The sequence below is a fragment of the Sphingopyxis solisilvae genome, from assembly GCF_015475875.1.
GTDB lineage: Bacteria > Pseudomonadota > Alphaproteobacteria > Sphingomonadales > Sphingomonadaceae > Sphingopyxis > Sphingopyxis solisilvae.
In genome coordinates, this window is sequence record NZ_JADKYM010000022.1 from 1 (window position 1) to 53,072 (window position 53,072).

The following is a 53,072-nucleotide window of genomic DNA, read 5'->3' on the forward strand; positions in this document are numbered from 1 at the left end:
GAAGGCCGGGATCTCATCGTCGCGATCTGACGCACCGGCGAGATCCCGGCCTTCGCCGGGATGACGATTCCAAAAGCTATGATGCTCTATTTCCGAAGCAGGCGCGGGTTGTGTTTGCCGAACCAATATTTCCCGTCCTTCGGCGCCGACCACGGATTGATTGCGTCCCAGCGCTTGCCCGAAAAATTTAGCTCGTCCGGGTTCGTCTCAAGCGCCTGCTTGACCCTGTGCCGCAACACGCGTGCAGCCTTCGCTTTCCACTCGGCGTCGGAATGTGCGGTGGTATGCCCGGTTATGGGTGTTTTTCGGCGAGAGCGAGACACGGCGGCATCGCTTATCGCGCCGCGTAGATCGCGGGGCGGTAACGGGGTTCGGGGATGGGGAAACCCTTTTCCCGTGCGACCTCAAGCCAGCCCTCGATCGCGTCCCGAATATTGGAGACGGCCTGCTCGCGCGTGTCGCCGTGCGCCGAACAGGGGCGCAGGTCGGGGACGTCGGCGATCCAGCAATTGTCCTCGCCGGACCAGAACAGGTTGATGTGATAGTGGGGCTCGTTCACTCGTCGATATATAGGCCATAGGTCTCGACGAGTTCAAGCAGTTCGCGGACCTGGTAGCGCTTCGCGTCTTTGGCTTCGGGCTGGACCGGGAAGGAGCGCGGGACTTTTGGATGGACATATTGCCGGTGGCTGCCTGTCGTGCGCGCCCACTCGAAGCCGAATGCCCGCAACAAACGTTCAAAATCGCGAAACGCCACGGTGCGGTTCGACGATTGAAGCAGCAGGGCGTAGAGCTTTGCTGGTTTGACCATTTTCCGATCCTAAGAAGAAAATCGGTCGTCCAGATAGCGCATTTTTCTTCGGGCCGTAACAAGGTCGGATGTAAAAATACTGAAACAAAAATCTTGACTCAGCACTTCCCCAAAAATTCGCATGTCCAGAGAATATCTGTGCGATTTGGGGTATCACCGCCCCCACTTCGTCTTGCTCTGTTTCCCGAAGCGGCCCTTGCGCGTGCCCGGCTTGCCCTCGTTGCTCCGCCCCACGCGCGGCGCGACCTGTTGGTCGGGTGGCAGGCCCAGCTCGTCGGCCTCCAGCTTGCGGATTTCGTCGCGAAGGCGGCCGGCTTCCTCGAATTCCAGATCGGCCGCGGCGTCGCGCATCTTCTTTTCCAGTTCCTGGATATAGGCGCGCAAATTGTGGCCGACCATGTGCGCTGGCTTGTCTTCGCCGATGTCGATGACGACGCCGTCCTTTGACGCCACATGCGCGATGATGTCGCCGATGTTGCGCTTGATCGTCGTCGGGGTGATGCCGTGCGCTTCGTTATACGCCTTTTGCTTTTCGCGGCGGCGGTCGGTTTCGCGCATCGCGCGTTCCATGCTGCCGGTGATGCGGTCGGCGTAGAGGATGACGCGGCCGTCGACGTTGCGCGCGGCGCGGCCGATCGTCTGAACGAGGCTGGTTTCGCTGCGCAGGAAGCCTTCCTTGTCGGCGTCGAGGATCGCGACGAGCCCGCATTCGGGTATGTCGAGCCCTTCGCGCAGCAGGTTGATGCCGACGAGCACGTCGAACACGCCGAGGCGCAGGTCGCGGATGATCTCGATGCGTTCGAGCGTCTCGACGTCCGAGTGCATGTAGCGGACCTTGAGCCCCGCTTCGTGGAGGAATTCGGTCAGATCCTCGGCCATGCGCTTGGTCAGCGTCGTCACCAGCGTGCGGTACCCCGCGGCGGCGGTCTTTTTCGCCTCGGCGATCAGATCGTCGACCTGTTCCTCGACCGGCTTGATCTCGACCGGCGGGTCGATGAGGCCGGTGGGGCGGATCACCTGTTCGGCGAACACACCCTGTGTGCGCTCCATTTCCCAGGTGCCGGGGGTCGCTGACACGCTGACCGTTTGCGGGCGCATCATGTCCCATTCGGCGAAGCGCAGCGGCCGGTTGTCGATGCAGCTCGGCAGGCGGAAGCCATATTCGGCGAGGGTGATCTTGCGCCGATGGTCGCCCTTTGACATCGCGCCGATCTGCGGGATCGTCTGGTGGCTTTCGTCGACGAACAGCAGCGCGTTGTCGGGCAGATATTCGAACAGGGTCGGCGGCGGCTCGCCGGGTAGGCGGCCGGTCAGAAAGCGGCTGTAGTTCTCGATCCCCGCGCAGCTGCCCGTGGCGGCGATCATTTCGAGGTCGAAATTGGTGCGCTGTTCGAGCCGCTGCGCTTCGAGAAGGCGGCCTTCGGCCTCGAGCTCCTTCAATCGCTCGGCAAGTTCGTGGCGGATTGCTTCGCTCGCTTGTTTCAGCGTCGGGCCGGGCGTCACATAGTGGCTGTTGGCAAAGACCCGGACGTAATTCAGGCTCGCGATCTTCTTGCCGGTCAGCGGATCGAATTCGGTGATCTCCTCGATCTCGTCGCCGAAGAAGCTGACGCGCCACGCCATATCCTCATAGTGCGAGGGGAAGATTTCGAGGCTGTCGCCGCGCACACGGAAATTGCCGCGCGCGAACGCTTGGTCGTTGCGCTTGTATTGGAGCGCGACGAGCTTCCTTATGATCTCGCGATTGTCGGCGACCTGGCCCTTCTTGAGGTCGAAGATCATCGCCGAGTAAGTCTCGACCGAGCCGATGCCGTAGAGGCACGACACCGAGGCGACGATGATCACATCGTCGCGTTCGAGCAGCGCGCGCGTCGCCGAGTGGCGCATCCGGTCGATCGCCTCGTTTACCGAGCTTTCCTTCTCGATATAGGTGTCCGACCGCGGCACATAGGCCTCGGGCTGGTAATAGTCGTAATAGCTGACGAAATATTCGACCGCATTGTTCGGAAAGAAGCTTTTGAACTCGCCATAGAGCTGCGCGGCGAGGATCTTGTTGGGCGCGAGGATCAGCGCCGGGCGCTGAAGCTCGTCGATGACCTTGGCCATGGTGAAGGTCTTGCCCGATCCGGTGACGCCCAGCAGCACCTGATCGCGCTCGCCCGCGCGCGCGGTTTCGACCAGCTCCTTGATCGCGGTGGGCTGATCGCCCGCGGGCTGATATTCGCTAACCAGTTCAAAACGCTTGCCGCCTTCGACCTTTTCGGGGCGGGCGGGACGGTGGGGGACATAGCCTTCGGCGGTGTCGATTTCGTCGAGCGAGGTGCGAATCTGGATTGCCATCGCTGCCAATATGGTATCGATGGGGCGGGTCCACAATCGCAATGAGTCAGCCGGAGAGCAGGCAGCGGCAAGTCACAGGAGACAGGTATGAAAAAGATTTTGACGATTGCAGCCGTCGGCACGCTCCTGGCGGTGTCGGGTTGCGGCAAAAGCGAAAATGCCGGCGGCCCGGTGAAGCGCGAGGCGGGCAACTGGAAAACCGACGTCAAGCTGGTGAAGTTCGAAGTGCCCGGCATGCCGGCCGAGGTAAAGGACCAGATGACGAAGATGATGGAAGGCACCAGCGGCATGGATCAGTGCTTCACGAAGGAGCAGGTCGACAAGGAAGACATCGCGGCCGAACTCGCCAAGGGGCCAGGCAATGGCGGCGAATGCACCTGGGCGAAAAAGAATATCGCGGGCGGCACGATCGACATCTCCGGAACCTGCACCGCCAACGGCCAGACGGTCGACATGGCGATGACGGGCACCATGGCGGCGAAAAAGAGCGACGTGACGATCACCACGAAGGGCAAAGTGCCCACCGGCGGCGACATGGAAATGGTCATGCAGATGACCAGCACCCACACCGGCCCGTGCAAGGCACCGGCAACGACCTGAAACCCCGGGTAATTGCCGGACGATGGGGGCGTCAGCCATGCTGGCGCCCTTATCAGTTGGATGAGAAAGGAGTGTGTAATGCTGGGCTATGTGACGATGGGCACCGACGATCTTGACCGGGCGCGCGAATTTTACGCGGCGCTGCTCGGGACGATCGGTGCCAGCGAATTGATGCGCATGTCGGACGATGACAACGGGTTTACGCTTTACGCGACCGGTTGGGGACAGCCGGGGATCGCGGTCACGCGGCCCTATGACGGGCAGCCCGCGCATCGTGGCAACGGACATATGGCGGCGATTGTCGTCGATAGCCGTGCCAAGGTCGACGCGCTTCACGCCAAGGCGCTCGAACTGGGCGGGAACTGCGAAGGCACGCCGGGCGTGCGCGGCGACGAGGGCGAGCAGGCGTTTTACGGCGCCTATTTCCGTGACCTTGACGGCAACAAGCTCTGCGCCTTCCGGATCGGGCCGGCCAGATATTGACCGCTGGCTGGCGCGCCCGGCCTGCTGACGCTCCGCCTGTGGCCACGCCCGCGGCATCGACTTGCCGGACAGGTGACAGGTGGGGCTGTCATCCGTCCGGCGAAGTCTTGAACTGAGGCCGGAGGGCAATGAAACATGCCAGGGACCAGCTCGCACGCTTCGCCTGTCGGCCTCAATATCGCGCCGATGTAGGAGGGGCGCGACGGGATGAAGCATGACAGGATTCGCGTTGGGCGGCAGTTACAAGGGGTCACACGCCGCCATGTCGCCGTTTGATAACCCTTTCTTAACCCGGTTTCGCGTTTCATCGTTCCAGATTGGCGGCTCGTCGCTCTTCTGCTATAGCGAAGGGCATGCCTGTTACCGTTACGTTGAAGTAACAATGGCTGGTCGCGCTTGATGATTGTCGTATCACCCGCCGCGCCCGTTTGGGGCTATTGAGGGTAGCATGGACCACGCGAAAGCGAACGACACGCAGGGTTCCGGAGAAACCGACCGGATCATCGCGGCAGAGCTGGAGCGGCTGCTCGAATCGCCGTTGTTCGTCCGCTCGCCGGTCTTGTCGCGCCTGTTGCAGTTCCTTGTCGAGCACCGGTTGCGCGGCGGGCGGAGCGCGCCGAAGGCCTATGCGATCGCGACCGAGGCGCTCGGCCGTAGCGCCGATTTCGACCCCGCGGTCGACAGCTATCCGCGCGTGATGGTCGGCCGGCTGCGCACCCTGCTCGATCGTTATTACGCCGACACGCCGTGGATTCACCGGCTGCGGGTTCCGCAGGGCAGTTACGAAGTGGTCGTGCAGCACCGGGTTGCGCCGCCGTCGCGCTCGATCGACGGTGCCAGCGGCGGGGATGACGTCAAGGCAGCGGCGAGCGGCGACCAGGCGGGTGTGCCGAGGGCGCCGGGCGCGGCGTCGGGAGCCGCGCCGCGCTATGGCCGCTGGTTCGTCGCGATTTTGCTTCTCGCCCTTGCACTGTTCGCGCTGTCGGCGCTGCGCAGCGGCCCCGATCGGCTGTTTGTCGGCGCTCCGATGACGGTGCCGCTGCTCGAAGTCAGCGCGCCGGTATCGGGGAATACGCCGCCGTCGCGGGCCTTGGCACGCGCGCTCGACAGCAAGCTGCGCGACGGGCTGCGCCGGTTCGACATGGTCGATCTGTTGAGCGTGCAAGCGCCCGGCGCCGCCGCAGCGCGCCCCGCCGATTATCGCCTCGACGTGTCGATGGTGCTGAACCAGCAGGGGGTCGGGCAGGTCACGCTGGTGCTCAATCGCGTCGCCGACCAGCGCGCGATCTGGTCGCAGCAGGAACGGATCAGCGACGACGGCATGCCGCAGCTTGCGTCGATCGAGCCCCTCATTGCCCAGATCGCCTCCGATTACGGTGTGATCGTTCGCGACCAGATCCAGCGCCAGCCTGACAATTTCGCCGCGGGCTATCCCTGTCTCGCGCAGTTCAACCGCATGCGCCAGATGCGCAACATGCCCTATGCGCGGCAAGTCGAAGCCTGCCTTCGTGCAACGCTGAAACAGAACACGCGCGACCCCGTTGCCCTGGCGGCGCTGTCGCTGCTGCGCTTTGGCGACTGGCAACCGCAACGCATGGCGCCGGCGGGCCGCGAAGCCTTTGCCGAGGGGCGTGCACTCGCGGAGCAAGCCTATGAGAGCAGTCCCAATTCGTCGGCAGGGCTGTTCGCGATGGCGCGCGCGAATTTTTACGCGGGCAATTGTCTGCGCGGCAACACAATGGGCGACGCCGCGCTGCGGCAGAATCCCTACGATCCCGATCTCAACGGGTTTCTGGGCCTGTTCAAGATCACCTGCGGTCAGGCTGAGGCGGGCGAAGCGCTGCTCCGGCGGTCGCTGGCGCTCGATCCCTCCTATCCCGGCGTTCCGGCAGTGACGCTGGCGTTCATCCTGTCGCAGCGCGGCGAGCAGGAGGAAGCGCGCGCGGTGCTCGATGCGATGCCGTCGCCCAGCACCATGGAACCGCAGTTCCTGATGGTCCGTGCGATCGTGTTGGCGCGACAGGGCGACGTCGCTGGCGGGCAGGCCGAATGGCGTCGTTTGCTGGCACATACGCGTCAGCCGGCGACGGCGTCGCCGGAAACCGTCCTCGGCCGGTTCCTGATTACGCCAACGGTGATTCAACGCGCGTCGGCGGCACTGCGCGAGTCGGGGGTCGTTGCGGCCAAACCTGCCGCTTGACGCGACTGGCCGCGCTCCGCAGAAGCGGGCGATGCTTTATGCTCTTACCCTTCTGGCGTCGTCGGGCGTGGCCGATCCGGCCGCCATCGCCGTCCATTTCGATCGTGCGGGGATGGTCGAGACGCTGGTCGTCGCGGGGCAGGCCGACCGCGCCAATGGCCGCGTCCTGACCGCCGACGATCCGGTTCGCATCGCGTCGGTCTCGAAACTGATTGTCGCGCTCGGCGTCCTGCGACTGGCCGAACAAGGCCGGCTCGATCTGGACCGCGACGTTTCGGACTATCTTGGCTGGCGCCTGCGCCATCCGGCCTATCCCGACCGGCCGATCACGCTGGCGCAGCTGCTCGGTCACCGGGCGGGTCTGACCGACCGGATCAATTACGCACTGCCGCTGGGCACAGACCTCGAAACCGCGCTCAAGGATGCGGACGCGTGGGACGATGCGCGCCCGCCGGGCGGCGACTTTGTCTATGCCAACCTCAACTATCCGGTGGTCGCCGCGGCGGTGGAAGGCGCCACCGGCGAGCGGTTTGACCGGGCCATGACAGAACTGGTGTTTCGTCCGCTGGGGATCGACGCCTGTTTCAACTGGCCGACTTGCAGCGATGCCGCGGTGGCGCGCGCGGTGGTGCTGTACGACAGCGAGGGCGCGGTCGTCCGCGACGATCTGCGCGGCGACCGTCCCGCCTGTCCGGTGGTGCCGGCAGCGGACGGCAGCTGCGACCTCGCATCCTATCGGCTGGCGCGCCACGGTGCGGGGTTCAGCCCGCAGGGCGGGCTGCGCATATCGGCGAACGGCCTGGCGCGGATCGGCGTCATGCTGCTGCGCCGCGGCGAGGGCTTTTTGAAACCGGACAGCATGGCACGGCTCGAAACGATGGCACCGGTACGGCCGGTGACGGGCGAGGGGACCGGCGGCTTTTTCTGTGAATATGGCCTCGCGCTGCACAGCAACGGGACGCAGTCGGCGACCGGCCCCGGATGCCGCGACGACCTGTTCGGTGACGGACGACGACGGCTGGGGCATTCGGGCGACGCCTATGGGCTGCGCTCGGGGCTCTGGTACGATCTTGCAGCGGGCAATGGCACCGCCTATTTTGTGACCCAGGTGCCGGACGGACAGAAAGGGAGGCGTTCGGCCTATAGCGCGGCCGAGGAGGAACTGGTCGATGCGGCGCGGGTCCGCGGCCGCGATACCAGCCCTCTTGCCAGCCCCGCCGACGGACACTAGGGCAATTTCCAACATTCACGGCTTAGTCAGAAAAGGAATAGCGCATGAGCGATTCGGCCGAAAAGGTTAAGAAGATCGTCGTCGAACATCTGGGCGTCGAAGCCGACAAGGTCACCGAAGAAGCGAGCTTCATCGACGATCTGGGCGCCGACAGCCTCGACATCGTCGAACTGGTGATGGCATTCGAAGAAGAATTCGGTGTCGAAATCCCCGACGATGCGGCGGAAAAGATCGCCACCGTCAAGGATGCGATCGACTATATCGAAGCGAACAAGGGCTGATCGAGCCCGTCCGGCGTTGCCGGACGCGGCGGCGACGCCGTCAATGCGTTTCCGGCTTCCCGGTCCATGGCCCCGCGCCCTGTGACCGGGGAGCTTTTTTTATGCGCGATGTTTCTCTAGAAGCGCGCCGAGCGAATTGATGCGGACACCTGCTGGAACAGGGCCGACGAAAGGATTGACTATGCGCCGGGTTGTGGTGACGGGTTTGGGTTTGGTGACGCCGCTGGGCGGCGATGTCGAAACCAGCTGGAAAAATCTGATCGCGGGCAAATCGGGCGCGGGTCCGATCACTCATTTCGATGCGTCGGACCAGAAATGCACGATCGCGTGCGAGGTCAAGGGGCCGGATCATGAATATGGCTTCGATCCCGGCAAGCGCGTCGACCACAAGGTGCAGCGCCAGGTCGATCCCTTCATCATCTTCGGCATCGACGCCGCGGGCCAGGCGCTCGAAGACGCCGGCCTGACCGAACTCACCGACGAACAGAAAGTGCGCGCCGGCTGCTCGATCGGGTCGGGCATCGGCGGCTTGCCGGGCATCGAGAGCGAAAGCCTGCTGCTCGCCGAAAAGGGGCCGGGCCGCGTTTCACCGCACTTCGTCCACGGCCGCCTGATCAACCTGATCTCGGGGCAGGTCAGCATCAAATATGGCCTGAAAGGCCCCAACCACGCGGTCGTCACCGCCTGTTCGACCGGCGCGCATTCGATCGGCGATGCGGCGCGGATGATCCGCGACGACGACGCCGACATCATGCTCGCCGGCGGCGCCGAGGCGACGATCTGTCCGATCGGCATCGCCGGCTTTGCGCAGGCACGCGCGCTCAACATGACGTATAATGACCGCCCCGAACAGGCGAGCCGCCCCTATGACAAGGACCGCGACGGTTTTGTGATGGGCGAGGGCGCGGGCGTCGTCGTGCTCGAGGAATATGAGCATGCCAAGGCGCGCGGCGCGAAGATTTATGCCGAAGTCGTCGGTTACGGCCTGTCGGGCGACGCCTATCACGTCACCGCGCCCGACCCTGAAATGGACGGTGCCTTCCGATCGATGAGTGCGGCGCTCAAGAAGGCGGGCATGACCCCCGCCGACATCGACTATATCAACGCCCACGGCACCTCGACGATGGCCGACACGATCGAACTCGGCGCGGTGAAGCGGCTGTTCGGCGACGCGATGGCGAATGTATCGATGAGCTCGACCAAGTCGGCGATCGGCCATCTGCTCGGCGGCGCGGGCGCGGTCGAGACGATCTTCTGCATCCTCGCGATCCGCGACCAGATCGTGCCCCCGACGCTCAACCTCGACAATCCCGACGAGGGCACCGAGGGCGCCGACCTGGTCCCCAAGGTCGCGAAGAAGCGCAAGGTGCGCGCGGCGCTCAACAACAGCTTCGGGTTCGGCGGCACCAATGCCAGCCTTATCGTCAAGGCCGTCGATTAAATCCCTTCGTCATTGCGAGCGGAGCGAAGCAATCCAGAGTAGCGTAAACCGCTCTGGATTGCTTCGCTTCGCTCGCAATGACGACGCGGGTTTGACTGTCAAGGCGTTCAGAACCTCCCTGTGGCGAAGCCATGGGCAGGGGACCGCCGCGAAGCGGTGGTGGAGGGGCCGCGACGCTGGCGCCATAGCCCCTGCGTCAGCCCTGCGTCAGCCCTGCGGGCTGCCACCTCCCCATGGCTTCGCCACAGGGAGGATCAAATCCCTCTTTCCTACATTGGCTTGCCATGCTCTAGCAGCGGGGACTTCGCCGGGGCTTTAAGCAGGGCCAAGTGATTGACGGGAGAATCTGGTGCATCGGTTCCGCTGGCTGACGATTGCGATTCTGACGCTGGTCCTCGCCGCCTGCTCGCCCGGCGCGCCGAAGGATGCCGAGGTCGTCATTCCGCCGGGCGCGAGCATTGCGAAGGCCGGGCAGATACTGGAAGATGCCGGTATCGTCTCCGCATCCAGCTTTCGCAACGAGGCGCGCTTCTTTGGCTCGAAAGATCCGATCAAGCCCGGCGAATATAAAGTCGAAAAGGGGATGGACGCGGGCGATATTCTGGCGCTGTTCCAGTCGGGCAAGACGATCCAGCGGCTGGTGATGATCCCCCAGGGTATGCCGTCGATCATGGTATGGGAGCGGCTGATGGCCGAGGAACGCCTGACCGGCGAAATTCCGGTGCCGCCCGAGGGCAGCATCCTGCCCGACAGCTATGCTTTCACCACCGGCGAAAGCCGCGCCGCCGTCGTCAAACGGATGCAGGCGGCGATGGACCGGGCGTTCGACGAGCTGTGGGCCAAACGCACCCCGCGCACCGCCGTGAAAGACCGCAATCAGGCGATGACCCTCGCATCGATCGTCGAGAAGGAAACCAGCGTCCCGGCCGAGCGGCGCACCGTTGCGGGGGTCTACACCAACCGGCTGGCCATCGGCATGAAGTTGCAGGCCGATCCGACGATCATCTATCCGATTACCAAGGGCAAACCGCTCGGCCGTCGTATCTTGCGCAGCGAGATCCAGGCGGTGAACGATTACAACACCTACAGCATGGCCGGCCTGCCCAAGGGGCCGATCGCCAACCCCGGCAAGGCATCGATCGCCGCCGTGCTCGATCCCGAGGCGAACGATTATCTGTTCTTCGTTGCAAAGGGCGACGGCAGCCACATCTTTGCGCGTACGCTGGCCGAACATAATGCCAATGTGCAGAAATGGTATGCGCTGCGCCGCGAACGCGGGGAAATGTAAGGGGCAAGGCAAACGGGGGCATAGGGAGGAAAAGACTTGCGTATCCTGACGGTTACACTGGCGCTGGTCACCGGCCTTGCCGCCTGCGCAGCGAATGGCGAGGGCGCGTCTAACCCGCTCACCGCCGATGTTCGTTTCGAACAGGGGCCCCGCATGGGAGCGCCGCGCGCGACGCACCAACTGATCGCGACGGCCGATGGCCAGCTTCTGGCCATTGGCGGATGCGTGCGCCCGGGCTGTGACCCCGGACCGGCCAGCGCTACCGTCGATATCATCGACCCGGCGACGATGACGGTGACGGGCAGCGGCCGCTTGCTTGCGCGCCATGTTCAACCGTCTGCGGTGGCGCTGCGTGACGGTCGGGTGCTGATCGTCGGCGGATGGATCGACGGGCGCCCGTCGACGTCGATCGAGATTTTCGATCCCGCCACCGGCCGGTCGGTCGCCGGACCTGCGCTCGGCGGACCCAGAGCAAATCCAGCCGTCGTCGCCCTCGCCGACGGGCGGGTGTTGATCGCCGGCGGCTATGACGGGCAAGAACCGCTGGCCGATGCGCTGTTGTTCGACCCTGCGAGCGGAAAGTTGTCGACCACGGGACGTCTGCGCGACGCGCGCAGCGGGGCAACGGGAACGCTGCTTGCCGATGGCCGGGTGCTGTTGACCGGCGGCGGGCGGGCCGAGCGCCGCCCGCGCGTCGCGCTGGCCAGCGCCGAAATCTTCGACCCCGCGACCGGGCAGTTCACCGCGACGGGGTCGCTGGCCGACGCGCGTTACAAACATGGGGCGGTGCGCCTCGATAATGGTGACGTGCTGGTGGTCGGGGGATCGGACACGCGCGACGGTGCCGGCAAGCTGCGGTCGGTCGAGCGCTTCGATGTGGCGTCGGGGCGTTTTGTTGCGGCGGGGCGTCTGACCGTCGGGCGGTACAAGCTGGCCGACACCTTGCTTGTGCTGCCGGGCAACCGGGTGCTGGTCGCCGTCGACGACCGCACGCCCGAGATTTTCGATGTTGCCAGCGGCGCCAGCAGCCGGATCGACTATGAACTGGGTGACCGGTGGAATTTCATGGCATTGACCCGCATCGACGCGCGCACGGCGTTGCTCAGCGGCGGGTACAGCGAAAAGGGCATTGTGCCGACCGACCAAAGCTGGATCGTGCGCCTGCCGAAAGGATAGGGCGATGACCGCTGCCAAGCTGTTCCTCCACGGCGTCCCCGACAGCCCGGCGATCTGGGGTCCGGTGCTCACCGCGCTCAGTCTTGGCGACGCGCCCGTCGCGGTCCCCGCGCTGCCGGGTTTCACCGGGCCGCTGCCCGCGGGCTTTCCCGCGACGAAGGAGGCTTATGCCGACTGGGCTGTCGGGCAGGCCGCAGATCTGTTCGCGGCGCACGGCCCGATCGACATCATTGGCCACGACTGGGGCGCGTTGATCGCGCAGCGCGTCGCAATGCTGCACCCCGACCTTGTCCGCAGCTGGGCGATTTCGAACGCGGTGATCGATCCCGACTATCGCGGCCACCGCGTCGCGCGGATCTGGAACACCCCCGTGCTCGGCGAACTCTTCATGGCACTGAGCAAACCCGCCAAGCTGGCCGAAGGACTGGCGGCGCAGGGCATGCCAACCGCCATCGCCGCCGAAGAGGCCGAGCAGTGGCGGAACAAGGACAAACGCCGCGCGATCCTGAAACTCTATCGCTCGGCGAAGGGGCTCAGTTTCGAACATGATTGGGCGCGTGATATCGACAAATTGCCGACGCAGGGGGCGTTGATCTGGGGCGCCGACGACCCATATGTCCAACTGTCGGTCGCGCAGCGTTTCGCCGCCAACACCGGCATCCCGCTCACCGTCATCGACGGAGCAGGCCATTGGGCGATCGCCGAGCGACCCGCAGAGGTCGCGGCGGCACTGCATCGCTTTTGGTCCGCGCTCTGATCGCCTGACGCAATCAATATAAGCGGCCAACTCGATTTGACCTGCGTCCGCCGGTCTGCTTTTGGTGCGCCGCACAAAAATCCACACAGAAAGGATTCTCTCCCATGATCAATCAACCCGTTCCCGCCGTGACGCTCAAGACGCGCGTCCGCGACGAGGCCGTCGATGGCCCGAACCCGTTCCGCTGGCAGGACGTCGATACCGGCGAAGCGTTCGGCACCGGCCGCCACATCCTGTTCGGCCTGCCCGGCGCCTACACCCCGACCTGTTCGAACGAACAGTGCCCGGGCTTTGAGCGCCTTTATGGCGACTTCATCGCCGAAGGTGTCACGGCCATCCATTGCATCAGCGTCAACGACGCGTTCGTGATGTACAACTGGGGCAAGAGCCTGGGCGTCCAGAACGTCAAAATGGTCCCCGACGGTTCGGGCGCCTTCACGCGCCGCATGGGCATGTTGATCAACAAGGACCATGTCGGTTTCGGGATGCGCAGTTGGCGCTACACCGCGATCGTCGACGACGGCATCGTCGTTCAGATGTTCGTCGAACCCGGCATCAACGATGTCGGCACCGACAGCGATCCCTATGTCGAATCGACCCCCGAAAAGGCGCTCGAATGGGTGAAGGCGAACCCCTATCGGGGCAAGTTGTCGCAGGCGGCCTAAACCGGCGCTGACATGACCTTAGGCGGCCCGGCCATCCCCCCTCCCATCCGGGCCGCTGGCGCCGCACCCATCATCGTCACCGCGACGATGGGTGCGGCCGACCAGCGTTTTTTCGACACTCTGCGCGCGGCGCATTTCCCGCCCGAGCGCAACTATCTGTCGGCGCATATCACGCTGTTCCACCAGCTGCCGCCGTCGGCGCTGGGCGAACTTGACGGGCTGATCCGCCGCATCGCCGCCGACACCCCGCCCCCCGCCGCGCGGTTGCGCGAGCTGTACTCTCTCGGCAAAGGCGTCGCCTATCGCATCGATAGCCCCGACCTGCTGGCGATCCGCGAACGGATCGCCGACCATTTCACCGGTATGCTGACCGCGCAGGACCAGGGCACACCGCGGCTGCACATTACCGTGCAGAACAAGGTGACGCCCGGCGAAGCCCGCACGTTGCTCGCCGAACTCACCGCCGACTTCCAGCCGCGCCCGCTGACCATCACCGGCCTCGCCGCCCACCACTATCGCGGCGGCCCGTGGGAAGCCGCCTTCGCACGGAATTTTCGCGGCCCGCGCACATGATATTGACCAGCGCCAACACCCTGCCTATAGGCGCTGCTCGCCCGTCGCGGCGGCCCTGTGGGGCGGAGTAGCTCAGCTGGTTAGAGCAGCGGAATCATAATCCGCGTGTCGGGGGTTCGAGTCCCTCCTCCGCTACCAGTCGCAAACCCCTTCAAACCTCGCATTTCCGGCAGTTTTCTGCCATTCGTCGAGGTCGTTCCAATGATGACATTTGCCTGTCCAGAAGTGAGTTGTTCGGACAACTCACGTCAGATTTGGACCCGTTTGGACACAACTTTCGCGAGAATTTTCGCGAGTGTTTCATGGCCTCGATCACCTCGAGGTTGTCATGAGCAAGAGTGTAATTCTGACCCCCGCGCATATCGATCGGCTGAAGAGTGGTTCCCTGTCCGACCGGGAGGTTCCCGGTCTTGCTATTGTCGTCCCTGGCCTCGCTAGGAAGCAGTGGCGCTTCAAGCGCGTTGTTGCTGGCACCAAGAAAACCGTCGAGCAGATTCTGGGGTGCTACCCTGCCTTCTCGATTGATGAGGCGCGCGCGTGGGCAGTGCCGCTCAGCAGGGCGGTCGCGCGCGGCGAGGACCCCCGGGAGATCAAGCGAGCGGACGAAGCGAGGGCGATGCCCGTTGCTTCGGCGCATGCCATCTATATGGACGCCATGCGCCGAGGCGACCGCACGAAGCTGAAACCGCGCACGATCTTCGACAAGGACGTGATCTATACGCGTGACATCGCGCCGCGGCTCGGGACCAGGGTTCTGGCCGATCTTACCGAAGACGACTGCTGGGATGCGGTCTACGACAAGGCGAAGGCATCGAAGCATCGCACCAACAAGATGGCAGGCGAGCTCAGCTGCCTCCTGAAACGGTGCGCGGGCCGCGGTGGCCATTGCGAGAGCTTCAACGGGTCACTGTGTAATGAACTGCCCAATGGCGAAATCTTCTACTCGTTCGCCGAAACCCGAATCCTGATCGTGGCCTGGCGGCGACATTACAACATCCTCCGGTCGCACAGTTCGCTGCGATATCGGCCGCCGGCGCCGGAGGCCGTTCCATCGCCAGTGTCGCCTCCGGTTCCGCTTCGTTCCATCTATGGCCAACACTGGCGATGGGGGCGTCAATGCGCCAAAAAATCCGCCCGTCCCACGCGGTGGGGGACGGTCACACAGCGGCGGTCAGTCCGCGGGACATCTTCACTTCGCCTGAGGCGCCAGAACGCCTTTGAGGCGGGCGGCCGGGTCGATGGCGGGGCGCCATTCGCTGACCGTGCCGACAAACTGGCCCTTCTGGACCGCGGGATCGGCATCCATCAACGCGCGCGCCGCTTCCAGATCGTCGGCGCGGAGGATCACCAGCCCGCCCTCCGACGTCATCAAGGGTCCGGCAAGGATCAGGACGCCGTCCGCGGCCAGTCGGCGCATATATTGGCCATGTTCGCCAAGATTTTGCTGGGCAAGCGGCATGCCGCGTTTCCACACGGGGCCGGGTTCGTACACGATCGCGAACAGCTTCGCGGTCGCCGGCGCCTTGGTCGCAGGCTCGGGCGCGACGTTCGGATCGGCATGCGCTGCCGACGGCACGAGTGCCGCCGCCGCAAGAATGCCGACGATCAAGGGCCATGATATTTGCATCAACCAATCTCCCGCATCAGGATGATCCAATACATACCATATGTTATGGTTTGTCAATCGCCGAAATCTATGCGATGATGCCGTGATGAGCGATCGTTCGACTTCGTCACGCCGCGGGCGCTTTGCCAAAGCGGACTGGATCATGATCGGGCTTGCCGGATTGCGGCAGGAGGGGCCGGACGCCCTGACGATCGAACGACTGACCGCGACCGCGCGGCGGACCCGCGGATCGTTCTACCATCATTTTGCGAGCCACGAGGATTTCGTCCGCGCCATGGCCGACAGCTGGCTGCAGCAAAGCACCGTCGGCCCGATCGCCGAAATGCAGCAAGCGGCGGACATGCGACGCGTCAGGGCGTCGCTGGCCGAATTTGCCGCGACGCTCGACCATCGGCTGGAACGGCAGATGCGCCGGCTGGGCGAAATCAACACCCATGCACACGCCGTCGTGCAGCAGTCGGACGCGCTTCGCATTGCAATGCTGGTGCAGATGTTTCAGGGCGAGTTTGCCTTGTTGCCGGACGAAGCGCTGAAACGTGCGCAATTGCAGCATGCGGCATTCGTGGGAATGCAAGTCGTTTTTCCCGAGGCATCGCCGGAGTTTCGCCGTGAACTCGACCTGTATCTGGCCGGCAAATTGTGGGTGGGGTAATCGGTATCGGTATCGGTGTCGTGATGACCAGCCAAGGCTTGCGGCGGTGGCGGTCTCCTCAAGTCTATTGGTGACCCGCAACTCAATGTGGATCCGACCGATCGCCGCTGACATCGTCCATCGGCGTCGGACATTTGGCTGGCATCCAGGGTACGCTTTGATCCTCTGCCGATGACGTGTAACTTTGGCGATCTGCAAAGCTCGAGTGCGAGACCGTTGCAAAACTGAGCAAAGGATATTCGTTTGCGGTGAGGGGCCAATCCAACCTGCCGAACGTCGGTGAAAATGTTCGCTTATCAGAGTAGGGCGGTGGCATGCAGGCCAACTTGAACTCGCGTCCAGACGATAACGCGGAGTCGATGGCAGCACTGCGCGCGGATGGTGCATTCCAGCGCATGCTGCTTCTCGCCACCGCCATTTTGTGGGCAGCGAATTTTGCCATCATGACACTCATGTCGATTGCAGGGGGCGAAGCCGGGTGGGCCGAATTGCTCCTACCGCGACTTGCCCTCAACCTCGTCGGCGTCGGAATATGTTACTCCGTTCATCGCCTGCTGTGGTGGGCGGGTCGCGCCGGATTCAGGCGACAGCTCATTGTCGCGGCGATAGCGACGCCCGCTGCCGCCGATGCCTATGCTTGGTGCAGCACTTACGCCGTGTGGTTGATTCACGGCGATGCGCCGGCCATGCCGGCGGCGCAGATGATCCTCCAACTCGCGCTTCACTTCTGGTTCTTTGCGACGTGGACCGGATTCTATCTGGCCATCTCCTACGGCGCCCGTCTGCGCGTTCAGCAACAGCGCGAGGCGACGGCCCGCATCCTGGCGCAGGCCGCGCAGCTTCAGGCTCTACATTACCAGATCAGCCCGCATTTTCTCTTCAACACACTGAACTCAATTTCGTCGTTGGTCGCAGATGGCAAGAACCGGCTCGCCGAGACGATGGTTCAGCACCTGTCCGAGTTTCTGCGCCTGACCTTGGCGATGAACCCCGCGCTCGATGTGACGCTCGAGCAGGAACTCGCGTTACAAAATGCCTATCTCGAGATCGAACGCGTCCGCTTTCCCGATATGGAGCTCGATGTCCGGGTTGCCGAGGATGTTCGCGCCGCGCCGGTTCCGGGTCTCATCTTGCAGCCGCTGATCGAAAATGCCGTAAAGCACGGCATCGCCACGCACCTTGGTACATCGGTCATCAAGATTTCCGCTAACCGCGCAGGTGATCTCCTGGCGGTCGAAATTTCCAACCAGGCGAAAGCCGGCATTCCCGGCCGGGCCCCGGGCATTGGTTTGCGCAATGTTCGCGAACGACTGGCCGCCCGCTTCGGGGACATGGCCTCGCTTACGGCAGGTTTTGTGCTTCCCGGACGGTATGAGGCCAAGCTTCTGATCCCGCTTTGGGCATGAGAGCCGCGGTGCGCATCCTGCTCGTCGATGACGAACCGCTTGCACTTCGAAGGCTCGAGCAGTTGCTCGGCGGCATGCGCGACGTTGCGATATGCGGCTCCGCCACCGGTTGCGACGAGGCGATCAAGGCGACTCTTCGCGAGCGCCCCGATGTTGTGCTGCTCGATATCCGGATGCGCGATGGCAGCGGCTTCGATTATCTCGCGCAGTTGCCGGACGATATCGCGCCGGCGATTATTTTTGTGACCGCTTTCGACAGTCATGCAGTCGAGGCCTTTACCCATAATGCCCTCGATTATGTGCTCAAACCGATCGAGGTTGGCCGGCTCGGTGTCGCGCTCGACCGGGCGCGCCGCGCCCTTCAGGACCGCGATGCGGCCAAAACGACCGACGAACTGCACGAAATTATCGCCAATCTGCGCGAGAAGATTCGCGAGGACGCGGCTTCTCCTTTCGAAAGCGAATTCTGGATCCGCAAGAATGTGACCGGCTTCGTCAGAGTGCCGGTAGCCGATATACGCTGGGTCGCGGCCGACGACGATTATGTGCGAATATGGACGGGCGAAAAATCCTATCTATTGCGCAGCACCCTTAGCGACTTGCAGGCGAAGCTCGATCCCGACGTCTTCATTCGTATCCACCGGTCGACTATCGTGCGCCGGTCGATTGTCACGGAATTCAAGCGCGATGGCGACGGCATGTTTGCGTGCCTCGCGGGCGGCGAGAAACTCCGGGTAGGGCGCGTCTATGCCAAGAGCCTCCGGGCCGAGTTGACGCGGTTTGAGCGATGAATCGTATCCGGTGCAACGACCATAGCGGCCTGCACGGGCGATAGAGCCTGGCTGTTATACCGGCCTCGAGCCTGCTGATAGCCCCCTAAAGCCCCGCATTCCGCGAGTAAGTGCAGGTCGATATCGAGCCAGGAATCGTGATCGACCACCTTGATGAGGGAGCAACGACCAGCAAGTGGCGCTGCGTTGCGGGTAGCCGATCGGCGCCGGGCCGTACCAATTGTCGATTCGCCGCCCTGCGGTTCCTTCGGCCACTCGCTTGGAGCGACCACCTCAACCGGCTTTCCAATTCCGCGCTTCAAGTTGCATTCCACCTTCAGGGGAGGGTCAAGGATGACGGATGAGGCAACGCGGGCGGAAGAAACGAATACCACCCTTGATTGGCGTTGGCGATCCGCACTCGTTGCGGGACTCCTCGCCGGCGCGCTCGACATCGTTTACATTCTGACAATCTGGACGCTCATGGGCGTCCCCCAATTGACCGTGCTCCAGGTGATTGCGAGCGGCATTTTCGGTCGCAGTGCGTTCGAGGGCGGCATGCCTTTCGCCGCAATCGGGCTCGGACTGCATTTTTTTATCAGTATATTGATGGCATTCGCCTATTTTGCGCTCGTGCCTGCGTGGCTTCGCGCCAAGCCGCTGCTTGCGGGACCTGCGTATGGTGTGGCGCTCTGGCTCGTCATGAACGCCATTGTGGTGCCGCTGTCCGCTGCGCCGATATCGGCGCCACCGGCGATCATCCTGCTGGCCGATATCGCCGGCCATATCCTCTTGGTGGGTCTTCCGATCGCAGTTCTTGCTCGTACGCGCGCTTGCCGGGGGTGCTGCTCGTGCCGGACCTAGTGACCCGAATGTCCTACGCTTCTGCGCACAGCGAAGCACGCGGGCACGACACGATGACGGACGATGCTCTCGCGGGTGTCGTCACCCGTCCAAGGTCATGTGCAAGCGGATCGTTCAACAACGCGCTTGCTATCCTATTCTCGCGAGCGTCGCGTTGGTGAACGGTCCAGCGTCGCTCGCCGCATCCAAGCGCCGTTAACCGCGTTCGATTGACGAAAGACCTGCTTATAATGACGCTTGCCGCATGAAGGCTGACGCGCAACCGATGGCTGGGCGATAAGCGGCGGCGAAGGTTCGAACCGGGTTTGCGCAGGAACGCCGCGTGGCGCTCCAGCGTTAACACTAACGGATAATCCGTAGCTGGCTTGTTCCTCGCAGTGCTTTTCCGGCACAAATCACTGCCTGTTAAAGTTAGTCCCTTGCGCAGGATGGTGGGGGGGCGGGAGGACTTCCTCCCGCCCCTTTTTTCTCGCCACGTCACATGGCCTTGCTCCCGACCGGAGAGTTAACTCGACGACCGATCAGCCCGCGACGGTGCGTCGTTCGACCGTGCGGCGACGACGTTGGCCGCGCTTCGCGAACGCTGACCTGTGTCAATCGGCCTATTCCCTCAGTCCGGTTGAACGGCGTTGTGCGGCATCATCTAGCGGACGGCAGTGCGCGCCACTGGGCGCGACGCAAGCTGAAACAGGGGAGATACGCGTTGAACAACAGGAATCACGGGCCGTCGGTCGCGAGCCGCGTCGGGCTGCTGGCGCTTGCCGCGGCACTGGCTGCGCCTGCTCAAGCCCAAGACAGTGCTAAGGGTGAAGCCATTGCTGCAGAAAGCGTGCCGTCGACCGAAATAGTCGTCACCGGATCGCGAATCGCACGATCCAATCTCGATAACAGCACCGCGACGCTGGTTATCGGCGGCGAGATGCTCAATCGCCAGAACTATGAAAATATAGCCGACATCGTGACCTCGATGCCGCAATTCGCGCCATCGTTCGGAAACGGTCGCACGACATCTTCCTTCTCGGGTGCGGCGGCGTCGGGCCTCAATTTTACAAATCTTCGTAACCTAGGCGCAGTCCGCAGCGTCGTTCTCATCAACGGTCGTCGCGCGCCCGGCGGTACGCCGCTGCAGCCATCAGTCGACTTTAACACCTTGCCCACCGCCAATATCGACCGCATCGAAGTCATCACCGGCGGGGCCTCGGCGGTGTACGGCGCCGACGCGGTCGCCGGCGTTGTCAATATCATCACCAAGAGCCGGTTCCGCGGTCTTGAGGTGGGTGGCAGCTTCGGCATCGCCGAACGCGGCTACAACAAGAACAGCAATGCTTACCTGATGTTCGGCGGTGAGCTTGGCGATGGCGGCCATGTTTTGCTGACTGCCCAATATACTTATGAGGGCCTTGTCAGCTGCGCCGATACCTACGTCTGCGGCACCGATATTCGCTATAACAATCCAGCGGAAGGGCCGGTCTTTGCGCCGGGTACAGGGCTTACCGGCGTGCCGCCGCTGTCGGCGGTCGCGCTTGGCGGCAACTTTTTCCTCGGCTCGGGCGCCAGCGCCCTCCAGCTGACCCGCAACCTCCAGACCGGGCAGCTCCAGACCTTCAACCTCGCTCGTGACGGCTTTAATCGGAATCCCGAGCGAACACTCGCCATCCCGACCAAGCGACTGATGTTCGCGGCTGAGGCCGAATACCCGGTGAGTGACGCGATCACCGCTTTCGCCGAATTCAATTACGGCCGCTCGTCGACCGATGGTCCGATCGAGGCGGCGCCGTTCCAGAGCACCACCAACCTGTTCGGGGGCCGTCCCGGTTCACCCGGCGTGCCGGTCACCATACCGGTCGACAATCCCTTCTTTCTTGCCGCGACCACGGCCGCGCAGCGCGCGGTGCTGACCCCCGCTCAGATTGCGGGCGGGATCGACTGGTGGCAGCGCTTTTCGGAGTTCGGGAAGCGCGGAGCGACCAACGAGCGAAACACTGTCCGCCTTGTGGCGGGTCTGAAGGGCGATCTTGATTTCGGCGCGGGCGATTGGAGATGGGAGACCTCCTACGTCTATGGCCGCACCGAACTCAACAGCCGCACCGATGGCCTTGTGGCAACCGACCGGCTCTACTACGGCCTGCGCGTCGAGGCCGACCCTGCGAACCCGGGCAAGTTCCGCTGCGTCGATCCGGGCGCGCGTGCGCAAGGCTGCGTGCCGATCAACCCGTTTGCGCCTTATACGCAGGACCAGATCGATTATCTCACCGTATCGGCCGGACAAAGCGGCATCAGCACGCTCCACGACTTCAACGCCTTTGTCTCGGGTTCGCCATTCACCTTGCCGGGCGGACCGGTCAGCGTGGCACTCGGCGTCAATTATCGATCCTTCTCCGGCTTTCAGGATGCCGATGAGGCGATCAACCTTGGCCTGACGACCGGCAACCAGATCGGTGACAATGAATTCGTCAAGACGAAGACGAAAGAGGCTTATGCCGAGATTGTCGTGCCGTTGCTCCGCGACAAGCAGTTCTTCCGGACGCTCGAGCTCGAAGGCGCCTATCGTCTCTCCGATCCGAGCCGCGGGTCCAGCTATCAGACGTGGAAGGCGGGCGGCACATGGGAGCCTTTCGAAGGCCTTCGGTTCCGCGGCATCCGGGCACGCGCCGTGCGTACGCCGACCCCGGGCGAGCTCACGGGGCTGGGTCAGACGTTCGGAACGGTAAGCGATCCGTGCCGTGCGGTGAGCCGGAATGCCAATGCCACCCGCGCTGCGAACTGCGCCGCGGACGGGGTTCCCGCGAATTACGATCCCCCGCTGTCAGTGCAACAGAGCGTGGCCGGGACGATCGGCGGTAATCCTGATCTTCGCCCGGAGAAGGCCGACACCTGGACCTACGGCCTGGTGCTGACGCCGCGCTTCCTGCCTGGCTTCGCGCTCACCGTCGATCGTTTCGACATCAAGATCGACGGTTTTATCAATACGGTTGGCCGACAGGCGAAGGTGAACCTTTGCTATGACACGGTCGATCGGCAGTTTTGCGGCGACATTACGCGTAGCTTCCGCCCCGAGGTCGGTGGGAATTTCGCCTTGACGGCGATCGATGACCAGCTGCTCAACGTGAACACGTTCCGCGTCAAAGGATTCGACGTGGAAGCGCGCTACAGCTTCGATCCTGGCCTTTCGATCGGGAATGACCCAAGCCAGCTGATGCTGCAGCTGCTGTCGACGATTTACGACAAGGCAGAGCAGACCCAGCCCACCGGCCAGGTCACCAAGCTTGACGGATATGCGGGCGGCGATACCGCGACCCAAGGTTTCCTGCGCTGGCAGGCGACTGGCAATATCGTCTATTCGTCGGGGCCGTTCGGCCTGACCTACAGCATGCGCTACATCCCCAAGACCAAGGCCAGTCCATTCCTGACCGGCTTCCCGAAGATCCCGGCGGCAAGCTATCACAATCTGCGGCTCAGCTTCGACGTCAAGGAGAAGGCGAACTTTTACATCGGCGTGAACAACCTGTTCGATCGCAAGCCGCCGATCGTTCCGGACAACTCGTCGGGCTCGCAGGCGCAGAACACGATCTCGGGCTTCTATGATGTCTTTGGACGGTCCTTCTTTGTCGGAACGAAGCTCAACTTCTAGGTCGGCGTATCCCAGCGGCCGGGCAGCGATCCGCTGCTCGGCCTGTCTGTCAAGCAAGGCGGGGGCGCAGAATATATTCGTGCCGACCCGAGCCGTTGTTGGAAATCATTTGCGCGACCGCGTCCACGAACGTGACTGACGCCAGGGAGGGAAGGGGCACGAATGCCCCGATCGCGCCTGGTGTTTGGCAACTCTGCCCGCTCGAACTATTGTCCTGAAAGGCGCGCCTTGGGCGCTGTCCGGCGGCGATCAGAGGCATAGGGTTGACCCACACTCTGAGGAGCGGGCCATCCTGGTAAGCCGGACATCCTGCTGCAGTGATGGCCTCGCCGGGGTGCCCGTCCCAACGGTTAGGGCGGCGTCCGCTTCGCGTGCCTATTTTCGCCAGCCCCAGATCGCGTTCGGCGATATACGCAACACGCGTTATTCATTGAGCTCAGGCGATATGGCGTCGTGAGACGGGCGGATGCCGTAGATCATGGGCCGCACAACTTCCATGAATGATGCGGGGGCCGCCAAACTGGTGAAACCAAAGGGTTCGTAAAGTTTGTGGGCATCGCTGGTGGCAAGCATGATGCGGCGCAAGCCCGGAACGAAATCCTGGCCGAGCAGCAAGGCGACCAGTGCTTTACCGATTCCGCGTCCGCGCCTTGCCGGATCGACGATGACATCGCAAAGATAAGCGAAAGTGGCCTCGTCAGTGACGAGCCGCGCAAAACCGACCAACCTGCCCTGGGCGTCATAGGCGCCAGCACAACAGGATTGGGCAACCGCCTTTGCAACTGTACCGAACGGGATGCCATGCGACCAATAGGCAGACGACAATAAGGCGTGTACCGCGTGAATGTCGATCCGCGCAGGGTCCAGCGAATAGTCGATTTGGCAGCTCACCACCGCGCTCCCATCGCATCGCACCAAACAAGTGTTTCCGGTCCAGCGCCTGGCTGGCTCGTGGTATTGCAGTTATCCAAATCGCCGGCCCGAAAATCTACGCAACCGCCCAACCGGACCCCAAAGGCCGCTTGGCGTTCGCCTTTCGCAAGACTGGAAACCCTATGACTGGCACCCTGTTCAACGATCAAGCGCCGTTCATCCAGTCGCACGTGCAAACGCCGCACGATTGGATGTGCCGCAACATGCGGCAGAGCAACCGCATTGAAAAGCCAAGTTGTTTGCCCGCTACGGTTTGACAACCCGCGATCGGGCGACGCACGAACCATATGGTGCGTAGGGCAGTCGCGCTGTCTGGCTGCCGAGTATGGCAAGCCTGCCAAACTAGCGATCCGTCGGCTCCAGCCTCGTTATCAGTTGCCCGAACTCAGGTGCCGCCTCGCCGGCCTCGATTTCGGCATGTTCGGCCTCCGCCGACATGGAAAGCAGATACTCGGCGTCGAAATCATAATATTTCGCCACATGAGGCGACGGCCCGGCGAACGAGCGGACGGCCGTCATGTCTTTCCAGAAGGTCAACATGGTCACGTCGACGGCGTCGCCGCGCCGAGCGGCCAAGCAGAATGCCCCGAGGTTCCCAGCGATCCGGCGATAGTCCGGAATCGCGATCTCATTCATCAGCCGGATATAGGCGTCCGCGCGATCGGCGCGCACCGTTCCTGTCCAACGTCTCGCAATCATCAGCGTTTCTCCCGCCAGGTAAGGGCATATGAATGTTGCTGCGGATTTAGAGGACCGTCGGGGCCGACGATTGCAAGGAAGATATTGCCAGAATGCAGGGCGCGACCCGATGGCGGGGCACACGCGGGCGGTACCGTCGGCAAAACATGTGGAGAGAAGCGGTCACGATGCGCGGCGCCTCGGTTGTTGGCTTCCTTCGATTGGAGAGCGCCCCGGCCTACGATGCGACAAGTGGCCAGGCCCTTCTTTCCTTCATACTATCGTGCAGGCGACTGGCAAATATTTGCGGAGGGTTGGCAATTGCTATCATGGCGTGCGCGGGCATAACGCTGGACAAGGCGCGGGAAGCTTAGCCGAAAGAGGACCACTATGCCCCGCAACGCCGTGACCCGGATTCCCGCTGCTCCTGCAGATGTTGCACAGCATCACTTCGAGAGCGAGTTTACCTTCGAAACCGACTGCGCAGATGTGCATGAGGCAATGGCCTCCGCCGATCCGGGTTTCGTCCTTCTCGACGTTCGGGCGCCCAGCCACTTTGCCGCCGGTCATGTTCCCGGTGCGGTGAATCTCCCGCATGGCAAGATCATTCGCTCGAAGCTGTCTGATTATCCTGATGACACGCTCTTCGTCGTTTATTGCGACGGCCCGCATTGCAACGGGGCGTCGCGCGGTGCGGCGCGGCTTGCAGCGCTCGGGCGTCCGGTCAAGAAAATGGCCGGCGGCATCCATGGATGGGAGCTCGACGGTTTTTGTCTTGCGAAGGGCTGGTAAATTGCGGTCGCGTATCCGATTCTGTTCGATCCCCGAGCCGAAAGCTGTTCGCCATGAAGCGTGATGTTGCGATACTTGTCTTCGAGGATGCCGAAGTGCTGGACTTCGCCGGGCCGTTCGAGGTGTTTTCGGTAGCTTCGGAGCTGCACGATCACGCCCTGTTCGACGTCCGGATCGTCGCCGCCACCGGTGCGCCGGTGCGCGCCGTGAACGGCTTCATGGTCGTCCCCAACGCCACCTTTGCGGGGATGCGCCAGCCCGATATCCTGGTCATCGCCGGCGGGGCCGGAACCCGGCGCGTCATGAGCGATCCAGAATTGATCGCATGGGCGGGGAACGCTGCAGCTTCGGCCGAGATTATCTTGTCCGTGTGCAGCGGCGCGCGCATCCTCGCCGCGCTTGGCTTGCTCGACGATCTCGAGGTAACCACCCATCATCAGATGTTCGACCATATTGCAGAGCTCGCTCCCCGTGCCCACCTGCGGCCGGGCGCGCGATTTGTCGATACCGGAAAGATCATCACGACAGGCGGGATCAGCGCCGGGATCGATGGCGCATTTCACGTCGTATCGCGCCTTCACGGCACGGGTTTGGCGGCAGCGACGGCGCGATATATGGAATATGAGCACCGCGCGGAGACGGGCTGACGGAACGGGTGACCCGGATCTGCTCTCAATCGTCGAACGGCGCGCCGGCGATCAGGTCGCGCGCATTCGGCACATCATACTCGCCCAATTCATGGTACCGGATCATCGTGACGGGATGGCAGGGCGGAGGCGGCGATGTGGCCGCTTCGCTCGCGAGGAGCCGATAAAAACCGGACTTGAAGTTCAGCCGCGGATAGCAGGCGACGATGCGTGCGACAACCGCAGGATCGATGAGGTCGATACCCGCTCCTACAACGTCGGCGAGTATACCCATTTGCACGGCCCACGCCTCATCTTCCTTGTGCAAGTTGAAATCATAAGGGTGCAGCGCAATGATGTCCCACAGCAGCCATGCGCGATCGCCCGCCATGCCCCGCTCGACGGCAAAATCTCGTGCAAGATTTGCGCTGCGGATTTCGAAGCGCTCGATGCCAGGGCATCGATGTTCGGCCAAGCCTAGATCGTGAAGCACCGCGGAAACAATGATGAGTTCGCGATCTTCGCTATTGGGGCGCTGATCGGTAAATGCGTGCGCAAAAAGTGCGCTGCGCATGACATGGTTAAACAGCATCGGCGAGCCATTGGCATACGCCTTCTCAATTGCCTCGGCCACCAACTTGGTGTCGGGGAGGCAGATGCCGGTGCGCTCGGCAATTTCGTCGCTAATTCTTCTGCTGTCCATCACGATCATATCTCCGCAACGGCCAAAATGACACTTTGGCGCTTGTGGGCCATGCAGAAAATGGCCAATTCGACCAACTATTATGCCATGCTCGGCACGGCTTGGCCGCAGTCGCTTGGATCGCCACGTAACATGGCGCGGGCCGCATTAATCGGCCGGACAGGTGAAGGCGTCCTATTCGGCGGCGACAGCCATGGCGGTTTCCCCGCAAAACTGCCGCCTGTAATCGGCGGGTGTGCAACCGACGACGCGCTTGAAATGGATCCGCATCGTCTCGGCGCTGCTGAATCCGGCATGGAATGCCGTTTGATCGATGGAAAGGCGACCGGTCTCCAGCAACTCTCGTGCGACGGCGATGCGCTCCATCAACAGCCAGTCATAGGGGGATTGTCCCGTCGTCTCCTTGAATCGCCTGAAAAAGGTTCGCGCGCTCATTGCGGCCCTTTTAGCCAGCTCTTCGACCGTCATTTCCTCGGCCGAATGTTCCCGCATCCATTTGATGACGCCCGTCAGGCGCGAATCCTTGAGCTCCACCACCGGACGGATCGCAAATTGCGACTGGCCCCCCTCGCGGTGGGGAGGGATGTTGAGCCGCCTCGCTACTGCATTGCAGACCTTGCTTCCGTGATCGCGTCGCACAATGTGAAGCAGCATGTCGAGGCCGGCGGCCGATCCGGCGGCGGTGACGATGTCGCCTTCATCGACGTACAGAACGTCGGGATCGACCCGCACCGCGGGGTAGGCTGCCTGGAGCTTGTCGGCATACATCCAGTGGGTCGCCGCGCGGCGACCGTCGAGAAGGCCGAGCGACGCGAGAAGAAACGCGCCCGAGCAGATCGAAAGGATGCGCGCGCCGCGCGCGGACGCCGCGAGCAGCGCGTCGGCAAGCGCGCCGGGCGGAGATAATTCGCTGTCCCAGGCGGGGATGATGATCGTATCGGCGCGCATCAAGACGTCGAGGCCGTGCGGCACATTCAGTTCGATGCCGCCCAGCGAGGCAATTGCCCCCGGTGCGACCGCAGCGATCGCAAAATCATACCATGCCAACCCCAGTTCTGCTCGTGACCTACCAAAGATTTCGACGGCACAGCTTAGCTCGAAAAGCGAAACCCGGGCATGCGCGAATACGACGACGAAATGGTCACGCATGGCGGTATCCTCGTGATAGACATCTATATGCCATCGTAAGGGCAATGTTGGCGGAGCGAAAGGACGCGAACCAACACAGGCAGAATCAACGCACGAATTGGCAGATTCATCATGTCACTGCTTCCGCCGAATACCGCCATGATTGCGTCAAATCCTGCCGGATGGCCGTGGCGCATTGACAAAAAGAACGATCGGTCTATTTTTTGGGGATGGGAAAAGGCGAGGAAACACGCGATCGTATCGTTGCCTTCGGGTTGAATAGAGCCGCTGTCGAGGGGCTGGATGCGATCACCTTGGGTGCAACTGCGGCGCGGCTTCAAATGTCGAAATCGGGGCTGTTTGCGCATTTTGGCAGCAAGGATGCACTGCAGGTGGCGATCATCGAACGGGCGATCGAAAGGTTTCGGGCCAAGGTAGTCGAGCCGGCGCTAGGCCTCGCGGGTGCGCGCGCTCAGTTGGACTCGCTGCTGTCCAGTTTCATGCAGTGGATGGACGGAGATGAGGAAATACCTGGCTGTCCATTTGTCCTTGCTCTCCAGGATTTTCGTGATCGGCCGGGCGAGGTTCGCGACGCGCTGACGCGATCCGAATTGGCGTGGCGTGCATTACTAGTCGAAAAAGTCTCGGCGGCTCAACGCGAGGGCGGGATTGTACGAAAGGCCGCGGCAACTCAGATCGTGTTTGAACTCTTGGGCGTCATATTTTCCTACCAAGTGGCAAAGGCCATTCTGGATGACGGACAAGCGCCGAGGCGTGCAGACGAAGCCTTTCAAGCGATATTGGATAGGGCCTGACAATGCTTCCGAATGACCTTGACAATCCAAATAAAAGCACGATCGATCGTTCTATTATACGACCTTTTCTCTTCACTGCGCGCCTCAGTATGTTTTCGGCCAAGGTCGAGATCGCCTTGCACGAGAAGGCCATCCGTTATGACCGGGAATTCGTGCCGTTTGAACTGGGCACCGGATACCACCCCAAGCATCCCGATGTGGTGGCAGCCAATCCCAAGGCGCAAGTTCCCGTCCTGATCGATGGTCCGCTGACGATCTATGATTCGACGCAGATATTCGAGTATCTCGAGGATGCTTATCCAGCCGCGCCGTTGTGGCCGCAATCGGTTCCCGTGCGGGCGGCTGCGCGCCAATGGGAGCATTGGTCGGACGAGATTCTGTTCCCGCCGGCTTTGGCATTGATCGATCGGTCGCTTGGCCAAGGCGATCGGCGTGCTGCCGCGAAGCGGGTCAACCGTCATCTTGATCGCCTCAATTCGCATTTGGGCGACACCCGCTTCGTCGCGGGCGATTTCAGCTACGCCGACGTCGCGCTGTTCATGGCAGAATTTTTCATCGTCCTGTTCGGGCTCGCGCGGCAGCCGAGACCGGGCATTTTGACGTGGCGCCGCAGACTGCTTGGCCGATCGAGCTTTCGGTCGGTGATCGAACCGATGGCGGCCTATGCCGAGGAACTCGGCATAGCTCCGGCCGCCCGGCTGATCGGAGAAAGGGAGTGAGGAAATGACCAATCAGGAATCGGACCTGAACATCGTGGTGATCGACACCGATACGGGTCAGTCTGGCTCGATCGAAGCGTGGGTGGAGCGATTTGCGCAGCTCTGGTCGCAGGGTGCTGAATGCCGCGACGAATTTGTTACCCTGCTCAGCCGCCGGGTACGGCTGGTAGCGCCGGGCCTGGCGCCAACAGCGGGCCGCGATGCAGGTTTGAATGCTTTCCGGCGGACGTTTGATGCTCTGCCTGACTTGACGGCCGCGGTGATCTCATGGGCGGCACGCGGAAATGTCGTGTTTCTCGAGTTGCGCTTCCGGGCAACGATCGGCGGCCGCACCATCGAATGGCCCGCCGTCGATAGTTTCCTGTTCGAAGGCGGCGAGGCGGTCGAGCGCGTTATCCACTTCGACCGCACGCCGCTGCGGCAGGCCTATTTCGGAAGTGTGCGTGGGCTTCTCCAGCTTTGGAAGCTGCGCCGGATCAGGGAGAAAAAATAATGAACGTCCCAATCGTTTTGGTGCATGGCGCCTGGCATGACGGCAGCTGCTGGGACCGCATTCGTCCGTTTCTCGAAAGCGCAGGGCATCCTGTTTATACCCCGACGCTTCCCGGCTTGCAGGAAGGGTACAGCGGCCAGGCGCCGACGCTCGCCGGCCAGATCGGTTTCCTAGCCGACTATATCAACGAGCACGGCATCGCCGAGCTTCTGCTCGTTGGCCATAGCTGGGGCGGCATGGTTATCTCGGGTGCGGCGCAGCGGCTTGCGGGGCAATTGCGCGGACTTGCTTATCTCGACGCAGCAATCCCATCGGATGGGGACGATTTTGCCTCCCAGGTCCCGGGGCAGGACAGCGACGCCCTCGCCCGGCGACGGGCGACCTACCGTGCCATGGCGGCCGACGGCGTGTGGATTGCGCCGCCGCCTGCTGCGATGGTCGGCGTCGTCAAGTCGGAAGATGTCGAGTGGCTGGAACCGCGCTTGCGACCGCACCCGCTTGCGACCTGGCTCGAGCCGGTTAAAATTGACGCTGCTGTCTTGCAGTCTTTGCCCAAGACGTACGTCCTGGCGACTGATCCCGCGTCGCCCATGATGGGCTATCCCGCTCATGCGGCGCGTTTGTCGGGAAGTGCGGGTTGGACCTGCGTCGAGATCGCGTCGGGCCACGATATGATGGTGACCGCTGCACGGGAAACCGCGGACATCCTTGTTGCGTCCGCGGCCGGCTGATGTGGTGCTACCGATATGAGGAGGCGATCGGCCTTGACCATCTTCGTCTGATCGAGGTCGTGGAACCGACACCCGAAGCGGACGAAATCGTCATCCGGATGCTCGCGGCGTCGCTCAACTATCGTGACCTTGCGATCGCACGCGGACATTATCACGCCGGCGTGTCGCCGCCGCTCGTTCCGCTTTCCGATGGCGCTGGGCGTGTCGTCGCATGCGGCGCCAACGTAACGCGCTTTGCGGTCGGCGACCTCGTCTGTCCGCTCTACCTTCCCGACTGGCTCGATGGTCCCATCACGCCGGCGAAGGCGGCGCGCCGTCTGGGAGGGCCGTCGGATGGAACTTACAGCGAGCTTCTGTGTGTGAGGGAACATGGCGCGGTGCTCGCGCCCCGGCATCTTGATGCAGTGGAAGCTGCGACGTTACCGGTTGCGGCGCTGACCGCCTGGCACAGCCTCTTTGCGCAGGGCGGGCTGCAGAGTGGGATGACGGTGCTTGTGCATGGAGTGGGTGGGGTTGCGTCGTTCGCGATCCAGTTCGCGAAGCTTGCCGGCGCGAAAGTAGCGGTCATTGTCGCCGGTACGGAACGTGTGAAATTCGCGCGTGACTTGGGCGCCGACCATATTGTGGATCCCGCCGATTACCGCTGCTGGCCGTCCGATGTGCGGCGGTTCGCTCCCGGCGGCGTCGATCGTGTCATCGATGTCGCCGGCTCGACGTTGTCGAGCAGTATCGCATGCTGTGGACCCGAAGGGGTCGTGCATATGGTCGGCTACTCTGCTGGCACCCAAGCCCCGTTGGACCTTTTCACGGCCATTCGCCACGCCATCACCCTCAAGGCGGCAAGCGCCGGCCATCGCGCGAGCTTCGAGCGGATGGTGGGAGCCATGGAAAGCGGCGGCATACGGCCACTGATCGGCGATACATTTCGGCGGGCCGAATTTCCCCAAGCGCTTGCTGCACTGGATCGGCGTGGCCGGGCGGGAAAGATCGTCCTCGACTTCTTTTGATAACAATAGCTTGCGAAGGATCGCTAATGTCTATGAAGCTTTATTTCTCGCCATTCTCCTGCGCCCTCGCTGCGCGGATTGCCGCACTCGAAAGCGGTCAGCAGCTGGAGTTCGAACAAATCGATCTTGCGACCAAAAAAGTGGCGGATGGCGGCGACTATCACGCGATCAATGGCAAAGGATTGGTTCCGGCGTTGGTGCTTGCGGACGACACGCTCATCACGGAAAGCGCCGCGGTCCTGCAGTTCATCGCCGATCGGGCGCCGGGCAGCGGGCTGGCACCCCCGTGCGGCACGATGGAGCGGGTAAAACTCCAGACCTGGCTCCACTATATTGGCGCGGAATGTCACAAGATCGTCTTTACGCCAATATTTCGGCCAGATTATCCCGACGCGTTCAAAAACTTTGCGCGGTCACTTGCCGACGAACGCTTTGCCTTTCTGTCTGGCGAGCTGGCCGACCGGACCTGGCTCTTGGGCGATCAGTTTACGGTTGCCGACGCGTATCTGGCGGTCATGCTTTTCTGGGTCGAGCCGGCGGGCCTGTCGCTTGAAAAGTGGCCGGTGCTCGAAGAGTATCGGACCAGATTGCGCGCGCGGCCGTCGGTCGGCGGGGCGCTCGCCGAGGAATTGGCTCGTCGCCACAACTGAGCCGCTGACGCCTTCCCCTAAAATGTGACCGATTTTGAGTAGAGTTCGACACGAAGTGACCTGCACCCCGATGCTGGACCACTTGCCTGGCGGCCTTCCAGCGTGCGTGCATCGGGGCGGGCCATGTGTGGGGCGTTCCTTCAGAGATGGCGTATTTCGTCCGGTCGGTTCCACCAATTGTCGTGCAAGCCGTCGCAATAGGTGACCGGCGCCGACACCAGTTCCTCGACGGTCAGGTCGTCGATCGCCGCGACCCGGACCGCGACAAAGGCGCCGCCTAGCTCCTCGAGATAACCATTGCCGTGCGTCTGTGTGCCGCAAGTGGAACAAAATCGGTGGGAAACCTCGAAGCTGTCATTCTTGCGCGCATAGGTGGAAAGCGTTGTTTCGCCCGTCAGCAGTTCGAAATCGTCGGGTTTCAGCCCGCCGATGTTCCAATTGCGCTGTTTCCAGCAAAAGCGGCAATTGCATTTGCTGGTCCCTGAATCGAGATCCATCCGGACGCGGAACGTGACTGCGCCGCAGAGACAACTGCCGTTATACCAACGCTTCATTGCTGTTTCCTGTTCTGACGGGAGTGCGGATTGCCGGGTTCGGCCGGGCCGATTGTAGCAGCATGGGCCGCGCCGAACCAGGTTGCAGCCGGGATCAGCCGCTGCGGTGCCGCTTTGCCGATACATTTTTCGAGCAGCGCGTGATTTTTGTAGCTGCCGACAATCATCACGCGCTTGCCGGGGTGCGCCTGTACCGTCGCCACCGCTTGCTTCGCCATATATTGGTCCCAGTCTTGTTGCGCGGCGACAAACTCCGGCCCGGCAAGCGCGAACTGTGCCGCCTGAACGCCGCCGACGATCCGCGCCGTCAACCCGTCATGTACCTCTACCGCGCTCTGCCAGTGAGTCAGCAGGATCGCGTCGGCTTCGCTTTCGAGCCGGGTGAGCGCCGCGGCGGCTGCCGGATCGCGTTCGCGAAGGACAGCAAAAGCCGCGCCCGCGGCGCCGGCGATCGCATCGAAGGTCGCGCCGCCGGGTTCCATCGCCACGGTCTGGACGTCGCTGCGGCCAAGCAGCGGCCAGATGACTGCCGGATATTCGGGCCGCCCGGGCGTCGCCTTGCGAGCGGCGAGTTCGTCGGGACGAACCTCCAGCACCATGACATTGGGGGCGAATGCCTCGATCGCGGCCCGCAGGCCGTGATAGTCGAATCCCGGCTCGCGTTCGTGCAGGGCGTGGAGGGCGCCGATAACGAGGATTCGATCGTCAGCAGTCGTGGCGCTGGCATGTTGCCCCGTCGCTGCCGCCAACAGGATATTGATCGCCAAAAGCTGTCTTATCCGCACGATATCAGACCTTTCACCATGAATGTGGCGGGTCCGTTTCGGCGGGGCAGGGGACGAGCGCGAGTCTTGATCGGCAAGCGGGATCGCCCGCTCGGCAAGCGGGCCTATCGCGGCAAATGGGCGGTGATATTCTTGCGATAACGTCGGCTCAGCCGGAGCTGCCGACCGTCGGTCAACACCAGCATGGCATCGCCGCGCCCCAGCCGCCGCATTTCGCGGATACGGTCGATGCGGACGATGGCGCCGCGGTGGATGCGGGCGAACTCCGCGGCAGGCAAGCGGCGGGACAGCGCAGCAAGCGTATCATCGGTCAGCATCGCGCGACCACGGCTATGCAGTTCGGCATAGTCGCCCGCGGCGGCGATCCAGTCGATATCACCGAGCGGCACCCGCAGCGCTCCGCGGGATCCGCGCACCCACAGCGCTTCGTCACCCGCGTGCGGGCGTTCGACGCCGGGTACCGCCGCGGTCGCCGATCGCCGGTGCCGCCGCCATACCACCGCGGCGGTCAGCGCGAGATAAGCGAATAAGGACGTGTCGATGTTGGCGAGAAATACCGGCTTTGCCATGGCGAGCGGCGTCGCCGCATCCTGCCCATAAATCGGCCAGAACAATATGACGAAAAGCGCGATGTGCGTCGCGGTGGCGAGCGCATAGCCGAGCAACCACAAGGCGAAAACGGTCGCGCGGCCCGGTTTAGCGGAACCGATGCGGTCAGCGGCCCTCAGGGGAAGCGGAGACAGCAAGGCCCATATCGAGAAGATCGCAGCGGTGTAGGCGAGGGTCGGCCACCAGGGCTGTGCCCGACCCTGATGAAACGCGAAGACATAGGCCTGGGCGGCGCTTGCCAGGCTGGCAAAAAGCCAAAGGGCGGCCCCGATCGCCAGCGGCCGGCGCGTGGTTCCCGGTGGCGATCGCAAGGGTCTGGCCAAGGCTGCGAAAAAACGGATCATTTCATCGGTTCATGGTCTTGTCGCTGGTTCGTCGGTCGCCCCGTCGCGTCTTCAATAATGCAGTTCGGCCTGCATTGTCCGGCGACCACCGGGATCCCGCGACCAGAGGCGAACGCTGCCATCCTGCCGTGCCATACACAGGTCAAAGGGTGCCGTATCGATCAGTGGTGCCTCGGCGCGAAAGCGAAAATGGCGTGGTGTTTGGTTCGGTATCGTGCGCAGTGCATGATCGACAAGCAGCGTCGCAATCAGCGGTCCGTGGACCACCAACCCGGCATAGCCTTCGACATCGCGGGCATAGTCGCGGTCAAAATGAATGCGGTGGGCGTTAAAGGTGAGCGCCGAATAGCGGAACAGCAGGACCGGATCTGGCACGATACGACGGACGGCATCCGCCGGTTCCGGTTCGATTTCGGCGGGGACGACTGGCGGGGGAGGCGCGGTCGCGGTCGCGGCGGCGCGATAAACCACATCCTGTGCCTCGCGCACTGCGGCAACGCCGTCGGCGGTTATATCGTGCCGCAATGTCACGAACAGCAGGTCGCCGCTGGCGCCGTGCTTGGCGACAATCGCGTCGATCGTCGTCGTCCGGACCAGTTGAGCGCCGACCGCGATCGGAGCAAGGAAGTCGACGCGTCCCCCGGCCCACATGCGGCGCGGCAGCGGGACCGGGGGCAGAAAGGAGTTATCGTCGCGCCGCGGATGACCATCGTCGCCGATTGTCGACTGGCGCGCGTCGGGCAGGAAATACAGCCAATGACCGAGCGGGGGCACGGTCGCCGGAGCCACCGGATCATGATCGAGCAGCGCCGCCAACCCGACGAGCGGCGCTGCCGTCGCCACGTCATGCCGGGTTTCGCTGCGCCCTATCCAGCCGGAAAAATCCTCCACGGCTCAAAAACTCTTCGGCAGGCCCAGCGCGTGGGTGGCAACGTGGCTCAGGATCAAATTGGTGCTGATCGGCGCGACCTGGTAAAGGCGCGTTTCGCGAAACTTGCGTTCGATGTCATATTCCTCCGCAAAGCCGAAGCCGCCATGCGTCTGGATGCACATGTCGGCGGCATACCAGCTGGCTTCCGACGCCAGCATCTTCGCCATATTGGCTTCAGTGCCGCCATCCTGGCCCGCGTCGAACAGCCGCGCCGCCTTGTCGACCATCTCTGCCGCAGCAGCAATTTGGACATAGGCGCGCGCGATGGGGAACTGGACCCCCTGATTTTCGCCGATCGCGCGGCCGAACACGTGGCGGTCGCGTGCGTAGGCTGTCGCCCGATCGATGAAGAAGCGGCCATCGCCGATACATTCGGCGGCAATCAGGATGCGTTCGGCGTTCATCCCCGACAGGATATAGCGAAAACCCTTGCCTTCCTCGCCGATAAGGTTGGCCGCGGGCACCTTGAGGTCGTCGAAGAACAGCTCGGTCGTCGCATGGTTCAACATCGTGCGGACGGGGCGAATGGTCAGCCCGTTGCCCACGGCCTCGCGCAGGTCGACCAGGAGCACGCTCATCCCGTCGGACGCCTTTGCGCAATCGTCGCGCGGCGTCGTCCGGCACAGCAGGATCATCAGGTCCGAATGTTCGGCACGGCTGATCCAGATTTTTTGCCCGTTGACGATATAATGATCGCCTTCGCGCCGCGCCAAAGTCCGGATGCGGGTGGTATCGGTTCCCGCCGTGGGTTCGGTCACGCCAAACGCCTGCAAGCGTAGCTCGCCGCGCGCGATGGCGGGCAGGTAGGTTTGTTTTTGCTCGACCGATCCATGTTTGAGCAGCGTGCCCATCGTATACATCTGGGCGTGACAGGCGCCGCCGTTGCAGCCCGATCGATGGATTTCCTCGAGCACCGCGGTTGCCGCCGCGAGCCCGAGGCCCGACCCGCCAAATTCTTCGGGGATCAGGACCGAGAGGAATCCCGCTTCGGTCAGGGTGCGGACAAAATCGGTCGGATAAATGCGGTCGCGGTCCAGCCTTTGCCAATAGTCGCCCGGAAAATCGGCGCATAACCGACGCACCGCCTCGCGGATTTCGGGGTAATTTTGCGCGGCGGCTTCGGACATCGAAACGGATTCTCCCGGGTGATTCCGTCATCCTTAGGATGCCGGGGGGCAGCACGCCACGATGAATCGGCGGCGTGCTGCCCCCTTCCATCTTGACGCATCATCGGGCTATGAGGCGCGCAGTCGAGGAGGTTGCATGGCCGAAGCTTCACATTTGATGCGTGATCGGCGCGGCGATTTCGGTTGCTGCTTGCTGGCGTATCGGAAACGCGACGGGCGCTCGCAACTGAGCCTGGCGCTCGACGCGGGCGTGTCGTGCCGCCACCTCGGTTTTCTGGAAACCGGCCGGGCACGGCCGAGCGCCAATATGGTCGCTCGCCTGGCCGACGCGCTCGGTCTCGAAAGTGCCGAACGGGACCGGCTCCTGCTCGCGGCGGGACTGGCGCCGCGCTCCGCTAGCGGTCTTCACCACGGCGACGCGGTTCGCGAGGCGGGTGCGCTTGGCACCCGCGCGCTCGAGGCCGCGGTGGCGCTGGCGGGGTCGACTTCGCCGCTCCGGTCGACCGAGATTGCCGCGGGATTTTTCGGGCAGATCGGCATCGGTCACTTCATGACTGGCACCCTGCGGGGGTCGCCGGGGCGCTGGGACATCCAGCGCGACGCGGGCGGTGTCCCGGCGGTCGCGTGGCTGGAGCATAATTATGCCAACCGCTATCGCAACACCGACTATCTGGTTCGCGCGACCGCGGTGCGCAACCGCGGCTTTTTCTGGAGCGACATTCCGCCCGATGCGATGACCGGCGAACAGCGCCGCATTCTGGCCGAAGGGCGCGACTTCAGCATCAACAACGGGTTCGTGCTGCCGGTCCCGATGGGCGACGGTTCGGTCCGCGCCTTTTCGTCCTGGTCTGAATATCTGGACCCAGACCCGGCAACGCGCGTCGCGGCCTCGCTCGTGGCGCGGGCGCTGGTGGAAAACCTCCACGACCTGGCACACTTACCTGCCAGGTAATCGCGCGGCGGCCAAACGGGTGCCATCCTGATCCGACAAATCGACAGGGGGCATCATGAACCGACGCGACGTTTTCGCTGCCACATTGGCAGGAGGCGCGGCGGCGTTGACCGGCATGGCGGCGCCGTCGGCAATCGCGGCAACGCCCGGGCCTGTGGCTACGCCCAATTGGGTGACCGCGCGCGACGGAACGCGGCTTTATGTCCGCAGCTGGGGCAGCGGCGCGCCGATCCTGTTCCTGTCGGGATGGGCGCTGTCGTCCGAAATGTGGGCCTATCAGATGGCGGCGCTGTCGGAGCGGGGCTTTCGCTGCATCGCCTTTGACCGCCGCGGCCACGGGCGGTCGGACGATCCCGGTCAGGGTTATGACTATGCGACGCTGGGCGACGATGTTGACGCGGTGTTGACCGCGCTCGGTATCGACGGTGCAACGGTTATCGCCCATTCGATGAGCGGCGGCGAGATTCTGAGCTATCTCGAAAAACGGGCGACTGCCCAGCGGGTGGCTCGCATCCTGTTTCTGGCCACGACCTTGCCCTGTCTCACGGCCAAGCCTGACAATCCTGCCGGGGTTCCGGCGGCGGCATTCGACCAGATGCGGCAGCAATTCTATGCCGATTTCCCGCGGTGGATCGACATGAACAGCGATTCTTTCGTGGTCCCGGAAACAAGCCCGCTGATGCGCAGCTGGATCAAGGACATTATGCTGCGGACATCGCTGCGCGCGATCGTCGACCTCAACCGTGCGATGACGTCGGCCGATTTTCGCGGCGAGCTGGGCGCGGTGACGGTGCCGACGCTGTTCATTCACGGCGACAAAGACGCGTCGGCGCCGCTGGCGCTGACGGCGCAGCCCGCGTCCAAGCTGCCGAAACAGGCAAAATTGGTCGTCTACGAAGGCGCGCCGCACGGGTTGCTCGTGACGCACATCGCGCGGCTCAATGCGGATATCGAGGCGTTTGCGAAGGGCTAGGTTGCGCTGATGCGATCAGGCGCATGACTGCCCGCGGTCATGTGGCCGCCAACAGCGCCAGTATCACGCCGGCGGCCACCAGCAGCAGTCCCGTGACTTCGTGCCAGCGAACCTGATCGCGCAGATAAAATCGCGCGAACCCGATGGTGAAGATGACCTCCACCTGACCGACGATGCGGACCAGTGCTGCGGGCGCGGCGGCGAAACCGATGTACCAACAGCCCGACCCGAGCGCCGAGAGCAGGCCGACCTGCACCGACGTCCGCCACGACCGGATGATGGCGCGCAACGTCGCGCGGTCGCGAACAATCACCCAGGCCAAATGCAGGACGCTCTGCATCGCCATCACAACGACGAGCGTGACAAGCGCCGATCCGACAAGATCGACGTCGGCCAGTTCGGCTGTCGCGAACTTGATGGCGATGGCGGCCGCGGCAAACATCGATCCCGCGGCCAGTCCGCAAAGCGCGGCGGGGTGGCGCAGCGACTGGCCGACCTGACGCAGCGTAATCCCTTGCCCGACCAGTGCCAGGACCAGAACGCCTGCGACACCGATCAAGATACCGAGCCAGGCGAGCAGGGGCAGGCGTTCGCCGAACAGCAGTGCGGTGACCAGCGCCACCTGGATCGCTTCGGTTTTTGAAAAAGCCGTGCCGACCACGAAGCCACGATGGCCGAACGACATGATCAGCAGGATAGTCCCCGCCATCTGGGTCACCGCGCCGATCGCCGCGAACAGCCAGAAATCGGCCGTTGGTTCGGGCATAGGAGCGTCGATGATCGCGAGCCATATCGCGGCAAACACGGCTGCGAAGGGAAGCCCGTAGAGATAGCGGACAAGACCCGCGCCGCTGACGCTCAGTTCGGCGCGCAATCGCTGTTGCAGCGCGGTACGCCATGCCTGGAAAAGGCCGCCAAGCAGCGAGGCGGGCAGCCAGATCGCGTTCATACCGATTGATCGCAGATCGATCGGGTCGCGATGGCGGCATGGTGGATGCATTTGCCACCACGTCGGTCGGCGAGCGGTTCCGTACGCTTATGCAGGCTGGTCACATGTTTCTCGCGATGCATCGATTCCGCCTGCTCTGTGCCGCGTAACAAAAGGACTGCGCGCGATGCCCTTGCCCGGAACATCCAGTCCGCTATATAAGTTAGCTTACTAAGTAATTTGCTGCACTAGGCAAGATGAAACGATGAACCAGCCCTCTCCGCGCACACTCTACGACAAAATCTGGGACGCCCACGCGGTCGTGGAAGATGATGGCGAGACGATCCTCTACGTCGATCTGCACCTGCTGCACGAGGTGACCTCGCCTCAGGCCTTTGCCGGATTGGCGGCGGCCGGGCGGAGGGTCCGTCGTCCCGAGCGTGGGCTTGCGCTTTTCGACCATAATGTGCCGACCGAGGGGCAGGCGAGCGGACCGGCGGGGGTTATCGACATCGCGGCCCGTCGGCAGCTCGAGGCGCTTGAAACCAATGCCGCGCATTTCGGGGTCGAACAGTTTGCGATGGGCGATCCGCGCGGCGGCATCGTTCATGTCGTCGGTCCCGAACAAGGACGTTCCCAGCCGGGCATGACGATCGTCTGCGGTGACAGCCACACCTCGACCCACGGCGCATTCGGCGCGCTCGCCTTTGGTATCGGTACGTCGGAGGTCGAGCATGTGCTGGCGACCCAGACGATCCGCCAGCGGCGCGCGCGCAACATGCGGATCTGGATCGACGGCCGTCTGCCGGACGGGGTGCATGCCAAGGATCTGGCGTTGCACCTGCTGCGCCAGATCGGTGTCGACGGGGCGAACGGCCATGTGGTCGAATATGCTGGACCGGCGGTCGCGGCGCTGTCGATGGAGGCGCGTATGACCCTCTGCAACCTCAGCATCGAAATGGGCGCGCGGGCGGGTTTGGTCGCCCCCGACGAACGCTGCTTTGCCTATCTGGCCGACCGGCCCGCCGCACCGCACGGCGCCGCGTGGGACGATGCGATGCAGCGCTGGGCAGCGCTCGCCAGCGACGCGGATGCGCAATTCGACCAGGAAGTGCGGATCGATGCGCGCGACGTCGCGCCGATGGTCAGTTGGGGCACGAACCCGTCGCAGGTCGTTGCTGTCAACGAACCCATCCCCGACCCCGCCGCACTCGCGACCGCGGACGCGCGGCACGCTGCCGAGCGGGCATTAGAGTATATGGCGCTGCGGCCCGGGGCGCCGATAGCAGGGACGCCGATCGACCGGGTGTTTATCGGCAGCTGCACCAACAGCCGGATCGAGGACCTCCGGGTGGTCGCTGACATCGTCCGCGGCCGTCAGGTGCCGGCGACCGTCCGCGCGATGGTCGTGCCCGGATCAGGCCTGGTCAAGCGTCAGGCCGAGGCCGAAGGCATTGACACCTTGCTACGCGCGGCGGGATTTGACTGGCGCGAGCCCGGCTGTTCGATGTGCGTCGGAATGAACGCCGACCGCTTGTTGCCCGGAGAGCGCTGCGCCGCGACATCGAACCGCAACTTCGAAAACCGGCAGGGGCGGGGCGGGCGAACCCATCTGATGAGCCCGGCGCTCGCGGCGGCCAGCGCAATCGCGGGCCGGATCGCCTCGCCCGACATGCTGGACTAGCGCGCCTCTTCAAAGCGCGCGATGGCGTTCGCGTGGCGGAGTGTGCGGCCGATATCGTCCAGCCCCTCCATCAGGATCCGCCGGTCGGCGGGGTCGATGTCAAAGTCGATTGTCCGGCCCGATGCGAAGTCGATCCGGCGGACCTCCAGATCGACCGTGATCGGCGCGGAGGGCGCGCTTTCGACATGCTGCCGCAGCACCGCACATAAGTCGCCCGTCAGCCGGACCAGCAGCAGCCCGTTCTTGCGCGCGTTGCTCGCGAAAATGTCGCCGAAACTTGGCGCGATGATACAGCGGAAACCGAAATCGGTCAGCGCCCATACGGCATGTTCGCGTGACGAGCCGCAGGCGAAGTTGCGGTCGGCGATCAATATCCGGGCGTTCCGACACGGACTGCGGTTGAGGACAAAATCGCCGCGTTCGGTGCCGTCGGCGTGATATCGCAGCTCGCGAAACAGATGTTCGCCGAGCCCCGTGCGGGTCAGCGCCTTCATGTAACGCGCCGGGATGATCATGTCGGTATCGACATTGGCCAATGCTAGCGGTGCGGCCAGCGCGCTCAGCCGGGTGAATTGTTCCATGGATCGTCCTGACATATAACTTAGTTATCTAAGTATATTGTCGACTTATGCTTGTCCATATTCATGGTACATCGAACCATATTGCCGCATGAATCATAGGGCTCTAAGGTTCGCGCGAAGGGGAAAAATCTTGGCAAAACGGCACGGCGGTTTCCGGCATCCGGCGGAATATTATACCAACCCGGAAAACAGCATCGGCTATCTCGCGCGTATTGTTTTCCGTTCCTTTTCGCGGCTGCTCGAGCGCGGTACGCTGACCCACGACGTCTCGGCTGGCCAGTGGCGCTTTCTGCGTCAATTGTGGCGCGAGGACGGGATCACGCAGCGCGAGCTTAGCGAACGGGTCGGGATGCGTGAACCGACGACCGTTGTGGCGTTGAAAGGGCTGGAGAAAGCCGGCTTCATCACGCGGAAAAAAACCGACGACGACCGCCGAAAAACCTTCATCTACCTGACCCCGCATGCCAAAAAGCTGGAACTGGTGCTCGCGCCCATGAACGCAGAGGTGCATGAGGTGGCGACGCGCGGGATGACCGACGAGGAGGTCGAGACATTGCAGACGCTGCTGCGTCGGGTGATCGACAATCTTGCCGAGGAAACCGCGAAGCTGGCGACGCTTTCCGACATCAAGGCGTAATGCCCTGCAGCCGTCTCTTGCGATCCCGGCCGGAAATCGATTAGTATGCTAATCATTTTGCGGGGAGGGACGTTTGACCCAGATTGCAGTTATCGTAGGTAGCACCCGCGAGGGATCCTTTAACCGCGCCCTCGCTAAACTCGCGATCGCGGCCTTGGAACAGCAGGGAGCGACCGTCACCGACGTCGATCTCGCCACATTTGACCTGCCGATCTATTCCGCCGCGCTCGAAACCCATGCCTTTCCGGCCGATGCGCTTCGGCTGAAATCGCTGTTTGCGGCGCAGGACGGCCTGCTGTTCGTTTCGCCCGAATATAATGGCTCGATCCCGCCGCTGCTCAAGAGCGCGATCGACTGGGCCTCACGGCCGACGGGGGACGAATCGCTCGTCGCGCTGACGGCGTATCGCGGCAAGGCTAGCGCAGTCATGTCGGCATCGATCAGCCCGTTCGGCGGGCTGCGCGGGCTGATGCAGCTCCGCCAGATCCTGTCGACGATCCAGACGCTGGTTATCCCCGAACAGGTGGTGATCCCCAACGCGCACACCGCCTTCGCGGACGACGGACGTCTGAAAGACGCGCTGCCCGCATCGCTGGTCGACATGACGGCTGCGCGACTGGTGGCCGTCGCAAGAGCATTATCGGCTTAGGTCTTTTTTTGCGATATTCTCGCCCCAGTCGGCTTCCAAAGTCGCCAACAGCGCGTGGAAGCGATCTCGGCCCAGCCGTTCGGCAAGCTGGTCGGAAAGATCGTCCATTGCCCGCTGCGCATCGCGGCGCATGCGCGCGCCGGTTTCCGTCAGCGACACGATCATATGGCGGCGGTCATCGGGATCGGGGGCCAGTTCGACGATCCCGAGCTTGACCATCTGGTTGATCGTGCTGTGGATCGCCTGGCGCGAAATGCCGAGGTTGCGGGCAATGTCCGACGGGCGGACGATCCCGCTGACGATATTGGTCATCACCATCGATTGCGGGCGGCTGACGTCGGGCCAGCCGCGGTCGTGCAGCCGCGATTGCAGGCCTTCGTCGAGCCAGCAGAAGCGCTGGAACAGGGCAATGATGAGCTGGTTGGTGCGCATAGAATGTCGACTTTACCCTCTGGCGCCGACGGTGCCAGCACGGCTTAGCTAGAAGAGCCGCGCATGGGGCGCAAGGTCAAGCGGCGTTGCAAAGGCAAAATACTTAGTATACTATCTTTTGAAAGGATGGGAGAGACACCGCATGGACGGGTTGATGCAGAATGTGCCGTTGACGGTCGACCGGATCATCGACCATGCGGCCGCGTGGCACGGCGCGCGCGAAATCGTGTCGCGCGATGCCGAGGGGCGCGTCACGCGATCATCCTATGCCACCGTCCATGCCGATGCGAAGCGCGTGTCGAACGCGCTCGCCGCCGAGGGGATTGCGCCCGGCGATCGCGTCGCGACGATGGCGTGGAACGGCGCGCGACACCTTGCGGCCTGGTATGGCGCGGCAGGCATGGGGGCGGTGCTGCACACGCTCAACCCGCGGCTGTTCCTCGAACAGATCGCCTACATCGCCAATCATGCGGGCGACCGGCTGCTGATCGCCGATCCCGCGACCGCCGACCTCGTCGAACAACTGCTGCCGCAGGTGCCGGCGATCGAGAAGGTGATCTTCTTTTGCGATGCCGCCTCGATGCCGCAAACCAGCTTTGCCGCGACCTCTTTCGACGACTGGATCGCGGGGCAGCCGGCCGAATATCTCTGGGGCGGCTTCGACGAAAATGCCGCGTGCGGGCTTTGCTATACCAGCGGGACGACGGGCAACCCGAAGGGCGTGCTCTATTCGCATCGCTCCAACTATATCCACGCGCTGATGACGTTGCAGCGTGACGCGCTCGCCTTGTCGGCGCGCGACACCGTGCTGCTGGTCGTGCCGATGTATCATGCGAATGCGTGGGGCGTCGTCTATTCGGCGCCCGCGGTCGGCGCCAAACTGGTGCTGCCCGGCCAGCGCATGGACGGCGAATCCATCTATCAGCTGATCGAGGAAGAGGGCGTCACTTATTCCGCCGCGGTGCCGACAGTATGGCAGATGTTGCTGCAATATATGCAGGAAAACGGCAAACGCTTCACGACATTGGAGCGCGTGACGATCGGCGGTTCGGCGTGCCCCGAATCGATCATCCGCACTTTCCGCGACGATTATGGCGTTGACGTCATTCAGGGGTGGGGCATGACCGAAACCTCGCCGCTCGGCACGGTGTCGGTGCCCAATGCGTCGGTCGCCGCGAAATCCGAATCCGAGCAGATGGCGTATAAACTGAAGCAGGGGCGGCTGCTGTGCGGGCTGGAAATGAAGCTGGTCGACGATGCCGGCAAGCGTCTGCCGCATGACGGCAGGACGCCGGGACGGTTGATGGCGAAGGGGCCGACCATCGCGGCCGCCTATTACGGCGGCGAGGGCGGCGAGGTACTCGACGCCGAGGGCTTTTTCGACACCGGCGACGTCAGCACGATCGACGGCGAAGGCTATATGCAAATCACCGACCGAGCGAAGGATGTCGTGAAATCGGGCGGCGAGTGGATCAGTTCGATCGAGATCGAAAATATCGCGATGGGGCATGACGCGGTCGCCAACGCCGCGGTCGTCGGCGTCGCGCATCCGAAATGGGACGAGCGGCCGATCCTGTTGTGCCAGCTCAAACCCGGCGCTGCCGCGTCGGCCGACGAACTTCGCGCCTATCTGGACGGCCGGATTGCACGCTGGTGGATGCCCGACGACGTGCTGTTCGTCGATGACATTCCATTGGGGCCGACGGGCAAGATCGACAAGAAGGCGATCCGCGCGGGGCTGGAGGGGTATACGCTGCCCTTTGAAGTCACCCGCTGACCAAGATCATAAACAGGAGAGAGACGAATGGACCCGAACGGGATCGAGGGGCTGGACGCGCATTTCATCGGGCGGGTGTCGCCGACCGCGCCGCGCATCCAGGCGGGCGGACATCCGTGCCAAGGCATCTATTGGACCGAGGCGGGCAAGCGGCCGAAGGTCGCGATCATCGCCACCCACTATAATGTCGATTTTTCCGAACATTATATCGCGCCCTGGTTCGCGCGGCAGGGCTTCGGCTTCCTCGGCTGGAACACGCGTTATCGGGGGTTCGAAGATCAGTTTCTGCTCGAACATGCGGTGCTCGACATCGGCGTCGGGATGAAATGGCTGAAGGAGGAAGCGGGGGTCGAGGCGATCGTCATCCTCGGCAATTCGGGCGGCGGCTCGCTGATGGGCGCCTATCAGGCCGAAGCCATCGCACCGACGCTGACCGACCGGCTGCCATCGGTGGGGCAGGACGCGCTCGCTGAGCTTATCAAGGGCGACCTCTATATCAGCTTCAACGCGCATCAGGGGCGCCCCGAAGTGCTCACCGACTGGATGGACGCATCGGTGATCGACGAGAATGATCCGACCCTGACCGATCCCGAACTCGACCCCTTTAATCCCGACAATGGCCCGCCCTATTCGGATGCCTTCATCGCCAAATATTGCGCCGCGCAGCGCGCGCGCAACCAGCGGATCACCGACTGGGCGAAGGCCGAACTGGAGCGGCTCAATGTCGCCGGCATTCCCGACCGCATCTTTCCGATGTTTCGCTGCTGGGGCGATCTCCGCTGCGTCGATCCCGCGATCGACCCGTCGGACCGCAAGCCCAACTGGTGCTACCGCGGCGACCCGGCGCTCGCGAACCGCACGCCCAGCATCGGCCGCGCCAATACGCTGAAGACCTGGCTCAACATGTGGAGCCTTGAAACCTCGCCATGCCAGGGACAGCCGCACCTTGCCAAGCATGACACGCCCGCGCTGGTGGTACAGGGCACCGCCGACACCGGCGTATTCCCCAGCGACGCGCGCAAGATCTTCGACTTCCTGGGCAGCAGCGACAAGCGGCTCGAATTGATTCCCGGCGCGCATTATTTTGAGGATTCGATTGCCGAGCGGCAAAATGCGGCCGACCTTGTCGTTGCGTGGATCAGGGAGAAGCTGTGACGTGACGGCGGACGCCGATATCATCGACGACCTGCGCGCCGCCGGGCTGGTGGGGGAGGGCGATGTCGTGCTCGAACCGCTCACCGGCGGCGTGTCGTGCGACGTGTGGAAGGTCGAGGTGCCGACCGGCCCGATCGTCGTCAAACGTCCGCTCGCACAATTGCGCGTCGCCGCCGAATGGCACGCGCCGATCGAGCGCGGACAGAGCGAGGTGCGCTGGCTCAAGCGCGCGCGCAGCGTCGATCCGGCGATTGCGCCCGAGGTGCTGGCTGAGCTGCCCGGCTATGGTTTTGCGATGCGTTTCCTGCCAGACGCGCCGGTGTGGAAGGACGAGCTGATCGCGGGGCGCGTCGATGCTGGCTTTGCCGCCGCGGTGGGGAGCAGCCTTGCCGCCGTGCATTCGGCCACCGCGAACAATGATACCGACCGCGACGCTTTCGCCACCGACGCCATGTTTCGCGCGCTCAGGATCGACCCCTTCCTGCTTTATGTGGCGCAGAAGGACGCAGAGATGGCATCCGTGCTTTACGCGCTCGCCGATAATCTGGCCGCGCGCAAGGTCGCGCTCGTCCACGGCGACGTCAGTCCCAAGAATATCCTCGTCGGCAAAGACGGCCCCGTCTTTCTCGACGCCGAATGCGCGGTTTATGGTGATCCGGCGTTCGACCTCGCCTTCTGTACCACGCATCTGCTGCTCAAAGCGGTGTGGCTGGACGATGCCCGTCTGACCGAAGCCGCGAATGCGCTCGTCGCCGCCTATCGCGCGGGCGTCGACTGGGAGGCGGCGGACGCGCTGCTGCATCGCGCAGGCCAGCTTACGGCGGCGCTGCTTCTTGCGCGCGTCGAGGGCAAGTCGCCCGCTCCCTATCTGACCGACCCCGAACATAAGCGCATCGTGCGCGACCAGGCGCGCGCGCTTCTGCTCGCGCCGCTGCCCATCGACGCCCTTGTCGCCCATTGGAAAAGGACATCTACATGACGTCGCGTATCGCCGCGGTCACCGGCCGCCAGCTTTGGGATTCGCGCGGGCGCCCGACCGTCGAGGCCGAAGTCACCCTCGAAGCGGGCGCGGTCGGCCGCGCCATCGCCCCCGCGGGCGCGTCGCGCGGCGCGCATGAGGCAATCGACCTGCGCGACGGCGGCACCGCCTTTGGCGGCTTCGGCGTGAACCGCGCGGTCGCGGGTATCGGCGCCGAGATTGCGGGTGCGATCACCGGTATGGACGCGCGCGTTCAGGCGGCGGTGGACAAGGTCTTGTGCGAACTCGACGGCACGCCGAACAAGGCGCGGCTGGGCGCAAACGCGGTCGTTGCGGTGTCGATGGCGGTGCTTCACGCTGCGGCGGTGGATGCGCGCGCGCCGCTTTGGCGCTATCTCGCGGATGGGCGCAAGGTGCGCGTGCCGCTGCCCGAAATCCAGATTTTCGGCGGCGGCGCGCACGCCGGGCGGCGCACCGATGTGCAGGATTTCATGGTGATGTGCCCGACCGCGGGCAGCTTCCGCCGCGCGCTCGAGATCACCGACGATGTCTATCGCGCCGCAGGCAGGTTGATGGAAGCCAAGGGCCCGTTGTCGGGCGTCGCCGACGAGGGCGGCTGGTGGCCCAATTTTGCGTCGAACGAGGATGCGCTGGACACGCTGACGAAGGCCATCGAGGCGAGCGGGCACCGCGCGGGCGAGGAGGTGTTCATCTCGCTCGACATCGCGGCGAACGAATTGGGCGATGCGGACGGCTACACGCTTGCGCTCGACGACGGGCGGCTGTCGGGCGAAGACATGGCGGCGCGCATCGTCGAATGGGCCGGGCGCTACCCAATCCTGTCGATTGAGGATCCCGCGGGGCAGGACGACTGGACGACGATGGCGGCGGTCACTGCGGCGATCGGCGAGCGGGTGCAGATCATCGGCGACGATGTGCTCGTCACCAATGCCGATCGTGTGGAACGCGCGGCCGAAGCGGCGGTGTGCAACGCTGCGCTCATCAAGGTCAACCAGGTCGGCACGGTGACCGAGGCCAAGGCCGCGCTTGATGCCGCCACGCGGCGCGGCTGGGGCGCCATCGTCTCCGCGCGCTCGGGCGAGAGCGAGGACATCACCATCGCCCATCTGGCGACCGGCTGGGATGCCGGGCAGTTGAAGGTTGGCAGCTTTACAAGGTCCGAACGCATGGCGAAGTGGAACGAGATGCTGCGGATCGAAGAGTCGATGGGTGCCGACGCCGAGTTTGCAGGCTTTTCGGCCTTTGCGGGGTCGATCGGACGGGTGACGGCATGATCGTCCTCCACGCGCGCCCGAGTCCGGGTTTTCGCGAGGCGGTTGACACGATCTTCGCCCCCGGCACCGTCGTCCATGTCGATGAGGCGGCGCCGCTCGACGATGTCGCATCCGACATCACCGCGCTGCTCCACGTGTTGACTCCGGTCACACCCGAATTCATCGCCTCGGCGCCCAAGCTCAAATTGATCCAGAAGCTCGGTGTCGGAGTGAACACCATCGCGCTCGACGCCGCACGCGATCATGGCGTTGCGGTGTGCAACATGCCCGGCACCAACAGCCAGGCGGTCGCCGAAATGGCGCTGTCGCTGATGATGGCGGTGCTGCGCCGCACCTGTTTCTTCGACGCGCGGACGCGCGCGGGCGAGGGCTGGACCGCCGACCCGTCGGAGCTCGATGCGGTGGGCGAAATCGCGGGGCGCACCATCGGCCTCGTCGGCTTCGGCCATTCGGCGCAGCGGCTCGCGCCAGTGCTGGCGGCGCTCGGGGCGACCGTCGTCTATACGGCGCGCAGTCCGCGTGACGTGCCGTATGAATTTCTGCCGCTCGATCGCCTGCTCGCGCAAAGCGACATCGTGTCGCTGCACATCCCGCTGACTAACGAGACGCGCGCCAGACTCGATCCCTTCGCGATGAAACGCGGTGCGGTGCTGGTGAACACCGCACGCGGCGAGTTGGTCGATGAGGCGCAGCTCGTCGAAGCGTTGTCTACCGGCCATCTGCGCGGCGCCGGGCTCGACGTTTTCGCCGAAGAACCGCTGCCGCGCGGCCACCCGCTGCTCGGCCTGCCGAATGCGGTGCTCGCGCCGCATATCGCCTGGCTCACCCCCGAAACGCTCGTGCGCAGCCTGACGGTGGCGCAGGAGAATTGCCGCCGACTTGAGGTCGGCGAACCTCTCCTGCATCAGGTGGTCTAATGTCGCTCCCCATCGTCCTCATCACCGGCCAGCTGCTCACCGATGCTGTATGGCAACCCCTGCTCGACGCCTGGCCCGACCGCGAAATCATCGTCGCCGACAACCGCAGCGACGACACGATCGCGGGCTTCGCGCAGCGCCTGCTGGGTAATGCCCCGCCGAAATTCGCGCTGGTCGCCCACGCCATGGGCGGCTTCGTCGCGTTCGAGGTGATGCGCCGCGCACCGGGGTGCGTCGCAAAACTCGCGCTGATCTCGACGCTCGCCTCGGCCGATGGTCCGGCGCAGACCGCGCGGCGGCAGGGTTATATTGATCTCGTGCAAAGCGGGCGTTTCGATCAGGTGGTCGAGGAACGCATTCCGATCCTTTTCCCTGAGGAAAAGCGGAACGACGCGCGCTTGCTCGGTATCGCCCGTCAAATGGCTGCCGACACCGGCGCCGACACCTTCCTCGCGCAGCAGCGCGCGATCATGGCGCGCATCGACAGCCGCCCGCGCCTCGTCGAAATTGCGGTGCCGACATTGCTGATCTGGGGCGAGCAGGATGGCATCACCAGCCGCGCGCACCATGAGGAGATTGCGGACGCTATCCCCGGCGCGCGGTTGGAGGTGATTCCTGGCACGGGCCACCTCCCGACCATCGAGGCGCCCGACGTGGTGGTGCCGTTGCTCAGGGAATTTGTGGACCATTGAACTTCGTCATTGCGAGCGCAGCGAAGCAATCCAGAGCCCGCGTAGACCGCCCTGGATTGCTTCGCTGCGCTCGCAATGACGAGTGGAGTTAGCTCAGCTCCGCCCGCACCATCGCCGCGCCGTCGACCATCGCCTTCAGCTTCGCTTGGCTATGCGCACGGCTGTGATATTTCATGCCGCAATCGGGCGCGATCCACAGCCGCTGTGCGTCGACATGGCGCAGTGCCGCGCGGATACGGTCCGCAACCACCTCGGGCGTTTCGACCTCGGGCACCGACAGATCCAGCACGCCGTACATGATCGTCTTGGTCGGCAATTCTTCGAGGATCGCAGGGTCGAGCCCCGGCTGCGCCGCTTCGATCGAGATCACATCGACATTCGACGCTTCGAGTTCGGCAAGAAAGTCATAGGCCTTGGGCTTCGGCCCCGTCGTCCCCGCGCCGTGATGCACCAGCGCATAGCCGAAACAGATGTGCAGCGCGGTCATCCCGCCGACGCCGTCGAGCGCGCGATTGATCGCTTCGATCGCATAGGCATTCGCCTCGGCGGCGCGCGCCTGCAAATAGGGTTCGTCGAGCTGGACGACGTCGACGCCCGCGGCGAACAGATCCTTCACCTCGGCATTGACCGCATCGGCATAGTCCATCGCGAGCGACCGTGCGTCGGGATAATATCCATTCTCCGCCTGCTGCGTCATCGTGAAGGGGCCAGGCAGAGTGAGTTTCACGGGCTTGGTCGAATGCCGCCGCAGGAACGCCGCATCCTGCGCCTCGATCGGCGCGACACGGCGGATCGGCCCCGACACCAGCGGCACCGGATTGGCGTTGCCCGTGCGGTCGATCGCCGTGCCATGCTTCTGGCGGTCGATGCCCGACAGCGCGGTCGCAAGGCGGTTCGAATAGCTTTCGCGGCGCATCTCGCCGTCGCCGACGATGTCGATGCCCAGCTCCTCCTGGTCGCGGATTGCCATCAACGTCGCGGCCTCCTGCGCGTCGGCGAGCCAAGGCTGCGGGATGCGCCATAGTGTCTCGGCGCGCACGCGCGGGGGCAGGCTGGCCTTCAGCCGCTCGCGGTCGATCAGCCAGTCAGGCTGGGGGTAGCTTCCGACGATGGTTGTCGGCAATAAGGGGCGGTCGAACAAGGCCAATCCTCTCGAATTTTTATCTGGCCAAGCATTTGCTTAGTATTCTATCTAATTCAAGTCGAAACGACGGTTGGGAGAGCAAAATGATCGATCTGGAGGCCATCCGGACGCTGGCGGATATTCCGGCGGCGCAGGCGCGCGTGCGCGGGCAGGCCACGGCGGTGAAATTCGGGGATCGCGAAACGAGCTTTGCGGACCTTGATGCGGCGTCGAACCGCATCGCCCATGCACTGATCGCGGCGGGCGTGGCGCCCGGCGATCGCGTGTCGGCGCTGACCAAGAATCACGACAGCTGGTATCCGCTCTTTTTCGGCAGCGCGCGCGCGCGCGCCTGCTTCGGGCCGATCAACAACCGCCTCGCGCCTGTTGAGATCGGCTTCATTCTTGGCGATGCGGAGCCGAAGCTGTTGTTCGTGGGGGAGGATTTCTTCGACTGCGCGCTCGCGGCCGTCGCCGACCTGCCGTCGGCGCCGCGGCTGATCGCGCTTTATGGCGCGCATCCGGCGTTCGAGCCGCTCGAAAGCTGGCTAGGCAGCGCGTCCGACGCCGCGCCCGCCGACGCGCCGCAGCTGTCCGATGATGTGCTCCAGCTTTACACCAGCGGCACCACCGGACTGCCCAAGGGCGTCGTTCTGACCAACGCCAATTACCGCACTTTTCTGGAGGCCGCGACCAAGGTCGACGGCTTTGCTTATGGCGAGGATGAGACGGTGATGATCGTTATGCCGCTCTTTCACGTCGCGGGGACGAACGTCAGCTTTTCGGGGCTGGCGCAGGGCGGACGGCTCGTGCTGGTCAAGGATTTTACTCCCGCCGATGCCGTGCGGATGCTCCGCGAGGAGGATGTCGCGCACGCCTTCCTTGCGCCTGCGATGATCCAGATGATGCTGCTCGATCCCGCGGCGGGCGCGGGGGGCTATCCGCAGCTCAAATCGATCGCATACGGCGCCTCGCCGATCGCCAAGGACGTGCTGCGCCGCGCGCGCGCGACCTTCGGGTGCGATTTCGTGCAGTTTTACGGGATGACCGAATCGGCAGGCGGCGGATCGTATCTTTCGCCCAGCGATCATGACTTGCCCGGCAAACTCACCTCGTGCGGCAAGCCCTGGCCCGAAGTCGATATGGCGATCCTGGACGGCGAGGGCGGCGAGCTGGGCGATGGCGAAATCGGCGAGATCGCCATCCGCGGCGGCATCGTCATGAAAGGCTATTGGAACCGGGCCGCCGCAACGGAGGAAACGCTCGCGGGTGGCTGGCTGCACACCGGCGACGTCGGCTATCGCGACGCCGACGGTTTTTATTATGTCCACGACCGGATCAAGGACATGATCGTGTCGGGCGGCGAAAATGTCTATCCGGCCGAGGTCGAGAGCGCGATCATGGGCTGTCCCGGCGTCGCCGACGTCGCGGTGATCGGGGTGCCCGACGACAAATGGGGCGAGGGGGTGAAGGCGCTCGTCGTCCCCGCCGCAGGCGCCGCGCCCGACCCCGCCGCGATCATCGCCTGGGCGCGCGAGCGGATTGCGGCGTACAAGGTACCCAAGAGCATCGAATTCATCGACGCGCTGCCGCGCAATCCGTCGGGCAAGGTGCTGCGCCGCGAACTGCGCGCGCCCTATTGGGAAGGACGCGATCGCGCGGTGGGGTGACGCGAAGGCGCAGGTTCGTGGAGTAGGCGGACGTTTCGAATCCTCCCCATCGACTTGCGATGGGGAGGTGGCAGCGCGAAGCGCTGACGGAGGGGCCATTACGCGGACGTTGCTACCCCTCCACCACCGCCTGCGGCGGCGGTCCCCCTCCCCATCGCAAGTCGATGGGGAGGAGATGAAGGCCGTCGCCCGTCCAACCCCCCCATCC

Annotated in this window: 53 protein-coding genes, 1 tRNA gene and 2 pseudogenes; 39 read left to right on the plus strand and 17 right to left on the minus strand. The window is 63.6% G+C overall.

Annotation, left to right across the window (positions count from 1 at the left end; translation table 11 throughout):
- Window positions 1–334: 334 nt before the first annotated feature.
- The 3 genes from IR187_RS13585 to uvrB all read right to left on the minus strand — a co-directional run bounded on the left by IR187_RS13585 (window position 335) and on the right by uvrB (window position 3,150).
- Window positions 335–559, minus strand: coding sequence for a type II toxin-antitoxin system HicB family antitoxin (locus tag IR187_RS13585; protein WP_194955122.1), 225 nt, complete (start codon window positions 557–559; stop codon window positions 335–337).
- Window positions 556–810, minus strand: a complete 255-nt coding sequence (locus IR187_RS13590; protein ID WP_194955123.1) for a type II toxin-antitoxin system HicA family toxin — start codon at window positions 808–810, stop codon at window positions 556–558. Before IR187_RS13590 ends, IR187_RS13585 begins: the two co-directional genes overlap by 4 nt.
- 153 nt (window positions 811–963) lie before the next feature.
- Window positions 964–3,150: an excinuclease ABC subunit UvrB gene (gene uvrB / locus IR187_RS13595; protein WP_194955171.1), complete on the minus strand. Its 2,187-nt coding sequence runs from the start codon at window positions 3,148–3,150 to the stop codon at window positions 964–966.
- A gap of 87 nt (window positions 3,151–3,237) precedes the next feature.
- Here uvrB and IR187_RS13600 point away from each other — a divergent pair, with 87 nt between their 5' ends.
- The 14 genes and pseudogenes from IR187_RS13600 to IR187_RS13665 all read left to right on the plus strand — a co-directional run.
- Complete coding sequence (locus IR187_RS13600; RefSeq protein WP_194955124.1) at window positions 3,238–3,750, plus strand: DUF3617 domain-containing protein; 513 nt, start codon at window positions 3,238–3,240, stop codon at window positions 3,748–3,750.
- A 78-nt stretch (window positions 3,751–3,828) separates the two neighbouring features.
- Window positions 3,829–4,233, plus strand: a complete 405-nt coding sequence (locus IR187_RS13605) for a VOC family protein (protein ID WP_194955125.1) — start codon at window positions 3,829–3,831, stop codon at window positions 4,231–4,233.
- A 448-nt stretch (window positions 4,234–4,681) separates the two neighbouring features.
- Complete coding sequence (locus IR187_RS13610) at window positions 4,682–6,433, plus strand: tetratricopeptide repeat protein (protein ID WP_194955126.1); 1,752 nt, start codon at window positions 4,682–4,684, stop codon at window positions 6,431–6,433.
- 31 nt (window positions 6,434–6,464) lie between these two features.
- The gene (locus tag IR187_RS13615; protein ID WP_194955127.1) at window positions 6,465–7,664 is read left to right on the plus strand and encodes a serine hydrolase domain-containing protein; all 1,200 of its coding nucleotides are present in this window, start codon (window positions 6,465–6,467) and stop codon (window positions 7,662–7,664) included.
- Window positions 7,665–7,708: 44 nt separating this feature from the next.
- The gene (locus tag IR187_RS13620; protein WP_003039428.1) at window positions 7,709–7,945 is read left to right on the plus strand and encodes an acyl carrier protein; all 237 of its coding nucleotides are present in this window, start codon (window positions 7,709–7,711) and stop codon (window positions 7,943–7,945) included.
- A gap of 181 nt (window positions 7,946–8,126) precedes the next feature.
- Window positions 8,127–9,386 (plus strand): beta-ketoacyl-ACP synthase II, encoded by a 1,260-nt coding sequence (gene fabF, locus IR187_RS13625; protein ID WP_194955128.1) that lies wholly within the window; start codon window positions 8,127–8,129, stop codon window positions 9,384–9,386.
- A 349-nt stretch (window positions 9,387–9,735) separates the two neighbouring features.
- Window positions 9,736–10,674, plus strand: a complete 939-nt coding sequence (gene mltG, locus IR187_RS13630) for an endolytic transglycosylase MltG (protein WP_194955129.1) — start codon at window positions 9,736–9,738, stop codon at window positions 10,672–10,674.
- A 36-nt stretch (window positions 10,675–10,710) separates the two neighbouring features.
- Window positions 10,711–11,850 (plus strand): Kelch repeat-containing protein, encoded by a 1,140-nt coding sequence (locus IR187_RS13635; protein WP_194955130.1) that lies wholly within the window; start codon window positions 10,711–10,713, stop codon window positions 11,848–11,850.
- Window positions 11,851–11,854: 4 nt separating this feature from the next.
- Entirely contained in the window at window positions 11,855–12,607 is a 753-nt protein-coding gene (locus tag IR187_RS13640) for an alpha/beta fold hydrolase (protein WP_194955131.1), read from the plus strand.
- Window positions 12,608–12,711: 104 nt separating this feature from the next.
- A complete protein-coding gene (locus tag IR187_RS13645) occupies window positions 12,712–13,272 on the plus strand; it encodes a peroxiredoxin (protein ID WP_194955132.1) in 561 nt (186 codons plus the stop codon).
- Window positions 13,273–13,284: 12 nt separating this feature from the next.
- The gene (locus IR187_RS13650; protein ID WP_228765947.1) at window positions 13,285–13,845 is read left to right on the plus strand and encodes a 2'-5' RNA ligase family protein; all 561 of its coding nucleotides are present in this window, start codon (window positions 13,285–13,287) and stop codon (window positions 13,843–13,845) included.
- Window positions 13,846–13,906: 61 nt separating this feature from the next.
- Window positions 13,907–13,983: transfer RNA gene (locus IR187_RS13655), tRNA-Met, on the plus strand.
- Between the two features lie 190 nt (window positions 13,984–14,173).
- Window positions 14,174–14,434: pseudogene (locus tag IR187_RS17185) on the plus strand (Arm DNA-binding domain-containing protein); the annotation flags it as partial.
- Window positions 14,435–14,725: 291 nt separating this feature from the next.
- Window positions 14,726–14,949 (plus strand): annotated as a pseudogene (locus IR187_RS13665) (integrase core domain-containing protein); the annotation flags it as partial.
- Between the two features lie 85 nt (window positions 14,950–15,034).
- Here the strand turns inward: IR187_RS13665 and IR187_RS13670 are convergent.
- Window positions 15,035–15,472, minus strand: a complete 438-nt coding sequence (locus tag IR187_RS13670) for a YciI family protein (RefSeq protein ID WP_194955133.1) — start codon at window positions 15,470–15,472, stop codon at window positions 15,035–15,037.
- A gap of 85 nt (window positions 15,473–15,557) precedes the next feature.
- Between IR187_RS13670 and IR187_RS13675 the strand changes: the two genes are divergently transcribed.
- From IR187_RS13675 to IR187_RS13695, 5 genes are all read left to right on the plus strand, one after another.
- Complete coding sequence (locus tag IR187_RS13675; protein ID WP_194955134.1) at window positions 15,558–16,124, plus strand: TetR/AcrR family transcriptional regulator; 567 nt, start codon at window positions 15,558–15,560, stop codon at window positions 16,122–16,124.
- 359 nt (window positions 16,125–16,483) lie between these two features.
- A complete protein-coding gene (locus IR187_RS13680; protein WP_194955135.1) occupies window positions 16,484–17,530 on the plus strand; it encodes a sensor histidine kinase in 1,047 nt (348 codons plus the stop codon).
- Window positions 17,527–18,321 carry a LytR/AlgR family response regulator transcription factor gene (locus tag IR187_RS13685; protein WP_194955136.1) on the plus strand — a complete coding sequence of 265 codons (795 nt, stop codon included), beginning with the start codon at window positions 17,527–17,529 and terminating at the stop codon, window positions 18,319–18,321. Before IR187_RS13680 ends, IR187_RS13685 begins: the two co-directional genes overlap by 4 nt.
- 333 nt (window positions 18,322–18,654) lie before the next feature.
- Window positions 18,655–19,164 (plus strand): hypothetical protein, encoded by a 510-nt coding sequence (locus IR187_RS13690; protein WP_194955137.1) that lies wholly within the window; start codon window positions 18,655–18,657, stop codon window positions 19,162–19,164.
- A gap of 703 nt (window positions 19,165–19,867) precedes the next feature.
- Entirely contained in the window at window positions 19,868–22,795 is a 2,928-nt protein-coding gene (locus IR187_RS13695) for a TonB-dependent receptor domain-containing protein (protein ID WP_194955138.1), read from the plus strand.
- Between the two features lie 423 nt (window positions 22,796–23,218).
- On the opposite strand, the gene IR187_RS13700 is transcribed toward IR187_RS13695, so the two are convergent.
- Entirely contained in the window at window positions 23,219–23,686 is a 468-nt protein-coding gene (locus IR187_RS13700) for a GNAT family N-acetyltransferase (protein WP_194955139.1), read from the minus strand.
- A 384-nt stretch (window positions 23,687–24,070) separates the two neighbouring features.
- Window positions 24,071–24,400, minus strand: coding sequence for an antibiotic biosynthesis monooxygenase (locus IR187_RS13705; protein WP_194955140.1), 330 nt, complete (start codon window positions 24,398–24,400; stop codon window positions 24,071–24,073).
- Window positions 24,401–24,796: 396 nt separating this feature from the next.
- Between IR187_RS13705 and IR187_RS13710 the strand changes: the two genes are divergently transcribed.
- On the plus strand, window positions 24,797–25,198 hold the full coding sequence (locus IR187_RS13710; protein WP_194955141.1) for a rhodanese-like domain-containing protein: 402 nt from the start codon (window positions 24,797–24,799) through the stop codon (window positions 25,196–25,198).
- A gap of 53 nt (window positions 25,199–25,251) precedes the next feature.
- Window positions 25,252–25,845 (plus strand): DJ-1/PfpI family protein, encoded by a 594-nt coding sequence (locus IR187_RS13715; RefSeq protein ID WP_194955142.1) that lies wholly within the window; start codon window positions 25,252–25,254, stop codon window positions 25,843–25,845.
- A 25-nt stretch (window positions 25,846–25,870) separates the two neighbouring features.
- Here the strand turns inward: IR187_RS13715 and IR187_RS13720 are convergent, their stop codons facing one another.
- Together IR187_RS13720 and ftrA are read right to left on the minus strand one after the other, a co-directional pair.
- Window positions 25,871–26,536, minus strand: coding sequence for an HD domain-containing protein (locus IR187_RS13720; RefSeq protein WP_194955143.1), 666 nt, complete (start codon window positions 26,534–26,536; stop codon window positions 25,871–25,873).
- A gap of 165 nt (window positions 26,537–26,701) precedes the next feature.
- Window positions 26,702–27,676: a transcriptional regulator FtrA gene (gene ftrA, locus IR187_RS13725; RefSeq protein ID WP_194955144.1), complete on the minus strand. Its 975-nt coding sequence runs from the start codon at window positions 27,674–27,676 to the stop codon at window positions 26,702–26,704.
- 209 nt (window positions 27,677–27,885) lie between these two features.
- Here ftrA and IR187_RS13730 point away from each other — a divergent pair, with 209 nt between their 5' ends.
- Genes IR187_RS13730 through IR187_RS13755 form a run of 6 tightly spaced genes read left to right on the plus strand, consistent with a single transcriptional unit; the run spans window position 27,886 to window position 32,070 of the window.
- The gene (locus IR187_RS13730; RefSeq protein ID WP_194955145.1) at window positions 27,886–28,470 is read left to right on the plus strand and encodes a TetR/AcrR family transcriptional regulator; all 585 of its coding nucleotides are present in this window, start codon (window positions 27,886–27,888) and stop codon (window positions 28,468–28,470) included.
- Window positions 28,471–28,472: 2 nt separating this feature from the next.
- Window positions 28,473–29,189, plus strand: coding sequence for a glutathione S-transferase family protein (locus tag IR187_RS13735; RefSeq protein ID WP_267463788.1), 717 nt, complete (start codon window positions 28,473–28,475; stop codon window positions 29,187–29,189).
- A 4-nt stretch (window positions 29,190–29,193) separates the two neighbouring features.
- Window positions 29,194–29,682, plus strand: coding sequence for a nuclear transport factor 2 family protein (locus IR187_RS13740; RefSeq protein WP_194955147.1), 489 nt, complete (start codon window positions 29,194–29,196; stop codon window positions 29,680–29,682).
- The gene (locus IR187_RS13745; protein ID WP_194955148.1) at window positions 29,682–30,413 is read left to right on the plus strand and encodes an alpha/beta fold hydrolase; all 732 of its coding nucleotides are present in this window, start codon (window positions 29,682–29,684) and stop codon (window positions 30,411–30,413) included. Before IR187_RS13740 ends, IR187_RS13745 begins: the two co-directional genes overlap by 1 nt.
- Window positions 30,413–31,420 (plus strand): zinc-dependent alcohol dehydrogenase family protein, encoded by a 1,008-nt coding sequence (locus IR187_RS13750; protein WP_194955149.1) that lies wholly within the window; start codon window positions 30,413–30,415, stop codon window positions 31,418–31,420. Before IR187_RS13745 ends, IR187_RS13750 begins: the two co-directional genes overlap by 1 nt.
- A gap of 26 nt (window positions 31,421–31,446) precedes the next feature.
- Window positions 31,447–32,070, plus strand: coding sequence for a glutathione binding-like protein (locus IR187_RS13755; RefSeq protein WP_194955150.1), 624 nt, complete (start codon window positions 31,447–31,449; stop codon window positions 32,068–32,070).
- Window positions 32,071–32,210: 140 nt separating this feature from the next.
- Here IR187_RS13755 and IR187_RS13760 read toward each other — a convergent pair whose 3' ends face one another.
- The 5 genes from IR187_RS13760 to IR187_RS13780 form a co-directional block, all read right to left on the minus strand.
- Entirely contained in the window at window positions 32,211–32,624 is a 414-nt protein-coding gene (locus tag IR187_RS13760) for a GFA family protein (RefSeq protein WP_194955151.1), read from the minus strand.
- Window positions 32,621–33,391, minus strand: a complete 771-nt coding sequence (locus IR187_RS13765; protein ID WP_194955152.1) for a TraB/GumN family protein — start codon at window positions 33,389–33,391, stop codon at window positions 32,621–32,623. Before IR187_RS13765 ends, IR187_RS13760 begins: the two co-directional genes overlap by 4 nt.
- Before the next feature lie 122 nt (window positions 33,392–33,513).
- On the minus strand, window positions 33,514–34,155 hold the full coding sequence (locus tag IR187_RS13770; protein WP_228765949.1) for a LytTR family DNA-binding domain-containing protein: 642 nt from the start codon (window positions 34,153–34,155) through the stop codon (window positions 33,514–33,516).
- 258 nt (window positions 34,156–34,413) lie between these two features.
- On the minus strand, window positions 34,414–35,253 hold the full coding sequence (locus tag IR187_RS13775; RefSeq protein WP_194955153.1) for an FAS1-like dehydratase domain-containing protein: 840 nt from the start codon (window positions 35,251–35,253) through the stop codon (window positions 34,414–34,416).
- Between the two features lie 3 nt (window positions 35,254–35,256).
- Complete coding sequence (locus IR187_RS13780) at window positions 35,257–36,420, minus strand: acyl-CoA dehydrogenase family protein (RefSeq protein ID WP_194955154.1); 1,164 nt, start codon at window positions 36,418–36,420, stop codon at window positions 35,257–35,259.
- 136 nt (window positions 36,421–36,556) lie between these two features.
- Between IR187_RS13780 and IR187_RS13785 the strand changes: the two genes are divergently transcribed.
- Complete coding sequence (locus tag IR187_RS13785; protein WP_194955155.1) at window positions 36,557–37,372, plus strand: autoinducer binding domain-containing protein; 816 nt, start codon at window positions 36,557–36,559, stop codon at window positions 37,370–37,372.
- Between the two features lie 55 nt (window positions 37,373–37,427).
- Window positions 37,428–38,345, plus strand: a complete 918-nt coding sequence (locus IR187_RS13790) for an alpha/beta fold hydrolase (protein ID WP_194955156.1) — start codon at window positions 37,428–37,430, stop codon at window positions 38,343–38,345.
- Window positions 38,346–38,382: 37 nt separating this feature from the next.
- On the opposite strand, the gene IR187_RS13795 is transcribed toward IR187_RS13790, so the two are convergent.
- Window positions 38,383–39,294, minus strand: coding sequence for a DMT family transporter (locus tag IR187_RS13795; protein WP_194955157.1), 912 nt, complete (start codon window positions 39,292–39,294; stop codon window positions 38,383–38,385).
- 244 nt (window positions 39,295–39,538) lie between these two features.
- Here IR187_RS13795 and leuC point away from each other — a divergent pair, with 244 nt between their 5' ends.
- Window positions 39,539–40,957 carry a 3-isopropylmalate dehydratase large subunit gene (gene leuC / locus IR187_RS13800; RefSeq protein WP_194955158.1) on the plus strand — a complete coding sequence of 473 codons (1,419 nt, stop codon included), beginning with the start codon at window positions 39,539–39,541 and terminating at the stop codon, window positions 40,955–40,957.
- Here leuC and leuD read toward each other — a convergent pair.
- Window positions 40,954–41,538, minus strand: a complete 585-nt coding sequence (gene leuD / locus IR187_RS13805; RefSeq protein ID WP_194955159.1) for a 3-isopropylmalate dehydratase small subunit — start codon at window positions 41,536–41,538, stop codon at window positions 40,954–40,956. The genes leuC and leuD overlap by 4 nt on opposite strands.
- A gap of 130 nt (window positions 41,539–41,668) precedes the next feature.
- Here leuD and IR187_RS13810 point away from each other — a divergent pair, with 130 nt between their 5' ends.
- On the plus strand, window positions 41,669–42,175 hold the full coding sequence (locus IR187_RS13810) for a MarR family winged helix-turn-helix transcriptional regulator (protein ID WP_194955160.1): 507 nt from the start codon (window positions 41,669–41,671) through the stop codon (window positions 42,173–42,175).
- Window positions 42,176–42,248: 73 nt separating this feature from the next.
- Complete coding sequence (locus IR187_RS13815) at window positions 42,249–42,824, plus strand: NADPH-dependent FMN reductase (protein ID WP_194955161.1); 576 nt, start codon at window positions 42,249–42,251, stop codon at window positions 42,822–42,824.
- Here the strand turns inward: IR187_RS13815 and IR187_RS13820 are convergent.
- On the minus strand, window positions 42,813–43,256 hold the full coding sequence (locus IR187_RS13820) for a MarR family winged helix-turn-helix transcriptional regulator (RefSeq protein WP_194955162.1): 444 nt from the start codon (window positions 43,254–43,256) through the stop codon (window positions 42,813–42,815). The two genes, IR187_RS13815 and IR187_RS13820, sit on opposite strands and share 12 nt — an antisense overlap.
- Window positions 43,257–43,398: 142 nt before the next feature.
- Here IR187_RS13820 and IR187_RS13825 point away from each other — a divergent pair, with 142 nt between their 5' ends.
- Genes IR187_RS13825 through IR187_RS13850 form a run of 6 tightly spaced genes read left to right on the plus strand, consistent with a single transcriptional unit; the run spans window position 43,399 to window position 50,071 of the window.
- Window positions 43,399–45,033 (plus strand): long-chain-fatty-acid--CoA ligase, encoded by a 1,635-nt coding sequence (locus IR187_RS13825; protein ID WP_194955163.1) that lies wholly within the window; start codon window positions 43,399–43,401, stop codon window positions 45,031–45,033.
- Between the two features lie 27 nt (window positions 45,034–45,060).
- Window positions 45,061–46,188: an alpha/beta fold hydrolase gene (locus tag IR187_RS13830; protein WP_194955164.1), complete on the plus strand. Its 1,128-nt coding sequence runs from the start codon at window positions 45,061–45,063 to the stop codon at window positions 46,186–46,188.
- A gap of 1 nt (window position 46,189) precedes the next feature.
- Entirely contained in the window at window positions 46,190–47,167 is a 978-nt protein-coding gene (locus IR187_RS13835; protein ID WP_324187700.1) for a phosphotransferase family protein, read from the plus strand.
- Window positions 47,164–48,462 carry a phosphopyruvate hydratase gene (gene eno, locus IR187_RS13840; RefSeq protein ID WP_194955166.1) on the plus strand — a complete coding sequence of 433 codons (1,299 nt, stop codon included), beginning with the start codon at window positions 47,164–47,166 and terminating at the stop codon, window positions 48,460–48,462. The genes IR187_RS13835 and eno overlap by 4 nt, the downstream gene beginning before the upstream one ends.
- Window positions 48,459–49,379 carry a 2-hydroxyacid dehydrogenase gene (locus tag IR187_RS13845; protein ID WP_194955167.1) on the plus strand — a complete coding sequence of 307 codons (921 nt, stop codon included), beginning with the start codon at window positions 48,459–48,461 and terminating at the stop codon, window positions 49,377–49,379. Before eno ends, IR187_RS13845 begins: the two co-directional genes overlap by 4 nt.
- A complete protein-coding gene (locus IR187_RS13850) occupies window positions 49,379–50,071 on the plus strand; it encodes an alpha/beta fold hydrolase (protein WP_194955168.1) in 693 nt (230 codons plus the stop codon). Before IR187_RS13845 ends, IR187_RS13850 begins: the two co-directional genes overlap by 1 nt.
- A gap of 88 nt (window positions 50,072–50,159) precedes the next feature.
- On the opposite strand, the gene IR187_RS13855 is transcribed toward IR187_RS13850, so the two are convergent.
- Entirely contained in the window at window positions 50,160–51,218 is a 1,059-nt protein-coding gene (locus tag IR187_RS13855) for a 5-methyltetrahydropteroyltriglutamate--homocysteine methyltransferase (RefSeq protein ID WP_407699089.1), read from the minus strand.
- An 80-nt stretch (window positions 51,219–51,298) separates the two neighbouring features.
- Between IR187_RS13855 and IR187_RS13860 the strand changes: the two genes are divergently transcribed.
- Window positions 51,299–52,864 (plus strand): long-chain-fatty-acid--CoA ligase, encoded by a 1,566-nt coding sequence (locus IR187_RS13860; RefSeq protein ID WP_194955170.1) that lies wholly within the window; start codon window positions 51,299–51,301, stop codon window positions 52,862–52,864.
- Window positions 52,865–53,072: the final 208 nt, after the last annotated feature.

Excerpts from the sequence above, each read along its gene's own strand:
- ftrA (WP_194955144.1), bottom strand. The coding sequence starts at position 27,676 with ATGCGTGACCATTTCGTCGTCGTATTCGCGCATGCCCGGGTTTCGCTT.
- IR187_RS13860 (WP_194955170.1), top strand. The coding sequence starts at position 51,299 with ATGATCGATCTGGAGGCCATCCGGACGCTGGCGGATATTCCGGCGGCG.
- IR187_RS13590 (WP_194955123.1), bottom strand. The coding sequence starts at position 810 with ATGGTCAAACCAGCAAAGCTCTACGCCCTGCTGCTTCAATCGTCGAAC.
- IR187_RS13755 (WP_194955150.1), top strand. The coding sequence starts at position 31,447 with ATGTCTATGAAGCTTTATTTCTCGCCATTCTCCTGCGCCCTCGCTGCG.
- IR187_RS13785 (WP_194955155.1), top strand. The coding sequence starts at position 36,557 with ATGGCCGAAGCTTCACATTTGATGCGTGATCGGCGCGGCGATTTCGGT.
- IR187_RS13645 (WP_194955132.1), top strand. The coding sequence starts at position 12,712 with ATGATCAATCAACCCGTTCCCGCCGTGACGCTCAAGACGCGCGTCCGC.
- IR187_RS13600 (WP_194955124.1), top strand. The coding sequence starts at position 3,238 with ATGAAAAAGATTTTGACGATTGCAGCCGTCGGCACGCTCCTGGCGGTG.
- IR187_RS13690 (WP_194955137.1), top strand. The coding sequence starts at position 18,655 with ATGACGGATGAGGCAACGCGGGCGGAAGAAACGAATACCACCCTTGAT.
- IR187_RS13745 (WP_194955148.1), top strand. The coding sequence starts at position 29,682 with ATGAACGTCCCAATCGTTTTGGTGCATGGCGCCTGGCATGACGGCAGC.
- IR187_RS13715 (WP_194955142.1), top strand. The coding sequence starts at position 25,252 with ATGAAGCGTGATGTTGCGATACTTGTCTTCGAGGATGCCGAAGTGCTG.
- IR187_RS13795 (WP_194955157.1), bottom strand. The coding sequence starts at position 39,294 with ATGAACGCGATCTGGCTGCCCGCCTCGCTGCTTGGCGGCCTTTTCCAG.
- IR187_RS13650 (WP_228765947.1), top strand. The coding sequence starts at position 13,285 with ATGACCTTAGGCGGCCCGGCCATCCCCCCTCCCATCCGGGCCGCTGGC.
- IR187_RS13680 (WP_194955135.1), top strand. The coding sequence starts at position 16,484 with ATGGCAGCACTGCGCGCGGATGGTGCATTCCAGCGCATGCTGCTTCTC.
- IR187_RS13740 (WP_194955147.1), top strand. The coding sequence starts at position 29,194 with ATGACCAATCAGGAATCGGACCTGAACATCGTGGTGATCGACACCGAT.
- IR187_RS13850 (WP_194955168.1), top strand. The coding sequence starts at position 49,379 with ATGTCGCTCCCCATCGTCCTCATCACCGGCCAGCTGCTCACCGATGCT.
- IR187_RS13640 (WP_194955131.1), top strand. The coding sequence starts at position 11,855 with ATGACCGCTGCCAAGCTGTTCCTCCACGGCGTCCCCGACAGCCCGGCG.
- IR187_RS13610 (WP_194955126.1), top strand. The coding sequence starts at position 4,682 with ATGGACCACGCGAAAGCGAACGACACGCAGGGTTCCGGAGAAACCGAC.
- IR187_RS13820 (WP_194955162.1), bottom strand. The coding sequence starts at position 43,256 with ATGCGCACCAACCAGCTCATCATTGCCCTGTTCCAGCGCTTCTGCTGG.
- IR187_RS13845 (WP_194955167.1), top strand. The coding sequence starts at position 48,459 with ATGATCGTCCTCCACGCGCGCCCGAGTCCGGGTTTTCGCGAGGCGGTT.
- IR187_RS13790 (WP_194955156.1), top strand. The coding sequence starts at position 37,428 with ATGAACCGACGCGACGTTTTCGCTGCCACATTGGCAGGAGGCGCGGCG.
- IR187_RS13710 (WP_194955141.1), top strand. The coding sequence starts at position 24,797 with ATGCCCCGCAACGCCGTGACCCGGATTCCCGCTGCTCCTGCAGATGTT.
- IR187_RS13675 (WP_194955134.1), top strand. The coding sequence starts at position 15,558 with ATGAGCGATCGTTCGACTTCGTCACGCCGCGGGCGCTTTGCCAAAGCG.
- IR187_RS13605 (WP_194955125.1), top strand. The coding sequence starts at position 3,829 with ATGCTGGGCTATGTGACGATGGGCACCGACGATCTTGACCGGGCGCGC.
- IR187_RS13620 (WP_003039428.1), top strand. The coding sequence starts at position 7,709 with ATGAGCGATTCGGCCGAAAAGGTTAAGAAGATCGTCGTCGAACATCTG.
- IR187_RS13760 (WP_194955151.1), bottom strand. The coding sequence starts at position 32,624 with ATGAAGCGTTGGTATAACGGCAGTTGTCTCTGCGGCGCAGTCACGTTC.
- leuC (WP_194955158.1), top strand. The coding sequence starts at position 39,539 with ATGAACCAGCCCTCTCCGCGCACACTCTACGACAAAATCTGGGACGCC.
- IR187_RS13825 (WP_194955163.1), top strand. The coding sequence starts at position 43,399 with ATGGACGGGTTGATGCAGAATGTGCCGTTGACGGTCGACCGGATCATC.
- uvrB (WP_194955171.1), bottom strand. The coding sequence starts at position 3,150 with ATGGCAATCCAGATTCGCACCTCGCTCGACGAAATCGACACCGCCGAA.
- IR187_RS13780 (WP_194955154.1), bottom strand. The coding sequence starts at position 36,420 with ATGTCCGAAGCCGCCGCGCAAAATTACCCCGAAATCCGCGAGGCGGTG.
- IR187_RS13685 (WP_194955136.1), top strand. The coding sequence starts at position 17,527 with ATGAGAGCCGCGGTGCGCATCCTGCTCGTCGATGACGAACCGCTTGCA.
- IR187_RS13735 (WP_267463788.1), top strand. The coding sequence starts at position 28,473 with ATGCTTCCGAATGACCTTGACAATCCAAATAAAAGCACGATCGATCGT.
- IR187_RS13720 (WP_194955143.1), bottom strand. The coding sequence starts at position 26,536 with ATGATCGTGATGGACAGCAGAAGAATTAGCGACGAAATTGCCGAGCGC.
- IR187_RS13750 (WP_194955149.1), top strand. The coding sequence starts at position 30,413 with ATGTGGTGCTACCGATATGAGGAGGCGATCGGCCTTGACCATCTTCGT.
- IR187_RS13730 (WP_194955145.1), top strand. The coding sequence starts at position 27,886 with ATGGGAAAAGGCGAGGAAACACGCGATCGTATCGTTGCCTTCGGGTTG.
- IR187_RS13615 (WP_194955127.1), top strand. The coding sequence starts at position 6,465 with ATGCTTTATGCTCTTACCCTTCTGGCGTCGTCGGGCGTGGCCGATCCG.
- eno (WP_194955166.1), top strand. The coding sequence starts at position 47,164 with ATGACGTCGCGTATCGCCGCGGTCACCGGCCGCCAGCTTTGGGATTCG.
- leuD (WP_194955159.1), bottom strand. The coding sequence starts at position 41,538 with ATGGAACAATTCACCCGGCTGAGCGCGCTGGCCGCACCGCTAGCATTG.
- fabF (WP_194955128.1), top strand. The coding sequence starts at position 8,127 with ATGCGCCGGGTTGTGGTGACGGGTTTGGGTTTGGTGACGCCGCTGGGC.
- IR187_RS13830 (WP_194955164.1), top strand. The coding sequence starts at position 45,061 with ATGGACCCGAACGGGATCGAGGGGCTGGACGCGCATTTCATCGGGCGG.
- IR187_RS13670 (WP_194955133.1), bottom strand. The coding sequence starts at position 15,472 with ATGCAAATATCATGGCCCTTGATCGTCGGCATTCTTGCGGCGGCGGCA.